Source organism: Rhizobium centroccidentale (assembly GCF_030182565.1).
GTDB lineage: Bacteria > Pseudomonadota > Alphaproteobacteria > Rhizobiales > Rhizobiaceae > Rhizobium.
The window spans coordinates 112,934-168,908 of sequence record NZ_JAQJCG010000007.1 but is presented as its reverse complement, the minus strand read 5'-3'; the positions used below and the strand labels follow the sequence as shown (position 1 = coordinate 168,908).

Annotated in this window: 55 protein-coding genes, 1 tRNA gene, 1 pseudogene and 1 riboswitch (2 of these 58 cut by a window edge); of the genes and pseudogenes, 30 read left to right on the top strand and 27 right to left on the bottom strand. The window is 59.7% G+C overall.

Annotation, left to right across the window (positions count from 1 at the left end):
* Positions 1-352, top strand: the 3' portion of a protein-coding gene (locus PH562_RS12110; protein WP_285173225.1) for an alpha-E domain-containing protein. 590 nt of this gene lie to the left of the window's left edge; the window shows 352 of its 942 coding nt (coding positions 591-942); the start codon falls outside the window, past its left edge; the stop codon is at positions 350-352.
* 12 nt (positions 353-364) lie between these two features.
* A complete protein-coding gene (locus PH562_RS12105) occupies positions 365-1,186 on the top strand; it encodes a transglutaminase family protein (protein ID WP_285173224.1) in 822 nt (273 codons plus the stop codon).
* 7 nt (positions 1,187-1,193) lie between these two features.
* On the opposite strand, the gene PH562_RS12100 is transcribed toward PH562_RS12105, so the two are convergent.
* From PH562_RS12100 to chvE, 8 genes are all read right to left on the bottom strand, one after another.
* Positions 1,194-1,604 (bottom strand): type II toxin-antitoxin system VapC family toxin, encoded by a 411-nt coding sequence (locus PH562_RS12100; protein ID WP_285173223.1) that lies wholly within the window; start codon positions 1,602-1,604, stop codon positions 1,194-1,196.
* Complete coding sequence (locus PH562_RS12095) at positions 1,601-1,846, bottom strand: type II toxin-antitoxin system Phd/YefM family antitoxin (RefSeq protein ID WP_285173331.1); 246 nt, start codon at positions 1,844-1,846, stop codon at positions 1,601-1,603. The genes PH562_RS12100 and PH562_RS12095 overlap by 4 nt, the downstream gene beginning before the upstream one ends.
* Positions 1,847-1,975: 129 nt before the next feature.
* The gene (gene araD, locus PH562_RS12090) at positions 1,976-3,721 is read right to left on the bottom strand and encodes an L-arabinonate dehydratase (RefSeq protein ID WP_285173222.1); all 1,746 of its coding nucleotides are present in this window, start codon (positions 3,719-3,721) and stop codon (positions 1,976-1,978) included.
* A gap of 62 nt (positions 3,722-3,783) precedes the next feature.
* Positions 3,784-5,217, bottom strand: coding sequence for an aldehyde dehydrogenase family protein (locus PH562_RS12085; RefSeq protein ID WP_285173221.1), 1,434 nt, complete (start codon positions 5,215-5,217; stop codon positions 3,784-3,786).
* Positions 5,218-5,283: 66 nt separating this feature from the next.
* Positions 5,284-6,282, bottom strand: coding sequence for an AraD1 family protein (gene araD1, locus PH562_RS12080; RefSeq protein ID WP_285173220.1), 999 nt, complete (start codon positions 6,280-6,282; stop codon positions 5,284-5,286).
* Between the two features lie 116 nt (positions 6,283-6,398).
* Positions 6,399-7,607: a multiple monosaccharide ABC transporter permease gene (gene mmsB / locus PH562_RS12075; RefSeq protein WP_132717246.1), complete on the bottom strand. Its 1,209-nt coding sequence runs from the start codon at positions 7,605-7,607 to the stop codon at positions 6,399-6,401.
* Complete coding sequence (gene mmsA, locus PH562_RS12070; protein ID WP_285173218.1) at positions 7,604-9,142, bottom strand: multiple monosaccharide ABC transporter ATP-binding protein; 1,539 nt, start codon at positions 9,140-9,142, stop codon at positions 7,604-7,606. The genes mmsB and mmsA overlap by 4 nt, the downstream gene beginning before the upstream one ends.
* A gap of 104 nt (positions 9,143-9,246) precedes the next feature.
* Entirely contained in the window at positions 9,247-10,311 is a 1,065-nt protein-coding gene (gene chvE / locus PH562_RS12065; RefSeq protein WP_285173217.1) for a multiple monosaccharide ABC transporter substrate-binding protein, read from the bottom strand.
* 274 nt (positions 10,312-10,585) lie between these two features.
* Here chvE and PH562_RS12060 point away from each other — a divergent pair, with 274 nt between their 5' ends.
* Both PH562_RS12060 and PH562_RS12055 read left to right on the top strand, forming a co-directional pair.
* Positions 10,586-11,593 carry a LysR family transcriptional regulator gene (locus tag PH562_RS12060; RefSeq protein ID WP_113230056.1) on the top strand — a complete coding sequence of 336 codons (1,008 nt, stop codon included), beginning with the start codon at positions 10,586-10,588 and terminating at the stop codon, positions 11,591-11,593.
* Between the two features lie 61 nt (positions 11,594-11,654).
* Entirely contained in the window at positions 11,655-12,122 is a 468-nt protein-coding gene (locus PH562_RS12055; protein WP_285173216.1) for a hypothetical protein, read from the top strand.
* On the opposite strand, the gene PH562_RS12050 is transcribed toward PH562_RS12055, so the two are convergent.
* Complete coding sequence (locus PH562_RS12050) at positions 12,123-12,389, bottom strand: hypothetical protein (RefSeq protein WP_113230054.1); 267 nt, start codon at positions 12,387-12,389, stop codon at positions 12,123-12,125.
* Positions 12,390-12,619: 230 nt separating this feature from the next.
* Here PH562_RS12050 and iolG point away from each other — a divergent pair, with 230 nt between their 5' ends.
* From iolG to PH562_RS12030, 4 genes are all read left to right on the top strand, one after another.
* Positions 12,620-13,612, top strand: coding sequence for an inositol 2-dehydrogenase (gene iolG / locus PH562_RS12045; RefSeq protein ID WP_285173215.1), 993 nt, complete (start codon positions 12,620-12,622; stop codon positions 13,610-13,612).
* Positions 13,613-13,764: 152 nt separating this feature from the next.
* Positions 13,765-14,079, top strand: coding sequence for an ArsR/SmtB family transcription factor (locus PH562_RS12040; protein ID WP_113230052.1), 315 nt, complete (start codon positions 13,765-13,767; stop codon positions 14,077-14,079).
* Positions 14,076-14,435: an SRPBCC family protein gene (locus PH562_RS12035; protein WP_285173214.1), complete on the top strand. Its 360-nt coding sequence runs from the start codon at positions 14,076-14,078 to the stop codon at positions 14,433-14,435. Before PH562_RS12040 ends, PH562_RS12035 begins: the two co-directional genes overlap by 4 nt.
* Positions 14,436-14,479: 44 nt before the next feature.
* Positions 14,480-15,103 (top strand): ATP-dependent Clp protease proteolytic subunit, encoded by a 624-nt coding sequence (locus tag PH562_RS12030; RefSeq protein ID WP_095435520.1) that lies wholly within the window; start codon positions 14,480-14,482, stop codon positions 15,101-15,103.
* A 60-nt stretch (positions 15,104-15,163) separates the two neighbouring features.
* On the opposite strand, the gene PH562_RS12025 is transcribed toward PH562_RS12030, so the two are convergent.
* Positions 15,164-16,405 carry an ROK family transcriptional regulator gene (locus PH562_RS12025; RefSeq protein ID WP_285173213.1) on the bottom strand — a complete coding sequence of 414 codons (1,242 nt, stop codon included), beginning with the start codon at positions 16,403-16,405 and terminating at the stop codon, positions 15,164-15,166.
* 223 nt (positions 16,406-16,628) lie between these two features.
* On the opposite strand from PH562_RS12025, the gene xylF reads away from it, so the two are divergent.
* The 4 genes from xylF to PH562_RS12005 all read left to right on the top strand — a co-directional run bounded on the left by xylF (position 16,629) and on the right by PH562_RS12005 (position 20,308).
* A complete protein-coding gene (gene xylF, locus PH562_RS12020; RefSeq protein WP_095435522.1) occupies positions 16,629-17,669 on the top strand; it encodes a D-xylose ABC transporter substrate-binding protein in 1,041 nt (346 codons plus the stop codon).
* A gap of 291 nt (positions 17,670-17,960) precedes the next feature.
* Positions 17,961-19,274 (top strand): sugar ABC transporter permease, encoded by a 1,314-nt coding sequence (locus tag PH562_RS12015; protein WP_113230049.1) that lies wholly within the window; start codon positions 17,961-17,963, stop codon positions 19,272-19,274.
* A 15-nt stretch (positions 19,275-19,289) separates the two neighbouring features.
* The gene (locus PH562_RS12010) at positions 19,290-20,072 is read left to right on the top strand and encodes an ATP-binding cassette domain-containing protein (RefSeq protein WP_069612788.1); all 783 of its coding nucleotides are present in this window, start codon (positions 19,290-19,292) and stop codon (positions 20,070-20,072) included.
* Positions 20,073-20,231: 159 nt separating this feature from the next.
* Positions 20,232-20,308, top strand: a tRNA-Arg gene (locus tag PH562_RS12005).
* A gap of 39 nt (positions 20,309-20,347) precedes the next feature.
* On the opposite strand, the pseudogene PH562_RS30735 reads toward PH562_RS12005, so the two are convergent.
* From PH562_RS30735 to PH562_RS11990, 4 genes and pseudogenes are all read right to left on the bottom strand, one after another.
* A pseudogene (locus PH562_RS30735) lies at positions 20,348-20,509 on the bottom strand (IS481 family transposase); the annotation flags it as partial.
* A 44-nt stretch (positions 20,510-20,553) separates the two neighbouring features.
* Positions 20,554-22,365 carry an ATP-dependent nuclease gene (locus PH562_RS12000; RefSeq protein WP_285173212.1) on the bottom strand — a complete coding sequence of 604 codons (1,812 nt, stop codon included), beginning with the start codon at positions 22,363-22,365 and terminating at the stop codon, positions 20,554-20,556.
* 515 nt (positions 22,366-22,880) lie between these two features.
* Positions 22,881-23,192 (bottom strand): hypothetical protein, encoded by a 312-nt coding sequence (locus PH562_RS11995; RefSeq protein ID WP_095435528.1) that lies wholly within the window; start codon positions 23,190-23,192, stop codon positions 22,881-22,883.
* A 286-nt stretch (positions 23,193-23,478) separates the two neighbouring features.
* Entirely contained in the window at positions 23,479-24,579 is a 1,101-nt protein-coding gene (locus tag PH562_RS11990) for a porin (RefSeq protein WP_285173211.1), read from the bottom strand.
* 372 nt (positions 24,580-24,951) lie between these two features.
* On the opposite strand from PH562_RS11990, the gene PH562_RS11985 reads away from it, so the two are divergent.
* The gene (locus PH562_RS11985; RefSeq protein ID WP_285173210.1) at positions 24,952-25,413 is read left to right on the top strand and encodes a cupin domain-containing protein; all 462 of its coding nucleotides are present in this window, start codon (positions 24,952-24,954) and stop codon (positions 25,411-25,413) included.
* On the opposite strand, the gene PH562_RS11980 is transcribed toward PH562_RS11985, so the two are convergent.
* Positions 25,410-25,928 (bottom strand): GNAT family N-acetyltransferase, encoded by a 519-nt coding sequence (locus PH562_RS11980; protein WP_285173209.1) that lies wholly within the window; start codon positions 25,926-25,928, stop codon positions 25,410-25,412. The genes PH562_RS11985 and PH562_RS11980 overlap by 4 nt on opposite strands.
* Before the next feature lie 19 nt (positions 25,929-25,947).
* Entirely contained in the window at positions 25,948-26,943 is a 996-nt protein-coding gene (locus PH562_RS11975) for a LysR family transcriptional regulator (protein WP_113230041.1), read from the bottom strand.
* Between the two features lie 120 nt (positions 26,944-27,063).
* On the opposite strand from PH562_RS11975, the gene PH562_RS11970 reads away from it, so the two are divergent.
* Positions 27,064-28,464 (top strand): MFS transporter, encoded by a 1,401-nt coding sequence (locus tag PH562_RS11970; protein ID WP_285173208.1) that lies wholly within the window; start codon positions 27,064-27,066, stop codon positions 28,462-28,464.
* A 31-nt stretch (positions 28,465-28,495) separates the two neighbouring features.
* Here the strand turns inward: PH562_RS11970 and PH562_RS11965 are convergent, their stop codons facing one another.
* Positions 28,496-29,767 (bottom strand): RNA polymerase sigma factor, encoded by a 1,272-nt coding sequence (locus tag PH562_RS11965; protein WP_285173207.1) that lies wholly within the window; start codon positions 29,765-29,767, stop codon positions 28,496-28,498.
* A 31-nt stretch (positions 29,768-29,798) separates the two neighbouring features.
* The gene (locus PH562_RS11960; RefSeq protein ID WP_285173206.1) at positions 29,799-30,191 is read right to left on the bottom strand and encodes a YciI family protein; all 393 of its coding nucleotides are present in this window, start codon (positions 30,189-30,191) and stop codon (positions 29,799-29,801) included.
* A 362-nt stretch (positions 30,192-30,553) separates the two neighbouring features.
* Here PH562_RS11960 and PH562_RS11955 point away from each other — a divergent pair, with 362 nt between their 5' ends.
* Both PH562_RS11955 and PH562_RS11950 read left to right on the top strand, forming a co-directional pair.
* Positions 30,554-30,931, top strand: coding sequence for a VOC family protein (locus tag PH562_RS11955; RefSeq protein ID WP_015340769.1), 378 nt, complete (start codon positions 30,554-30,556; stop codon positions 30,929-30,931).
* 264 nt (positions 30,932-31,195) lie between these two features.
* Complete coding sequence (locus tag PH562_RS11950) at positions 31,196-31,897, top strand: phosphatase PAP2 family protein (RefSeq protein WP_285173205.1); 702 nt, start codon at positions 31,196-31,198, stop codon at positions 31,895-31,897.
* 18 nt (positions 31,898-31,915) lie between these two features.
* Here the strand turns inward: PH562_RS11950 and PH562_RS11945 are convergent, their stop codons facing one another.
* Entirely contained in the window at positions 31,916-32,302 is a 387-nt protein-coding gene (locus PH562_RS11945) for a response regulator (RefSeq protein ID WP_285173204.1), read from the bottom strand.
* A gap of 231 nt (positions 32,303-32,533) precedes the next feature.
* On the opposite strand from PH562_RS11945, the gene PH562_RS11940 reads away from it, so the two are divergent.
* Positions 32,534-34,213 carry a phosphoethanolamine transferase gene (locus PH562_RS11940; protein WP_285173203.1) on the top strand — a complete coding sequence of 560 codons (1,680 nt, stop codon included), beginning with the start codon at positions 32,534-32,536 and terminating at the stop codon, positions 34,211-34,213.
* Between the two features lie 59 nt (positions 34,214-34,272).
* Here PH562_RS11940 and PH562_RS11935 read toward each other — a convergent pair whose 3' ends face one another.
* Positions 34,273-34,650: a cupin domain-containing protein gene (locus PH562_RS11935; protein WP_285173202.1), complete on the bottom strand. Its 378-nt coding sequence runs from the start codon at positions 34,648-34,650 to the stop codon at positions 34,273-34,275.
* Positions 34,651-34,864: 214 nt separating this feature from the next.
* Here PH562_RS11935 and PH562_RS11930 point away from each other — a divergent pair, with 214 nt between their 5' ends.
* From PH562_RS11930 to PH562_RS11910, 5 genes are all read left to right on the top strand, one after another.
* Entirely contained in the window at positions 34,865-35,902 is a 1,038-nt protein-coding gene (locus tag PH562_RS11930) for an LLM class flavin-dependent oxidoreductase (RefSeq protein ID WP_285173201.1), read from the top strand.
* Positions 35,903-36,052: 150 nt separating this feature from the next.
* Positions 36,053-36,952, top strand: coding sequence for a MurR/RpiR family transcriptional regulator (locus tag PH562_RS11925; protein ID WP_285173200.1), 900 nt, complete (start codon positions 36,053-36,055; stop codon positions 36,950-36,952).
* A 121-nt stretch (positions 36,953-37,073) separates the two neighbouring features.
* Positions 37,074-37,820: a COG4280 domain-containing protein gene (locus PH562_RS11920; RefSeq protein WP_285173199.1), complete on the top strand. Its 747-nt coding sequence runs from the start codon at positions 37,074-37,076 to the stop codon at positions 37,818-37,820.
* Positions 37,817-38,023 (top strand): hypothetical protein, encoded by a 207-nt coding sequence (locus PH562_RS11915; protein ID WP_285173198.1) that lies wholly within the window; start codon positions 37,817-37,819, stop codon positions 38,021-38,023. Before PH562_RS11920 ends, PH562_RS11915 begins: the two co-directional genes overlap by 4 nt.
* Before the next feature lie 131 nt (positions 38,024-38,154).
* Entirely contained in the window at positions 38,155-38,736 is a 582-nt protein-coding gene (locus PH562_RS11910) for a histidine phosphatase family protein (protein ID WP_285173197.1), read from the top strand.
* A gap of 88 nt (positions 38,737-38,824) precedes the next feature.
* On the opposite strand, the gene PH562_RS11905 is transcribed toward PH562_RS11910, so the two are convergent.
* Positions 38,825-39,760 carry a phytanoyl-CoA dioxygenase family protein gene (locus PH562_RS11905; RefSeq protein WP_285173196.1) on the bottom strand — a complete coding sequence of 312 codons (936 nt, stop codon included), beginning with the start codon at positions 39,758-39,760 and terminating at the stop codon, positions 38,825-38,827.
* Between the two features lie 134 nt (positions 39,761-39,894).
* Between PH562_RS11905 and PH562_RS11900 the strand changes: the two genes are divergently transcribed.
* On the top strand, positions 39,895-40,758 hold the full coding sequence (locus PH562_RS11900) for an AraC family transcriptional regulator (RefSeq protein WP_285173195.1): 864 nt from the start codon (positions 39,895-39,897) through the stop codon (positions 40,756-40,758).
* Here the strand turns inward: PH562_RS11900 and pdxR are convergent.
* Positions 40,748-42,172, bottom strand: a complete 1,425-nt coding sequence (gene pdxR, locus PH562_RS11895) for a MocR-like pyridoxine biosynthesis transcription factor PdxR (protein ID WP_285173194.1) — start codon at positions 42,170-42,172, stop codon at positions 40,748-40,750. The genes PH562_RS11900 and pdxR overlap by 11 nt on opposite strands.
* Positions 42,173-42,266: 94 nt before the next feature.
* Between pdxR and PH562_RS11890 the strand changes: the two genes are divergently transcribed.
* Together PH562_RS11890 and PH562_RS11885 are read left to right on the top strand one after the other, a co-directional pair.
* On the top strand, positions 42,267-42,950 hold the full coding sequence (locus PH562_RS11890) for a pyridoxamine 5'-phosphate oxidase family protein (protein ID WP_285173193.1): 684 nt from the start codon (positions 42,267-42,269) through the stop codon (positions 42,948-42,950).
* 29 nt (positions 42,951-42,979) lie between these two features.
* Positions 42,980-43,642, top strand: a complete 663-nt coding sequence (locus PH562_RS11885; RefSeq protein WP_113230025.1) for a GNAT family N-acetyltransferase — start codon at positions 42,980-42,982, stop codon at positions 43,640-43,642.
* A 22-nt stretch (positions 43,643-43,664) separates the two neighbouring features.
* Here the strand turns inward: PH562_RS11885 and aac(6') are convergent, their stop codons facing one another.
* On the bottom strand, positions 43,665-44,105 hold the full coding sequence (gene aac(6') / locus PH562_RS11880) for an aminoglycoside 6'-N-acetyltransferase (RefSeq protein WP_113230024.1): 441 nt from the start codon (positions 44,103-44,105) through the stop codon (positions 43,665-43,667).
* 130 nt (positions 44,106-44,235) lie between these two features.
* Between aac(6') and olsE the strand changes: the two genes are divergently transcribed.
* From olsE to PH562_RS11855, 5 genes are all read left to right on the top strand, one after another.
* Entirely contained in the window at positions 44,236-45,231 is a 996-nt protein-coding gene (olsE, locus tag PH562_RS11875) for an ornithine lipid hydroxylase OlsE (RefSeq protein WP_113230023.1), read from the top strand.
* Between the two features lie 221 nt (positions 45,232-45,452).
* On the top strand, positions 45,453-48,776 hold the full coding sequence (locus PH562_RS11870; RefSeq protein ID WP_285173192.1) for a thiamine pyrophosphate-dependent enzyme: 3,324 nt from the start codon (positions 45,453-45,455) through the stop codon (positions 48,774-48,776).
* Positions 48,777-49,023: 247 nt separating this feature from the next.
* Entirely contained in the window at positions 49,024-50,169 is a 1,146-nt protein-coding gene (locus PH562_RS11865) for a PspA/IM30 family protein (RefSeq protein ID WP_285173191.1), read from the top strand.
* Positions 50,170-50,172: 3 nt separating this feature from the next.
* The gene (locus PH562_RS11860; RefSeq protein ID WP_285173190.1) at positions 50,173-50,826 is read left to right on the top strand and encodes an OB-fold-containig protein; all 654 of its coding nucleotides are present in this window, start codon (positions 50,173-50,175) and stop codon (positions 50,824-50,826) included.
* Positions 50,823-52,541 carry a flotillin family protein gene (locus tag PH562_RS11855; RefSeq protein ID WP_285173189.1) on the top strand — a complete coding sequence of 573 codons (1,719 nt, stop codon included), beginning with the start codon at positions 50,823-50,825 and terminating at the stop codon, positions 52,539-52,541. The genes PH562_RS11860 and PH562_RS11855 overlap by 4 nt, the downstream gene beginning before the upstream one ends.
* Positions 52,542-52,624: 83 nt before the next feature.
* Here PH562_RS11855 and olsC read toward each other — a convergent pair whose 3' ends face one another.
* The 4 genes from olsC to PH562_RS11835 all read right to left on the bottom strand — a co-directional run.
* The gene (gene olsC, locus PH562_RS11850; RefSeq protein ID WP_285173188.1) at positions 52,625-53,470 is read right to left on the bottom strand and encodes an ornithine lipid ester-linked acyl 2-hydroxylase OlsC; all 846 of its coding nucleotides are present in this window, start codon (positions 53,468-53,470) and stop codon (positions 52,625-52,627) included.
* Positions 53,471-53,772: 302 nt separating this feature from the next.
* Entirely contained in the window at positions 53,773-54,162 is a 390-nt protein-coding gene (gene crcB / locus PH562_RS11845) for a fluoride efflux transporter CrcB (protein WP_285173187.1), read from the bottom strand.
* A gap of 23 nt (positions 54,163-54,185) precedes the next feature.
* Positions 54,186-55,556 (bottom strand): voltage-gated chloride channel family protein, encoded by a 1,371-nt coding sequence (locus tag PH562_RS11840; protein ID WP_285173186.1) that lies wholly within the window; start codon positions 55,554-55,556, stop codon positions 54,186-54,188.
* Positions 55,557-55,671: 115 nt separating this feature from the next.
* Positions 55,672-55,759, bottom strand: a riboswitch (Fluoride riboswitch).
* 43 nt (positions 55,760-55,802) lie between these two features.
* Positions 55,803-55,975 carry the end of a class I SAM-dependent methyltransferase gene (locus tag PH562_RS11835; protein WP_285173185.1) on the bottom strand. 658 nt of this gene lie beyond the right edge of the window, so only the last 173 of its 831 coding nucleotides appear in the window; its start codon lies off the right edge, out of view; its stop codon occupies positions 55,803-55,805.

Here is a 55,975-nt window from a genome sequence, read left to right as displayed (position 1 = left end):
CCAATGGGAATCGATCCTGCGCTCGGTTTCCGCGCACCGGGCCTATAAATGGGCTTACGATCCTGAATACAAGCCGGCAAACATCGCCGACTTTTTGATCCTCAATGGGCAGATGCCGCGTTCGCTCGCCTATTGCTATGAAAAGATCGTCAGCAATATCGGCTATCTCAGCGCCGAATATGAAAAAAAGCTGCCAGCGCACGATACGGCGGTAGCCATCCGCAAGTCGCTGCAAAAGCTGACGATCAAGCGCATCATGGACCAGGGCTTGCATGAGTTCCTCGAGGATTTCGTCGCACGCAACAACCAGTTGGGCGCCGAAATATCCGACGGCTACCGGTTCTACGAATAGGCGGGCGATATCATGAGACTGACGATCAGCCATATCACGGAATATCGCTACGACGAGCCGGCGCAATTTTCGCTGCAGCGGCTGCACCTCACGCCGCTAACGGGCGTTGGGCAGACGGTCATCAACTGGAAACTCTCGGTCGAAGGCGCCAAGCCCGAGGTGGAATATGACGACCAGTTCGGCAATCGCGCCACGCTCGTTTCCCTCGACGGCCAACAGGATTCCACCAGGATCATCGCATCGGGCGAAGTCGAGACACAGGATCTGAACGGCGTGATCGGCCCACATGTGGGCTTCAGCCCGCTCTGGCTCTTTTTGCGGGAATCGCCGCGCACCAAGGCGGGCAAGCTGACGAAGGAGCTGTTGCGCGGCGTTTCCGGCGACAACGAGCTCGGCAAGATGCACGCGTTGATGAAGGCAATCCACGAGACCGTGGAATACAAGCCGGGCACCAGTGACACTGAAACGACAGCGGAGCAGGCATTGGAGGCAAAGAGCGGCGTCTGCCAGGACCACGCCCATATTTTCCTCGCCGGCGCCCGTGCGTTGCAGATCCCTGCCCGTTACGTCTCCGGCTACCTGATGATGGAAGGCAAGAACGAGCAGGCAGCCACGCATGCCTGGGCGGAAGCCCATATTCCCGGCCTCGGCTGGGTCGGCTTCGATCCAGCCAACGACGTCTGCCCCGACGCCCGCTACGTCCGCATCGCGACCGGCCTCTGCTATCGCGACGCCGCTCCCGTGTCTGGCATGCGGATCGGCACACCGGGCGAAACACTTACCGTCAAGGTATCGGTGGCAAGCCAGGGGCAGAGCCAGAGCCAGAGCCAATAGCCGCAATTCACCCGGCAGGGAAAACCTCGACATGGCCTTTGCCGCCATAGCGAAGGATTGCATCATCGGCTGTCAGCAGCGGAATCCGATGAAAGCGCGCTGTTGCCACAATAATCCGGTCTGCCGGATCGGCATGGAATTCACCCGGCAGCCGAACACTATCCACTGCGATCTGTGGCTCTATGGGAGCTAGCTCCAAACCGGGTAAGGCGAGTGCCGTGCCGAGCCAACGGCCGACGTCGTCACCAAGTGCGATACGCCCCTTCTCAGCAAGCATGGCGACTTCCCAAGGCGTGATCGCCGAGATCAGAATGCGACTGCGCGCCGTTGTTTCATCGATAAGTTCACGAGCCCGCGCGCTCAGCCTCGGATCGTCATGCATAGCCCAGATCAGAACATGCGTATCGATGACGATCAATGCGCCGCATTCCATTCTTCAGCATCGACAACAGGCAGAAACGGATCGTCATATTGGAGAACACTGCCCTTCATCGCGCCGATGATACTGGGGCGATTTGATTTCTCCGGCGCGGGGGCCAACAAAGCGACCGGCTTTCCACGCTTCGTAATGATAATGGGCTCTCCGTCGTTGCCCATTTGATCGATCAGATGAAGGCATTTCGCTTTGAATTCGGCGGCGCCGACAGATTTGACAGACATGGACACAACTCCCGTACAGATGTACATAAAATATGGTCATCTAAAGCGAGATGGTCAATACCACAAAGTGCGGGAATGAAGAAGGGGCGGAGCTTTCGCCCCGCCCCTATCAAACTCCAGACACCAATCTCAATGGCTGTCACGGTTGTTCGGGATTTCCGAGCCGCGCGGGCCGACAAGGAAGTCGAGGTCGGCGCCGGTGTCGGCCTGCATGACCGACTTCACGTAAAGACCGCCATAGCCGCCGGTAAGCGGCTTGACCGGGGAAACCCAGGCGGCGCGGCGCTTTGCCAGTTCCTCATCCGACACTTCGAGTTGGATGGTGCGGGCGGGAACGTCGACAGCGATGATGTCGCCGTTTTGAACCAGCGCCAGCGGGCCACCATCGGCTGCTTCTGGAGCCGTGTGCAGGATGACGGTGCCGTAGGCCGTACCGGACATGCGCGCATCAGAAATGCGGATCATGTCGGTGATGCCCTTCTTCAGCACCTTCGGCGGCAGGCCCATGTTACCGACTTCGGCCATGCCCGGATAACCCTTCGGGCCGCAATACTTCAGCACCATGACGCAGTTCTCGTCGATATCGAGATCGTCACGGTTGATGCGGGCGTGGTAGTCCTCGATGCTCTCGAAGACCACGGCACGGCCCTTGTGCTGCATCAGATGCGGCGAAGCGGCCGATGGCTTCAGGACGGCACCCTTCGGTGCGAGATTGCCGCGCAGAACGGCGATACCGCCCGACTGCGTCAGTGCCTTTTCCTTCGGGACAATAACGTCGTCATTGTAGTTGACGACATCCTTCACACCGGCCCAGATCGTGTCGCCCGTAACCGTGATGGCGTCCTTATGCAGCAGGCCCATTTCGCCAACCGCCTTGATGACGACGGGCAGACCGCCGGCATAGTAGAACTCTTCCATCAGGTGCTTGCCCGACGGCTGCAGGTTGACGATCGTCGGCACTTCGCGGCCGAGACGATCCCAATCGTCCAGCGAGAGATCGACACCGATGCGGCCGGCGAGCGCCAAAAGGTGCAGCACTGCATTGGTGGAGCCACCGACGGCACCATTGACGCGGATCGCGTTCTCAAAAGCTTCCTTGGTCAGAATGTCCGAAGGCTTCAGGTCTTCCTTGACCATGTCGACGATACGACGGCCTGACAGCTGCGAGATAACACGGCGGCGTGCATCCACTGCCGGGATGGCGGCATTGCCGGGCAAGGTCATGCCGAGCGCTTCGGCCATCGACGCCATGGTTGAGGCCGTGCCCATGGTCATGCAGCTGCCGGCCGAGCGGGCCATGCCCTGCTCCGCGTCCATGAATTCGTCCAGCGACATCTCGCCGGATTTCACCATTTCTGAGAACTGCCAGATCGCCGTGCCGGAGCCGACATCCTTGCCGCGCCACTTGCCGTTCAGCATCGGGCCGCCGGAAACGAGAATGACGGGGATGTCGACGGAAGCCGCACCCATCAACAGGCTCGGCGTGGTCTTGTCGCAACCGCCGAGCAGCACGACGCCATCGACCGGATTGCCGCGGATCGCTTCTTCCACGTCCATGGCCGCCAGATTGCGGAACATCATTGCCGTCGGGCGCAGCGTGCTTTCGCCGACGGAGAAGACCGGGAATTCCACGGGGAAACCGCCCGCCTCGTAGACACCGCGCTTTACGCGCTCTGCAAGATCGCGCAGATGCGCGTTGCAGGGCGTCAGCTCCGACCAGGTGTTACAGATGCCGATGATCGGACGGCCGTCGAACGTATCGGCCGGCAGGCCCTGGTTCTTCATCCAGGAGCGATGCATGATCGCATTCTTGCCTGTGCCGCCGAACCAGTCATAGGAGCGCAGCTTGCGCGGCCATTCAGCTTTCTTTTTCATGTCTCAATACCCTTTGCGTCGCCCAGGCCGCCTCGTTCGCGCCTGGACTTTGAAATCGATGATCAGGCGAGCGTGTAAGCCGTCTTGACGGTGGTGAAGAATTCGGCGGCATATTTGCCCTGCTCACGCGGACCGAAGGACGAGCCCTTGCGGCCGCCGAACGGCACGTGAAAATCGACGCCTGCCGTCGGCAGGTTGACCATCACCATGCCGGCTTCCGCATTGCGCTTGAAATGCGTCGCATGCTTCAGGCTCGTCGTGGCAATGCCCGAGGACAGGCCGAACGGCGTGTCGTTGGCCGTGGCCAAGGCTTCCTCGTAATCCCTAACGCGGATGACGGAAGCAACCGGGCCGAAGATCTCTTCGCGGCTGATGCGCATCTGGTTCGTCGCTTCCGTGAAGAGCGTCGGCTGGAGGTAAAAGCCGGGCGTGTCGCGGTTGACGAGTTCGCCGCCGAAGGCAAGCTTGGCGCCTTCCTGCCGCCCGATCTCTATATAGTCGGTATCCGTCTTCAGCTGCTTGGCATCGACGACCGGGCCGATATGCGTGCCCGACTTCAACGCGTTATCGACGTTCAGCGTCTTCAGCTTTTCCGTCAGGGCGGCCACGAACCGGTCGTGAATGCCTTCGGTGACGATCAGGCGCGACGAGGCCGTGCACCGCTGGCCGGTCGAGAAGAAGGCGGAATTGGCAGCCGCCTCGACAGCAACAGTCAGATCGGCATCGTCAAGCACCACCATCGGATTCTTGCCGCCCATTTCCAGCTGATACTTGCGGCCATGCTCGACGGAGGCCAGCGCCACGCGCTTGCCGGTGCCGACCGAACCGGTGAAGGTGATGCCGGAAAGAACCGGGCTGTCGAGCATTGCCTGGCCGACGATCGAACCCTTGCCCATGACGAGGTTCAACACGCCCTTCGGTAGGCCAGCGCGGTGGAGAATATCAACGATTGCCCAGGAGCAGCCGGGCACGAGATCGGCCGGCTTGAAGACGACGGTGTTGCCGTAGCAGAGCGCCGGCGCGATTTTCCAGGCGGGAATGGCGATCGGGAAGTTCCAGGGCGTGATGATGCCGATGACGCCGAGCGGCTCGCGGGTGATCTCGACGCCGATGTTCGGGCGCACGGAAGGAAGCACCTCGCCTGCCAGGCGCAGCGCCTCGCCAGCGAAGAAGTCGAAGATCTGCGCGGCGCGGATCGTCTCGCCAATCGCCTCGGGCAAGGTCTTGCCTTCCTCGCGGGCCAGCAGCGCGCCGAGCTCGTCCTTGCGGGCGAGAATCTCGTCGCTGGTCTTTCTCAGGATGGAATGACGCTCGAGGATACCGGAACGCGACCAAGTCGGAAAAGCGGCCTTGGCGGCAGCGATCGCATCCGCGACATCCTGCGTGCTTGCGCTCGCATAGAGGCCGACGACCTCGTTCGTATCCGACGGGTTGATGTTCTCGGTGCCGTTCGTCCCCGTCCACTCCCCGGCGATCAAGTTCTGATGAATGGTCATGGCGTCATGCCTTCCTGGATCGTATTGAAAATACCCGGCCGATCCCTGGCGGCCGGGTTCGACAAATTACAGCTGGCGAACAGCCACCTCTTCCTCGGCATCGATCGCCAGCGGATTGCGCAGCGGCAGACCGAATTCGCCAACTTCGATTTCGAAGACATCGCCGACTTCCGGCTTGATGCCCTCGGCGAACGAAAGCGTCGCCGTACCGAACATGTGCACATGCACGTCGCCCGGAACACGGAAGATGCCGTACTTGAAGTGGTGATATTCAAGGTTCGCGAAGGTGTGCGACATGTTCGCTTCACCCGACAGGAACGGCTTTTCGAAGATCACCTTGTCGCCACGCTTGATGCGGGACGTGCCGCGAATGTCTTCCGGCGCCGCTCCGATGCGGATTTCCGGGCCGAAGCTTGCCGGACGCAGCTTGGAATGGGCGAGATAGAGATAGTTGATCCGTTCGGTGACGTGATCGGAAAATTCGTTCGACAGTGCAAAGCCGATGCGGAACGGCGTGCCATCCTTGGCGATGACATAGATACCAGCCATTTCCGGCTCTTCACCACCGTCAAGCGCGAAGGAAGGCGACACTAGCGCGGCACCCGGCGCCGCGGCGCCGTAACCGTTGCCCTTGTAGAACCATTCCGGCTGCACGCCCTTCTCGCCCGCCTTCGGCTTGCCGCCCTCGATGCCCATCTTGAACATCTTCATGGAGTCGGTCAGCGTCTCCTCAGCGGCTTCCGTCGTCTTCTTGTGCATGGAATCGCGCGTAGCCGCGGAACCCAGATGCGTCAGGCCCGTGCCGGTCAAGTGCAGATGGGCAGCATCGGGATGCGTGATCGGCGGCAGGAAGCGGCCTTCGGCATAGGCCTTGTCGAGATCGATTGACTCGCCGAAACCATGGGCCTCGATGACCGAAGCGAGCGACTTGCCGCTATCGGCAGCTTCGATCGCAAGCTTGTAGACGCTGCCGCCATTGACGACGGCCTTGGCAGCTTCGCCGGGTCCATTGCGGACCGCAACGACGATCTCACCGTTCGAACCCTTGATCTGCGAGATGAGCATGTCTTTCATCCTTTCCTAACAGACAGAGATCGGATGCGTTCTACCGTTCCGGCGCTCAGCGAGAGCCGGACTCTGTCATGGATTTGGTTTTAAAAGCTGGGTTGATCGCTAAGCGATCAACCCTTGTTCTTGTTGTAGACGTCGATGAACACGGCGGCGAGCAGCACCGCACCCTTAATCATCTTCTGCGAGTCCGTCTGGTAGCCGAGGATCGACATGCCCTGGTTCAAGACACCCATGATCAAAGCGCCGATGACAGCACCCGTTACCTTGCCGACGCCGCCGGAGGCCGAAGCGCCGCCGATGAAGCAGGCTGCGATGACGTCGAGTTCGAGGCCGTCACCGCCCTTCGCGGTTGCCGAATTCAGGCGCGTCGCGATGATGATGCCGGCGATGCTCGCCAGGATGCCCATGTTGATGAAGGTGTAGAAGGTCAGGCGGCGGGTATCGATACCTGAGAGCTTCGTCGCCTTCTCATTGCCGCCCATGGCATAGATGCGGCGGCCGATCGTCGTGCGCTGTGTGGCGAAGCTGTAGAGCGCGATCAAAAGCAGCATGAGAACCAGAACGTTCGGCAAGCCTCTGTAGGAGGAGATCTGGTAGCCGATGAAGATGGCGGCGGCGGCAACAACCAGATTTTGGGCGACGAAAAAGCTGAACGGCTCGACATCGATACCGTGCTTTTCGTTGACGGTGCGGCGGCGCCATGACAGGAAGAACATCACGATCGGGATGGCGACCGTCAGCAGAATCGACGTCGAATGGATACCGCCCATATCGACGAAATCCGGGATGAAGCCCGTTGCAACGATCTGGAATGCCGGCGGGAACGGACCGATGCTGCTGCCGTTACCGGTCGTATTGATGATCGTATAGGTCAGGCCGCGGAAAACCAGCATGCCCGACAATGTCACGATGAACGACGGAATGCGGTGATAGGCGATGAAATATCCGTGCCAGGCGCCGACCGCGGCACCCATCAGCAGGCAAATGACCGTCGCGAGCGCGAGATTCATATGCATCTGCACGACAAGGACGCCCGCTACCGCCCCGACGAAACCGACGACGGAGCCAACGGAAAGGTCGATATGGCCGGCCACGATAACAAGCAGCATGCCGAGCGCCATGATGACGATGAACGAGTTCTGCAGCACGATGTTGGTCAGGTTCTGCGGCCTGAAGAGAACGCCGTTCGTCAAGTACTGAAACAGCAGCATGATGACGACGAGCGCGATCAACATGCCGTATTCCCGGATGTTGTTGCGGATATGGTCGCCGATCGAAACGACGTGGCTGCTTTCTGTGGCTGGGTTGGCCGAACTCATTGTTGTTTCTCCCCTGAGCGCATGATAGCGCGCATGATGCTCTCCTGGCTTGCCTCTGCCTTCGGCAGTTCAGCTACGATGCGACCTTCGTTCATGACGTAGATGCGGTCGCACGTGCCGAGAAGCTCGGGCATTTCCGATGAAATCATCAGAACGCCCTTTCCGTCGGCGGCAAGCTGGTTGATGATGGAATAGATTTCATATTTGGCGCCGACGTCGATGCCGCGTGTGGGCTCATCGAGAATCAGAACGTCCGGGTTCGAGAACAGCCATTTCGACAGCACCACCTTCTGCTGGTTGCCGCCGGAGAGGTTGCCCGCTTCCTGGAAGACACCGGACGAACGGATGCGCAGCTTGGAGCGATAGTTCGTCGCCACCTGCAACTCGCGCACATCGTCGATGACGGTCGCCTTGGAAACGCCAAGCAGATTGGCAAGCGTCGTGTTGTGCAGGATGCTGTTGGTCAGAACCAAGCCGAGCTGCTTGCGGTCTTCGGTCACATAGGCAAGACCGGCATCGATCGCCTTGCGCACCGTGCTGGTATCGACCAGCTTGCCCTCGAGGAAGACTTCGCCGCTGATCTTGTGGCCATAGGATTTGCCGAAGACGCTCATGGCGAATTCAGTGCGGCCAGCGCCCATCAGGCCGGCAATGCCGACCACTTCGCCCTTGCGTACATTGATGTTGATATTGTGCAGGACCTGGCGATCACGATGCTGCTGATGGAAAGCGTTCCAGTTCTTAACTTCGAAGATCGTTTCGCCGATCGGCACCGAGCGCGGCGGATAGCGGTCAGCCAGCTCGCGGCCAACCATGTTGCGAATGATAATGTCTTCGCTGATCTCTTCCTCGTGACAGTCCAGTGCCTTCACCGTCATGCCGTCGCGCAACACCGTGATCTGGTCGGCCACCTTGCGCACTTCGTTGAGCTTGTGCGTGATGATGATCGACGTGATGCCTTGGTTGCGGAATTCCATGAGGAGATTGAGCAGAGCATCGGAGTCGTTTTCATTGAGCGATGCCGTCGGCTCGTCGAGAATGAGCAGCTTGACGCTCTTCGACAGGGCCTTCGCAATCTCGACGAGCTGCTGCTTGCCGACACCGATGTCGGTCACGAGCGTATTCGGAGATTCCTTGAGGCCCACTTTGGAGAGAAGCTGTTTGGTCCGGCCGAAGGTTTCCTGCCAATTGATCATGCCATTGGCGACAACTTCATTGCCGAGGAAGATATTTTCGGCAATCGACAGGAGCGGAACGAGCGCCAGCTCCTGGTGAATGATGATGATGCCGATGTCTTCGGAATCCCTGATGGTCTTGAACTGACGGACCGCCCCATCGTAATAGATGTCGCCGTCGTAAGTGCCGGCCGGATAGACACCCGATAGCACCTTCATGAGGGTAGATTTGCCGGCTCCGTTTTCGCCGACCAAAGCATGAATCTCACCCTGACGGACTTTCAGATTGACATTTTCCAAAGCGTTCACACCGGGGAACGACTTGGTTATGTTCCGCATTTCGAGAATGGTATTGTCCATTGTCCGTATCCAACGCCGCGATCAAACATAGCAGACCGCGCGATCGTCTTAAATATCAAAGCCAGGGCTCGCATTGAGCGAGCCCTGACCGCTATGTCGGAAGATTACTTCAGCTGATCAGCCTTGTAGTAACCGCCCTCGACGAGAACCTTCTCGTAGTTGGTCTTGTCGACTGCGACCGGGGTCAGCAGGTAGGACGGAACAACCTTGACACCGTTGTCGTAGGTCTTCGTGTCGTTGACTTCAGGCGTCTTGCCTTCCATCAGGGCGTTGACCATGTTGACGGTGACCTTGGCGAGGTCACGGGTGTCCTTGAAGATCGTCGAATGCTGTTCGCCAGCAATGATCGACTTGACCGACGGAATTTCGGAGTCCTGACCGGTGACGATCGGAAGCTTCACGCCGCCGGAACCGTAGCCGACGCCCTTGAGCGCGGAAAGGATACCGATCGACAGACCGTCATACGGAGACAGAACGGCATCGACGTGACTATCGGTGTAGTAGGCCGACAGCAGGTTATCCATACGAGCCTGGGCCGTTGCCGGATCCCAACGCAGCGTACCGACCTTGTCCATGCCCATCTGGCCGGACTTTACGACCAGCTTGCCGCTGTCGATATACGGCTTCAAGACCGACATTGCGCCATCATAGAAGAAGAAGGCGTTGTTGTCGTCCGGAGAACCGCCGAACAGCTCGATGTTGAACGGGCCCTTGCCATCCTTGAGGCCGAGAGCGTCGACGATCGAGCCAGCCTGCAGGACGCCGACCTTGAAGTTGTCGAAGGTCGCATAGTAGTCGACATTGCCGCTGTTGCGGATCAGGCGGTCATAGGCAATGACCTTGATGCCGGCATCGTGAGCCTTCTGCAGGACGTCCGACAGCGTGGTACCGTCGATCGAAGCGATGACGAGGACCTTGTCGCCCTTGGTGACCATGTTCTCGATCTGCGAGAGCTGGTTCGGAATGTCGTCGTCGCCATACTGCAGGTCGGTGCCGTAACCGGCAGCCTGGAGCTGCTTGACGATGTTGTTGCCGTCATCGATCCAGCGTGCCGAAGCCTTGGTCGGCATGGCGATGCCTACCGTGCCCTTGTCCGCCGCGAAGGCAGGTACCACCAGCGTAGCGACGCCGAACGCAGCGCCGGCCATCAATGAGATAATGGATTTCATTACTCTCTCCCTTGTTGTTAAATGCGGCGGACAAAAAATGCCCGCCCGAAACTGCGGCAGGTTCCGTAGAAGGAATGATTTACTTCTAATTGTGAGAAACGAAGTAGGTCTCCTCCACGCTCTCACGGTTTATGAGCTGTACCCAGCGCACAATCGGCAAACTCGTACGATTTCGTATAACTGTCAAATAGAATAACTGGCTAAATATATACCAAGTTTGGTATAATGTTAAAAAATAGTACTTTTTTGCCGATGAAGGGGAAAATTGGCCGTTATGGAGAAAATATATAACGATTATGTGAGCGATGGCATTGAGATTCATTCCGACAGTTTTCGCGACGATGCGTTGTTGAAAGCCGGTTTGAAGCTCAATCACCTCCGCATGATCGTCACGATCGAGGATCACGGGCAAATTTCAGCGGCCGCTGAGTCCATGAACATGTCACAACCTGCGGCTTCACGCATGCTCTCAGAAATGGAGTCGATTGTCAAAAGCCCGCTTTACGAGCGTGTCGCCAGAGGCGTCGTCTTGACCCCTTTTGGCCTCGCTTTGGCCAAGCGGGCGCGCAAGATCCTGCTGGAGCTGCGCGAGGCAGGCCGGGAGCTTGGCGCCTTGCGAACCGGCAGGGGTGGCTCGGTCTTTCTGGGGGCTGTGACCGCGCCGGCAATCAGCCTTGTCGTCCCGGCGATCCAGCGCGTGACACGCACCTATCCCGGCATAGAGATCAATATCGAGGTCGAGAACAGCAATGTGCTTGCGCGCGAGCTGCTGGCGGCTCGCCACGATTTCATCATCAGCCGCATCCCGGACGACCTCGATCCGCGTCTGTTCACCGCCCATGAGATCGGCGTCGAGAAAGCCTGCCTGGTGGTCCGCAACGGGCATCCGCTGCTCGAGAAGGGCGTTGCCGGCCTGCATGATCTGGCCGGTTACGACTGGGTATTCCAGCCGCCGGGCACGCTGCTTCGCCGCAAGGTGGAAGACATTTTCCTTGCTGCCGGCGTGCCCCTGCCGGAAAATGTCGTCAACACCTCATCCTTGCTGTTGACGCTGGCGGTGGTCTGCAAGACGGATGCGATCGCGCCGATTGCGCTCGACATGGCGCAATTCATATGCGGGCAGACCTCCCAGGCGGGCGAATCCTCCATCCTTCCGATCGATTTCGATATCGACGTAAGGCCCTATAGCCTCATCACCGCCCGCGAACGCGCCATGCCGCCGAGCGCGCGGCTGCTGCACGACATGATCCTGGAAGAGAGCCGGCATCTCTCGCTGACATAAATGCAAACCATAAGCTCCGCGCCAACTTCCTCTCCTATGAAGCTTGGCGTGGAGACCACACATGCTGTTCAAGCAATCATTGTTTCAATCCGTGCTCGATCGCCTCGACGGTGAAGAGGAAGCTGCGGAACAGGAAGAGGCCGCGCATCGTATCCGCGGTCTGAACGTCAGCTTTGCCGCAACGGTGCTAGGCGGCGAGACGCCGGACGCCCACCGGCCAGACGAAGCATACCGCGACAATCTCGGCGATCCCGTCATCCTGCCGGACCCGGAGCCCGAACCCGCTCCGCAAAAGCCGGAGCTGCCGATCATGCCAGAACATCTGGCACGAACATCGCGGGAAGAGGTTGCCGCCGAGCTCGCAATCACCTCCGACCTCACACGCGAAGCTCTGCAGGAAAAACGCCGCAGCTTCGCCAAGGCCAATCATCCAGACAGCGTCGCTGCCCTCTTCCGCGAACAGGCGACGATCCGCATGACGCTAGCCAACCAGCTGATCGACGAAGCCATACGCCGCCTCGGACGATGATTATTTCTTGTCCTCGGAGGGCGGCTCATCATCCTCGGCGGCATCGTCCTGCGCGGACGCATCGCTGGTTGCTGCTGCAGGCGGTTGCGGCTTGAAATTCAAGAGCAGCATCCACGCCGAATAGGCGCCGAGCGCGCCAGACAGCATTGCCCAGAACGGCTGCGAGCCCAGCGTTTCGACGGCTGCCCAGCCAAAGCAGACGGCCACGATGAGGATGCGCACCCAAAGCGGCTTATAGATGGGATGGCTGGGATCGATCAGTTGCATGGGTTTCTTTTGCCTGTTCAAGAAGACATGTCTTTAGCGCATCATCGGGAAAATTGTGAAGCCGTCTGCATAAAATAAGGTTTCGCGGACGGATTTCGGCTAAGCCGCCATCGAACGGCGATTTTGAGATTGTGAAGTCCAGGCGGCTTGACGCCGCGATCGGAAAATGGAATGAAAATTCCATAGAGATTTACATTCGGTCCATTTATTCCGAATCCAGGGAGGTAAAAATGACTGTCAGATTTGGTCTGCTCGGCGCCGGACGCATCGGCAAGGTGCATGCAAAAGCCGTCAGCGGCGATGCCAATGCCAAGCTCGTCGCCGTCGCGGATGCCTTTCCGGCGGCCGCGGAAGCAATCGCGTCCGCCTATGGCTGCGAAGTCCGCACCATCGAAGCGATCGAAGCCGCCAAGGATATCGACGCCGTCGTCATCTGCACGCCGACCGATACCCATGCCGATCTGATCGAGCGCTTCTCCCGCGCCGGTAAGGCCATCTTCTGCGAAAAGCCTGTCGATCTCGACGTTGCTCGTGTCCAAGCCTGCATCAAGGTCGTCAATGAGACCAAGGGCAAGCTGATGGTCGGCTTCAACCGCCGCTTCGACCCACATTTCATGGCTGTCAAGAAAGCCATCGACGAAGGCCGCATCGGCACGGTCGAAATGGTGACGATCACCTCGCGCGATCCGGGCGCCCCGCCGGTCGATTACATCAAGCGCTCCGGCGGCATCTTCCGCGACATGACGATCCACGACTTCGACATGGCGCGCTTCCTGCTCGGCGAAGAACCGGTTGCCGTCACCGCAACTGCCGCAGTTCTCGTCGACAAGGCAATCGGCGAAGCCGGCGATTACGACAGCGTTTCCGTCATCCTCCAGACGGCATCTGGCAAGCAGGCAATCATATCCAACTCGCGTCGCGCCACCTACGGCTACGATCAGCGCATCGAGATCCATGGCTCGAAGGGCCTGGTTTCGGCTGAAAACCAGCGCCCCTTCTCCATCGAAGTCGCCAACGGCGATGGCTACACCCGCCCGCCGCTGCATGATTTCTTCATGACGCGCTACACCGAAGCCTATGCCAACGAGATCGCAAGCTTCATCGCCGCGATCGAAAAAGGCACCACCATCACACCATCGGGTGCCGATGGTCTTGCCGCGCTGAAGCTGGCGGATGCTGCCCTGCAGTCGGTCAAGGAAGGCCGTCTGGTAAAGATCGACTGAGCCGTCTCCATTCCGCAAGGAATGTGATCCTCCCAAAAGTCCCCCGCGATTTCCATTCGCGGCGGACTTTTTCTTTGGCGCGATCCGGAACTCCATAGAGACCTGGATGGAACCTCTTGCGAATCACATAAGTCCATGCTTATTTGTTCGACATGATAGAGAATGAGATATTCCGGGCTTTGGCCGATCCGACCCGCCGCGCCATCTTCGAGAAGCTGGCGACGGGCGGCATGAATGCCAGCGCCCTGCGTGAAGGTATCGACATCAGCCAGCCGGCCATGTCCCAGCATCTCGCGGTTCTGCGAAGCGCCGGGCTGGTCAGGGAAGAACGACAGGGGCGTTTCGTGAATTACGAAGTCGATCCGGAGGGGCTTGCCCTCATCGCCCAATGGCTGGCGAAATACCGCGCATACTGGCCCGCCCGCATCGAAGCTCTCAAGGTGTTGCTGAAGGATATGGATCAATGAACAATCCCGAGATCCCTGAGCGAAAGAACGGCATCGAGCTGGAATACCAGCTCGACGAACCGCCGCAGAAAGTCTGGCGTGCAATCAGCACCCCTGAGCTTCGCCAAAACTGGCTGCCGCAGGAGGCCTTGGCCAATCCCGAGGCGATATCGGTCACGCCCGGCAAGGAAGTCAGCTACAGGCTGCGAGACGACGCACCGCCCTTCCTCGAAAGCACCGTGACTTTCAGAATATCTTCAAACGCAAGCGGTGGCACCAGCCTGCGGATCATCCACGAGCTCGATGACGTTCGGATTCGCGAAACGGAAAGAGCTGCAGCAAACAATAACGGCCTGACCGTCATGCGCGCCGCCTGACGCTCTGAATAGATCAACAATTTCAAGAACATTGGAGTTCGCCGATGCGCGAAGCGATGCAACTCGTCCCTATGGTCGTCGAACAGTCCAGCAGAGGGGAGCGATCTTTCGACATCTATTCCCGCCTGCTGCGCGAGAGAATCATCTTCCTGAATGGTGAGGTCAACGACGACGTCTCAGCTCTCGTCTGCGCGCAACTGCTGTTTCTCGAAGCCGAAAATCCCAAGAGACCGATCCATCTCTACATCAATTCGCCCGGTGGCGTCGTGACCAGCGGTCTCGCAATGTATGACACCATGCGTTACATCCGCGCGCCGGTGCATACGCTATGCATGGGAACCGCTCGTTCGATGGGCTCTTTCCTCTTGATGTCAGGCCAGCCGGGTGAGCGCTCCGCGCTTCCAAATGCCAGCATCCATATTCACCAGCCATTGGGCGGTTTCCAGGGACAAGCATCGGACATCTTTATCCACGCGGAAGAAATGAGGCGAACGAAGCATCGCATGACGCGACTCTATGCCGAGCATTGCGGCCGCTCCTATGAAGAGTTCGAACGCGCCATGGACCGCGACCACTTCATGACGGCGGAAGAAGCTCTCGAATGGGGGCTGATCGACCGTATCCTTCAGGTCCGCGAAGACGAACAGCCTTTAGGCCTGGCAGATTGATTAAGATGACGACCCCTACGGCCAAGCGCATTGCTAAGCCCTGCCCTGTCCTCACGCCTCTCAGCCCGCTTGGTCGCGCAGCTCCACGATCGAGCCTCCCCTCTTCACGATATCATTGTCGATGATCGAGAATGCGCGGTCCAGATGCCCTTCGAAGACGAGCGTTGGCTCGTCGACGATGACTCGCAGCTCCGGCATACCCTCCATGCGCACGACATGCGATTCCGCCAAACCTTCGGTTATGCCCTCGATCAGCAGATCATAGTAGCGTACGCCCGGCCCTGTGATGACGATCGGCATTCGCTCGTGCAGGCTCAAGACACGCGAAAGGCCGTTGCCGAGCGCCAGGCCGGCCTGGCGAAAGGCCAGTACATTGCGGCGCCCCCCGTGGCGCGCGCTCGCGGCGATCTTGTCGAGCTCGGCGATCGGCACGAACTTCGCCGGGATCGTATCGAGCGGCACATCGAAGGCCGTGCGCAGCATGGCGTAGAAACCGGCATACGCCTCGATACATCCCCGCGCGCCGCAGCGGCAAAGGCCGCCGCCGGGCACATGCATCATATGCCCGAAATTCGGTGCCGATATCTGGTGATGGCCTTCATGGTCTCGGCGTACGATACCAAGCCCGATGCTATGGCCGAGCGATAGCGCCGCCATTGCGCGAAAATCACCGCGCGTATCGATTTCTTCCTGCCGCCCGAGCGCGGCAGCCACCAGCAAAGTCTCGTTGCCGAGAATGATCTGCGCCGACCACTCGTCGCGAAGCACGGCAGCGAAATCGATCTCGTCACGCCCGAAGATCGGAGACCAGCGCAGCACTGGCTCCGAAGCACCGACGAGCCCCTTGCTGCTGATCGAGATCATCAGCACCTTTTCGCGCGATAATTGCGAGCGGGTGACGATCCGGTTTAGGGCATCGCGCAATCCGGCCACGAAACTCTCGACACCCGTAGCGTTCTGCTGCCTGTCCTCGGTAAAGCGGTCGATCAGCCGACCGGTATAATCGACGAGCGAATATTGCACGGCATCCGACGAGATGACGACGACGATCAGATAGCCGCAATCGCGCCGTTGCGAAAACAGGACGCGCGGCCGCCCGCGGCCGCCGGCCGCCTGTTGCTCCGCCTTTTCGATGATCTGCGCCCGCTCGAGATCCGCCGTGATGACCGATACGGTCGCGGAGGAGAGCTTCGTGAAATCAGAAAGCTCGGTATGGGCAAGCGGGCCATGCCGGCGCAGCGCCGACAGGACCAAAGCGCTGTTCTTTTGACGGACCAATTCGGTGCTCGATTTGGCCAGCATTGGCGAACTCCCTGCTCATTCAACCCTCCTCCTCCGCAGCCCGTGATAGCTTTTTCGGATGACCGATGAAACCTGGTAGTGCGGGTGTTGACAGCTGAAAAAATCTCTGACACTAAATTTCTCGACTGTCGAGAAAAAAGTCCAAAGCTTTTCTTGTCAGCATTTTCGCCGCGGCCGACGGGAGTTCAGGATACGTGCGGTCGCATTCACTCGGGAGGATCACATGAAAGCTTTCATCAAGCTGGCTGCGGGCGCGGCCATCGTTTTGACCATGCAGACCACTGCCTTCGCCAAGGATCTCGTCGTCGGCGTTTCCTGGTCGAACTTCCAGGAAGAGCGTTGGAAGACGGATGAAGCAGCCATCAAGAAAGCGCTTGCAGCCGCCGGCGCCAAGTATATTTCCGCCGACGCCCAGTCGTCCGCTTCCAAGCAGCTGACCGATGTCGAGTCGCTGATTTCGCAAGGTGCCAACGCCCTCATCATTCTCGCCCAGGATTCCGATGCCATCGGCCCGGCCGTTGAAAAGGCCGCCGACGAAGGCATTCCGGTTGTCGGCTATGACCGCCTGATCGAAAATCCGGCAGCCTTCTACATCACCTTCGACAACAAGGAAGTGGGCCGTATGCAGGCTCGCGAAGTGCTGAAGGCAAAGCCGGAAGGCAACTATGTCTTCATCAAGGGTTCGTCGTCCGACCCGAACGCCGACTTCCTGTTCTCCGGCCAGATCGAAGTGCTGAAGTCCGCCATCGACGCCGGCAAGATCAAGAACGTCGGCGAAGCCTATACGGACGGCTGGCTGCCGCAGAACGCGCAGCGCAACATGGAGCAGTTCCTGACCGCCAACAACAACAAGGTTGACGCGGTCGTCGCCTCCAACGACGGCACCGCCGGCGGCGCAGTTGCTGCCCTCGACGCCCAGGGGCTCGCAGGCTCCGTGCCGGTTTCCGGCCAGGATGCCGACAAGGCCGCTCTGAACCGCATCGCGCTCGGCACGCAGACCGTTTCGGTCTGGAAGGACTCGCGCGAACTCGGCAAGCGCGCCGCTGAAATCGCCCTCGCTCTTGCCGGCGGCAAGACCCAGGACCAGATCGAAGGCGTTCAGACCTTCAACGGCGGCCCGAAACACGTCGCCATGAAGTCGGTCTTCCTGACCCCGATCCCGATCACCAAGGACAACCTGAACGTCGTCATCGACGCAGGCTGGATCTCCAAGGCTGAAGCCTGCCAGGGCGTCAAGGCCGGCAGTGTCGCTGCCTGCAAATAAGCACCCGGCTTGACGGGCTGACCCGAAGATAATGCCGACGCCGCAAGGGGCTCTCCATTGCGGCGTCGAATGCGGATGAGAGGCCCGCAACCAAGCCCAGAATGGGAATGAAGGCCTCCCGCATGTGTTGCGTCATCGCATATCCGATCGGCCTGCCGGATGGCGGTCGTGGACCCGGGAGAACCGGATGGGCGAGCGATGACGTCTATTGTGACCAGCGCGGATACTGCCCAGCGATCGAGAAAGAGCATTCGCGGGCCTGCGCCCAACAAGTGGGAGAACGGCAAAGCGATGGCCGACATGACACATTCCACAACATCGAGCGGTCCGCGCAATGCAGAAGAAGGCGCCATCACGCGCTTCCTGCGTGCAACCGAAATCGATACCCGCCTGCTCGGTATGGTCGGCGCACTGCTGGTCATCTGGATCGGCTTCGATCTTTATACCGGCGGGCTGTTCCTGACGCCTCGAAATCTCTGGAACCTTTCCGTACAGACCTGCGAAATCGCCGTGCTCGCCACCGGCATGGTGCTCGTCATCGTCACCCGCAACATCGATCTTTCCGTCGGCTCGCTGCTCGGTTTCGTCGCCATGGTGATGGGCGTCATACAGGCAAAATATCTGCCGACCTATCTCGGCTTCGACAGTTCCTGGACCTGGGCGATTACCCTGGTCTGCGGCCTCGCAGTCGGCACGCTGCTCGGCACCTTCCAGGGCGTGATCATCGCTTTCTTCAATGTCCCCTCCTTCATCGTCACCCTCGGCGGCTTCCTCGCCTGGCGTGGCCTTGCCTGGTATGTCACCAGCGGCCAGACGGTCGCCCCGCTCGATGCGACTTTCCGCATCATGGGCGGCGGTGCCGAAGGCTCGATCGGCGCCACCTGGAGCTGGATACTCGGTGTGCTCGCCTGTGTCTTCATCGTGCTCGGCATTATCGGCGGGCGGCATCAGCGCAAGCGCTTCAACTTCCCGCGCCGCCCGCTCTGGGCCGAATATTTCCTCGCCATCCTCGGCTCGGTTCTGGTCCTCGGCACCATCTATGTGTTCAACATCTACTACTGGCCGGTCGGCATCGCGAAGAAATACGCGACCGAACACAATATTACCTGGCCCGAGACCGGCCTCGATATCCCCTACGGCATCGCCGTGCCCGTGCTGATCGCCGTCGGCATCGGCATTGTCATGACCTTCATCGCCACCCGACTGCGCTTCGGCCGCTACGTCTTCGCGATCGGCGGCAATCCGGAGGCAGCCGAGCTCGCGGGCATCAAGACTCGCTGGGTGACGGTGCGCATCTTCGGGCTGATGGGCTTGCTTGCGGCGGTCGCCGCCGCTATCTCCACCGCCCGCCTGAACGCCGCCGCCAATTCGCAAGGGACGACCTACGAACTCTTCACCATCGCCGCGGCCGTCATCGGCGGCACGTCGCTTGCCGGCGGCAGCGGCACCATCGCCGGCGCCATGCTCGGCGCCCTCGTCATGCAGTCGCTGCAATCGGGCATGGGGCTCGCCAATGTCGATACGCCGATCCAGAACGTCGTGGTCGGCGTCGTGCTCGTCATCGCCGTCTGGCTCGACATCGTCTATCGCTCGCGCGCCAAGTAAAAGGAATTCTGAACCATGACGGATCAAACCACTCCGCTTGTGGAAATGAAGAACATTTCCATCTCCTTCGGCGGCATCCACGCGGTCGACAACGCCTCGGTCGATCTCTACCCCGGCGAAGTCGTAGCGCTCCTCGGCCATAACGGCGCCGGCAAGTCGACGCTGATCAAGATCCTTTCGGGCGCCTACAAGCGCGACAGCGGCGATATCCTGATCAACGGCGAGCCAGCCGATATTCGCAGCCCGCGCGACGCCAAGAAATACGGCATCGAGACGATCTATCAGACGCTCGCCGTCGCCGACAATGTCGATGCTGCCGCCAACCTCTATCTCGGCCGCGAGCTGCAGACCCGCTGGGGCACGCTCGACGATGTCGCGATGGAGGCCAAGGCCCGCGAAGTGATGGGGCGCCTCAACCCCAACTTCAAGCGCTTCAAGGAGCCGGTGAAGGCGCTCTCCGGCGGCCAGCGCCAGTCGGTCGCGATCGCCCGCGCCATCCTCTTCGATGCCCGAATCCTGATCATGGACGAGCCGACCGCGGCACTCGGCCCGCAGGAGACAGCGCAGGTCGGCGAACTGATCAAGCAGTTGAAGAAGGAGGGCATCGGCATCTTCCTCATCAGCCACGACATCCACGATGTCTTCGACCTTGCCGACCGCGTGTCGGTCATGAAAAACGGCCAGGTCGTCGGCCACGCCCGCACCGAAGATGTCACCAAGGACGAAGTTCTCGGCATGATCATCCTCGGCAAGGTGCCGCCAAAGGCCACCCCCGGCCCCGGCGCCATGAAGGAATAAGCGATCCGGCCACCGAAACCGAGGCCGCGCGTCAAAAGCCCGCGGCCTCCCCACCAAAATGTCCGATCTCACGCTTTCCTGAATTTTCCCGATTGAAGCCAAGCGCTTCCTAGGCTAAGAACCAGCCATCGGACAGGCGATTCAAAACCGCCAAGGCATGCACCCGTAGCTCAGCTGGATAGAGTGTTGGATTCCGATTCCAAAGGTCACAGGTTCGAATCCTGTCGGGTGCGCCATTTGTTCTCGGGGTCCGTTGTGGACACATAGGTTACGTTTTATTCCTGAGACATAGGTAACACTTTTGGACCGAAGGGGTTCAGCAAGGGTTCAAGCCTGCATGTCTCATCATCGAAGTATCCCAGATCGTAATCCATAAAGCTTGTAAGCCAGATATGGTCTTCAACCTGTTTGATGCCGACGGCCTGACCGGCGATGACGCCGTCAGGATGCTCTGACGCCGGCATTGCCATTACAACGAAACTCACGTGGCGGAGAATGCCGCGTTTATCGCTTTGAAGAGCTTTTCTGCAGCAGCAACGGTCTCCGCAGGAAGATCGGCAACCGTCTTCCAGATATCAAACACTTTTAACATCTCGCCAAGAACAAGCTTCTTGTCGAGCGTCTTGCCGTATCGTGAAGATAGGACTTTTTCTACTCTCTTGGAAATCAAGGTCGACCCGTCAACCGGCAAGTCCCCATCCCTTATGCCGAGGCCATAAGCTCGATTGACGCATTCTCTGAAGAAATCGTCGGGAAAGAGGTCTTCTATCGCGACATCCGTCTTTTTGATGCCTGAAGCTTCTCCCAGCATCATTACGCGGAAATCATAGCCCTCATTGGAAGCGAGTTCTTTCAGACCCATCTCCGAGATCTTCTTCTTCGCGCTCAGACCGGCTTCATCGCTATCCAGCAACACCCCAGCATTCCACCTCTGACCAATGGCGAAAGCAGCATACATCGGTGCCTTCGTCGACGTGGCCGCGGGCCACATATAGACCTGTTCTGAAAGTCCTGTCTTCCCGCCCGCAGACAGGATGCTCGACAACTTGTTCAGGATGAGCGCGTCGGTTCCACCCTCAACGATTAGCACCTTGCGATTTCCAAGCATCCCAGCAAGATCGGCCGTAAGACCGAGCGATGCTTCGATGACAGCCATAGGAGCGGCTTGCGCACTGACGACGCCATGATTGATCGCGAGATGGTTGTCCTGAGTCTCTACGATACGCACTCTCTCTGGGTTTGCCTGATCCACCATTGAGGCAAGATGGGTCGTGTAAAGGATGGTGTTCTTTTCGGCCAGATCATCGAACACTTTCAGGAGATCTCGCTGGCCGCTGTAATGTAGGTGGACACCTGGCTCCTCCAGCAGGAGTATGCAGTTCTCGAACTCGCCATCGCTGGCATGCGTGAACTTCCAAGCGAAAGACACGTACCAACGAAAACCGGTGGAGCGTCGATGCATCCTGACAGGGAACCCGATGGATTCATCCTCGGCGAAGATGTTTAGCGTGGGACCGTCGATATCAATATCGAACTTAACCTTCTTCTGCGTCCATAGGCGCTGAAACTGCTGCGTCAGATAGGCGGACGCGGCACGCTTGTCGAACTGCCTGATGGTCCGGCCGTCTGCCGAGGTTCCCTTCTGCACGAAGTCGTCTATGTCGATCTGGGCGAGATCGAGCACGATCAGTATGGTTTGATCCTCTGTCGACAGGAGATGTCGGTTCGACCTTCCGACAGCATCCCACCGCTGCTTGAGTTGATCGAGTTCGACCTGCGTTCCAGAAAAATTGTAGTCATGGATAAGCACGAATTTCGGAAGATGAGCCTTTGCCCATGCAGACACTTTCGTGACATCGAGACCCAGTTCATCGGCTCCGACTACAACGAAGAGAGTGGGCTGTCCGTAGTTCCTGCAGGCGAACAGATCTAAGGAAGCCGGAAGCGTCAAGGGTTTGGCAATGGTTGGTTCTGTCTCCGTTTCAGCGGATTTTTCCGGAGTATGCGCGGCTGCAAACAGGGACTGAATGTCCTCGGACGTCAGGCTGAAGAAGGCTTCACAAACCCTCTTGCCTTTGGCGTCCTTGCGACCTTTCCAATTGTCGACAGGCCAATCCTCGGCGTCGTTGTAGGCCGCGCCATCGACGTAAGGATTCAGGCAGTAAAGTGCCTCAAAAAGATTACTCTTACCTGCCTCGTTCTGGCCGACGAACGCGGTGACGTCTGTAGTCGTGACCCAGCTCGAGTCCATGATGTTGCGGTAGTTCAAAATTCGGAACTTTGTCAGTCTCATATGTCGCCCACCTTCGTCGGATATTGTTTGAGCGTACACGGATATTTCACAGCGTCCAATGCAATTGCCGGTTCGTTGTCGAGCCTCCACAGGATCGCGCATTCCGTGTGCAGATCAGGATGTTCTCCCGGCATCGCTCGTACACGGGCCTCTTGTAGATGATCTTCGATAGCATGATTCAATTGATCCGCCGTGCCAACGCAATCGGGTTCAAGCAGATACTCGGGTCGTGATTCTTGAATCCACGTTTATGGATGATCCTGTTTGAATAGTCCGAACTTATGGCGCCAGAATCCGCATTTAGACGCACGAATTTCGGGAAACATTAATAAAATCAGTGTTTGGAATCCACGCTTATGTGGTGGGAAGGACTCTTCTTAAGCATGCCCAAGGAGCGCTTGAATGAGCTGTTCGCGGACGAACAGCAAGCTGGCCTGATATCTGAATGAAGACGATCCAACAGTGCAATCACGCGGCGGGATAGAGCTCCCGCCACATGGCTCCGCACCACCACCTCAATGATTCTTATTCGGCCCCTTGCCGGTCGCAAAGCTGCAGGTCTTGATCTTGCAGCTGGGATCGTCGCTGGTAGGCACGCTGGCGCTGGCCATGGCACCCTGCCCCAGGCAAGCCATCGAATTCGATACCGTCCGGCTGTACATCATCAAGCCCGGATGGTGTGAGGGATATCTCAGCACGATCGAGCCTTCCTGGGCCATCTTTTCATGCACGGCGGCACAGGTCATCGACTTGGAATTATAGGCCGACATGGCCATCGCGTTCGTGGAGAACATTCCAATTGCGGCAAGTATGATGATCGTCTTCATGGGGCTTCCTTTGGTCGCGCCGAAGGGCGCTATCGAAAATGAGATAGTCGTTGATTAGCATTGGATTTGTGACAGTGAACCGACTTCCCTTATCGGCTGTTTGACCACTGCCAAGGATGACCTGGCGCCCGTCTGGATACGTCTGCGCTGGAGGTCACCATGCATCGCATGGCGCCTGTCGGCAGGATGCGATGCTGACGGAGATTTAGAAATCGTCCGTCAAGATAGATAGGGCCCGATAGGAAGACCGGGCCTCATTCTGTGAAGATCAGCTGGGCCAAAAGCCTCAGAAGGTCCGTTCGAAACGCAGGATACCTGAGAAGGTATCGTCGCTCGGCAGATCATAGTGAACGTAGGTGAACTCTGGCTCGACCAGCAGGTTCTTGACCGGGTTGAACTTGACGTTCGTGGTCGCTTCGAAGATCTTGGAGTCGGTATAGGCAAGCTGAACGTTCCACTTCAGCTTGTCGTCGATCGGAACGCCGACGCCGCCCCAGACGGCCCAATCACCCCAACCACAATCCGCGCCGTGAACGACGCCATCGGATGTCGTGCAGGCCGAGACGTTCTGGTTCGAACCGGCATACTGGTTGAGCTTGTCGCCATCGGTATTCCAGCCACCCATCAGGAAGGCCGAGAAGACGCCGAAATCGGCATCGATACGCGCCTTAATGGCACCTTCCTCGACAATGGAATCATAACCGCCGACCACGCGGAACTGCCAGGCGCCGGCCTTGTAGCCCAGACCGGCGACAACGTTCGGAGCGTAGTGATCAGCCTTCGAAAGCTGCCAGCTGCCGCCATAGGCGCTGGTGGTGGTTCCGGAATTGCTGTCTTCGAGCGAGATGACGCCCGTGAAGCCCGTGCCGCTGTCGTAGTTGTAGGTCAGCTGGTTCAATTCGTACGGACCGTCATAGATGACGTCGTCCTGGATCACGTCGCCGGCATAGCCGACGAACTGGTTGTACTGAGAATCGGTCTTACCGACGGTGAAGCCGCCGAGGGTAATATAGGCCCAAAGCAAGTTCGTGCCGGTCGAGCCGCCATCGTTCCAATCCCAACGCACGATGGTCTCGGTCTTCAGCGGACCGTATTCGGTGTCCGTCGCGGTATTGAGGTTGAGTTCGGCGCGGGTATGCCACTTGGTACCAAAGTTGCTGTCGCGATTGTAAGGATCCTTCCACTGGCCTTCGGTGCGGACCTTGCCGCCGACGCGCAGGCAGGTCTCGGTGCCAGGGATGAAAAAGTAACCGGCGCCGAACGCGTCACAGATGCGCACATATTCCAGCGGCTCCGGTTCGGCGGCGACGATAGCGTCAGCCGCATGCGCGCCAGATACGACGCAGAAGGCAGCAGCAGATCCGATAAGCAAGCTCTTGATGTTCATGCTAACTCCATCCTTCAAACGAACTTGCGCGAGATACGAACCTGGGGGTGCTCGACATCAAGTTCCAGTGCCTAACTCGAAGCACAAGGCCTCGCTTCCGGATAGTAAGCTGCATTTACTATTTTGCTTTTACAAGGATTTAAGAAGGCTCCCAACATATGTGACAGCACCTACATATGGCGTGTTGCTCAAACGACGCACATGTGTATGAACGATGACAACCAGGTGACAACTGGGTGACAAAGCAGGCAACCAAGCCTGATTAGCCATGCTCTACGAGATACATTGCTGGACTAACTGCGATGAGTCTTGCTAGACTTGAAACCACACAAGCAGCATATCCATCCATGGCAAATCGCAGGCAGGATCATCATGCCGAAGATCGATGTTGCAGCCGTGCCGGAAATCAAGGGCACGCGTTATCCCGCTCCTTTCAATGATCACTCCACCGAGCGCGTCAGGCAGCGACTGGGCGATGCCGGCGGCCTCAAGGATTTGGGCGTCAATCTGATGCGGCTGCCGCCGGGCAACTGGTCGAGCCAGCGGCATTGGCATTTGGAGGAGGATGAATTCGTCTACGTGCTGGAAGGCGAGCTGACGCTGATCGAGGACGAGGGCGAGACGGTGCTGCGCGCCGGCGATTGCGCGGCCTTCCCGAAGGGCTCCGGCAACGGCCATCATATGATCAACAAATCGAATAGCACGGCAATCTATCTCGAGGCCGGCACGCGCTCCCCGACCGATCTCATCACCTGCTCGGACGTCGACATGATGAGCTCCAGCACGGACGGCCGTTTCGTGCATAAGGATGGCATGCCCTATCCGGACGGCTAGCCCTGTTCGCCGTCGCTTGCCACCGGTAACTTGAAGGACAGGAGATGAGTCGGAGCGCCATGCAGCATGACCTCCCGCTCGAAGCCGAAGCCGCATTTTTCCAGAACGCGCCGGGAGGCAACGTTGACGGGCCGCACCAGCCCGATAACGCGTTTCGCCTGCAGATCATGGCAGGCGAAGGCCAATGCCTCCGTCACCAATTCCGTCGCATAGCCGCTTCCCCAATAATCGGGGTGCAGATGATAGGAGAGATTGAGCCCCTCGAGTTCCGTCGAGACGGTAACGCCGCCAAAACCGATCAGCCGTCCTTCCGTTTCGATCGCCCAGCGCCCGAAGCCGTTCACGCGCCAGTGCGCCTGATCCCGAGCGAGACGCCGGGCACTCTCTTCGGGAGAATCCGGTCTAGGATCCGGCCTGTGGGCGACCAGTTCCGGCCGCGCAAACAAAGCTGTGACGAAGTCGAGATCCCGCTCTTCCGGCATCCGCAGGGAAAGACGTGAGGTACGACGGATCATGATGCCTCTACTCGAAGGGTCAAACAGCTTCTGCGAGTTCAGGCGGATCGTAGCAGCAGGCATCCGTGGAAACACCCATGCGACACCCGCTCGCCTCAAGCGCTTCCGTGACCACTTGCACGAACAGGCGGCGGAACCACACCGAGCGGCTGTCGGCCTGATCGACGCGGCGATAGAGCATCGTCACCGGATCGGCCGGCAGCTCGAATGGCGGCTCCGAAATCGTCAGGTCGTGCAGCTGCGCCATACAGCGGGCAATCGCTTCGGGAACCGTCGCAATGGCTGGAATGGCCCGGAGCGTCGACGGCAATGCGGAAAAGCGGGGGACCGTTGCCACGACCTGCCGGCGATGGCCGAGGCGCGCGAGAGCGACGTCGACTCCCGTAGATATGGCGCCCTCAACAGAAACGGTCACATGTGGCGCGCTGGCGAAATGCTTCAGGCTCAGCGGCGTCGCACATTTGAGATGCCCGCCATCGTAGATGCAGAGGGACGCCTGTTGGAACAGCGGCGCGCGAACATGCCAAGAAGCCGGTTCGTCATGCACGGAGATGCTGAATTCAATGGCGCCCTCGTCCAGCAGCCGCACGGCATCCCGCCGGTCGAAGGCAATGCTGGTCAGCCGGGCATTCGGCGCGAGCTCGCGCAGCCGCGCCGCCAGCGGCCCAAAGAAGGAGGATTCGAGATTATCGCAAAGCCCGATGCGGAACTCGCCGTGCCAGTTTTCCGGGTCGAAGGCTGCCGGCGGGCGGATGGCGCGCTCGATGCCGGACAGCGCATCCTCGATCGCCGGCGCGATGGATAGCGCCCGCGGCGTCGGCTGCAAGCCGCGCCCGACGCGCACGAACAATTCATCATCCAACGTCTCGCGCAGACGGCGGAGCGCGGCGGAAAGACCAGGCTGTCCGAGCAGCAGCCGCTCGGCCGCACGGCTCACATTCCGCTCCTGCATCAGCACGGAGAAAGCGAGCAGCAGATTGAGATCGATTTTTCGAAGCGTCGCATCATTCATCATCGCCAGTAATACCTGACATGGTTACTATCAATTTGCAATAGGGTTTGAAGATGTACATTTTCTCGTTCCCTGCCGCTTTCACCCTCCCAAGAACCGGCAGCCTAGAAAGGAACGATCCCGATGACTTCTTCCCAAACCCGAAGCGGGGCGGGATTGGCGTTGCTGCTGTTATGCGCCGCCAATTTCCTCGACGCCATGGACGTCTCCACCATTGGCGTGGCCCTGCCCGCAATCCAGAAAGAGCTCGGCATGCAGGCGACCTCGCTGCAATGGGCCGTCAGCGCCTATGTGCTCGGCTATGGCGGCTTTCTGCTGCTCGGCGGCCGCGTTGCCGATCTCTTCGGCCACCGCCGCGTCTTCCTTTGGTCGCTTGGCGTGTTTGCCGCCGCCAGCATTGCCGGCGGTTTCGTCGACAGTGCGCCGACCCTGATCGCCGCCCGTCTGATCAAGGGCATTGCCGCCGCCTTCACCGCGCCTGCAGCGCTTGCCCTCCTTCTCTCCGTCTTCGGCGAAGGCAATGCCCGCGCCAAGGCGCTCGGCGTCTTCTCATCCACCGGTGCGGCCGGCTTCGTGCTCGGCATGGTGCTGGGTGGAGCGGCAACGCTCATCAGCTGGCGCGCGACCCTCGTCATGGGGGCTCCCATCGCCATCCTGGCTTTGATTGTCGCCCCGCTCGTCCTGCCCGCCGACTATAAGCGCAGCGGCCCACGCGCTCGCTTCGACTGGGCCGGCGCCCTAACGATCACCCCCGGCCTGCTGCTCTTCGTCTTCGGCGTCACCAATGCCGCCGCCGATGGCTGGCAGGCCTTCGCGACCTGGGGCTCGCTCCTTGCCGCGCTGGTCCTGATCCTGTTGTTCCTGGTCGTGGAGTCGCGCCATCGTGATCCGATGGTGCCGCTTGCCATGTTCCGTCGCACCAAGCTCAGCCATGCCAATGCCGTCGCCGCGCTGTACCAGGGAGCCTATGTCGGCTTCCAGTTCATCGCGACACTCTATTACCAGACCGTCGTCGGCTGGTCGGCCTTCGCCACCGGCTTCGCTTTCGCCATCGGCGGCACCTGCGTGATGTTCCTGGCACCACGTTTTGCAACGATCGGCCAGAATCGCGGTACGACCCTGCTTATCACCTTCGGCGTGGGGTTGCAGGCCATCAGCTATCTCTTCTGGGTACTGTCGGCCGGCCAGATCGACACGATGGTGCTCGTCGCCATTTCGCAGCTTCTGCTCGGCGTCGGCTATGCCATGACCTATCCGTCGATCCAGGTTGCGGCCCTCTCCGACGTCGGCGACGATGAATCCGGCCTGGCTTCGGGCATGTTGTTTGCCTCCTTCCAGATCGGCGGCGGCATCATCCTGGCGGCTGCATCAGCCGTCTTCAGTGCGGCTCCGAGCTTCGGCTGGAACCCCTATATTGCCGGCATCGGTTTCGTGACGATCCTCGCTGCCGGCATCACGCTTCTTGCTGCCGTCGGCCCGCGTTCGTCGGCCACTAGGGCCGCAAATTATCAGGCTGCAGAATAGTGAAAAGAAGATGACCCGCCTCTCCGGCGGGTCAATCCTCCTCGGCGCGGGAGGCTTCGGCGGCACGGCGCATCAGGAAATCACGCTCTCTCTGATTTTCAGCAAGCGCGGCTGCCGTCTCGAAGGCTTGCCGCGCTTCGTCGTATCGACCGAGCTTGTGAAGAAGATCACCTCGAACGCTCGGCAGAAGATGATAATCCTTGAGAGCAGGCTCATCGCGGAGACCATCGATGATCTCCAATGCGATCTCGGGACCTTCAGCCATGCCGACGGCGACAGCGCGATTGAGTTCGACGATTGGGGAAGGAACCAGCAAGGCAAGTTCCGCATAGAGATGGGCAATCCGCCCCCAGTCGGTTTCATCGGCCGTTCGCGCTCTTGCGTGACAGGCGACGATCGCGGCTTGCAAGGCATAAGCCCCGTCGGCACCGCCGAGTTCATGCACCCGCATCAGCCCTTTCAGACCGCGTTGAATCTGCAGCCGATCCCAGCGGTCGCGATTTTGATCGAGTAGCAGGATGGGATTGCCGTCGGCATCCGTCCTGGCCGCCGAACGGGACGCATTCAGCTCCATCAGCGCCAGCAGGGCGTGCGCCTCCGGCTCCTGTGGCGCCACCGACGTCAATATTCGCCCGAGCCGTAGCGCCTCATTGCACAATTGCAGCCGAAGCCAGTTTTCGCCCCGCGCCGCCGTATATCCCTCGTTGAAGATCAGATAGACGACCTCCAGCACCGAGGCGAGGCGCTGCGATAGCTCCTCGCCATGCGGCGTCTCATAGGAAAGCCCGGATTCCGACAAGGTCTTCTTGGCGCGGACAATGCGCTGCGCGATCGTTGCCTCAGACACCAGAAACGCCCGGGCGATTTCCTCGGTCGTCAGGCCGCAGATCATCCGCAGGGCAAGCGCCACCCGCGCTTCGCGCGAGATCAGCGGATGGCATGCCGTGAAGATCAAGCGCAGCATCTCATCGCCGATATCGTCGTCAAGAGGAGTATCTAGATCGGGCATGATCTGCTCTTCCTCCTCCATCTCGCGAACGATCATCTCGTGTTTCTGGTCCAGCATCCGACACCGACGCAAATGGTCGAGCGCCCGGCGCTTGGCCGTGGTCATAAGCCATGCGCCAGGCCGCTCGGGGATGCCTGTCTTCGGCCATCGTTCCAAGGCAACGATCAACGCTTCCTGTGTCAGATCTTCAGCCAGCGGCACGTCGCGCAACAGTCGCGACAAGCTGGTAATGAGCCGCGGTTGTTCGATCCGCCAGACGGCCAGGATCGCCTGATGGGCACCGGCGGCCGTCAAGACCGCCTGCCCCCATGACAGATCGAGAGCATCATGCCCTTGCTTCGGCGAGCGGGTCGCACATACCCTCCGCATTTGGCTCGAAATAGGCGCGCACTTCACATGTGCCTTCCCAGCCGGGCATGAAATCCTTGTGCAGTTGCATGAACTCGACCGCCAGCGCCACGGCCTCCTCCTTGCTTTGCAGCTCGAAGATGGCATAGCCGCCGACCACCTCCTTGGCCTCGACGAAGGGGCCGTCGATTACGCTCAGCTTGCGATCCTTGATCGTGACGCGGGCACCCGTCGCAAGCGGCATCAATCCCGCCGTATCGATCATGCGGCCGGCCTTGATTTCCCGATCGGCGAGCTTGTGCATGGCTTCCAACAGCTCCGGCGTCGGATGCATGTGGTCGCTAGAGGTGACGATAGACATGAAACGCATGGGAAGTGTCCTCCGGAAGCGAGGTGCCGGCACCATTGCCGCTCATTAAACCCGCTCATATTGACGACGAAGCAGCTTTCTGGAAATCGACAGTCGTTGCAAAAAAATCAGAACGCAGCCGCACGGCGGTAAATTCGACACCCGATTCGTTTTATCTAAGCGGACCAGCGGCACCCGACCGCTTTTGGATCGAGCCTCTGGATCAAGCGACCCTGCGATCCCTTCCTTCGTTTTGTTGACTTCCCATAATCGTTGCAAGATGGTGGAGCCAATTCGACCTCGCGGACTTTCGAAAGCCGGCACTTCCCCAGGAGCGGGCCTTCCGCAAAGTTCCGCAGACAACACGGCAGGAGCTTGTTTCCATGTTCGACCATATTTCGATCGGCGTCAAAGACTTGGCGCGGGCGCAAAAATTTTATGACGCGGCCCTTTCTCCCCTCGGCTATGAGCGCGTCACCAACTTCGACGGCACGGTCGGATATGGCGCGGAGCGCGCGCAATTCTGGGTCAGTGAGGTGGAACGTCCCGTTCCCGCCGATCGCGGTTCCGGCCTGCATTTCTGTTTCGTCGCCCCGAGCCAGGCAGCCGTCGACGCATTCTATGCCGCGGGCATCGCCAATGGTGGCGAAGACAATGGCAAGCCGGGGATAAGGCCGGATTATAGCCAATTCTACTACGCCGCCTTCGTCATCGATCCTGACGGCTACCGGCTGGAAGCTTATTTCAAGACCGGCGAATAGATCGCCGCGCGGGACAAAGGGAACGCGAACACTTTGCCGCATTCATCCGGCGCGGTTGTGCGGCCTTGATAGGCCTTCCCGATCATTGCCTTTCAGCCTGGTTTAAGGCTTTTGTCGTAATAGTCGCTCGATTGTGTTTTCCTGACGCTTAACAACGCGGACGGGCATACATCTCAACACGTTCATTCGGCGGCAGACTTTTAGATGTACGAAAACTCCGTTGCCTATACAAAACGGAACGCCCCAGTAAGCAGATACTTTTTTGTGTCTGTCGCGCTGTTCGTGCTCTGGTGGGCGCTGCTGCTTGTCTTCAATCGATTTCCGGGCATCGATCTCGCCGTTGCTAAAAGCGTCTTCACGACGGAGCCTTGCACATCGGCCATCACCGTCGGTAACGTCTGCGGTACCTTTGCCCTCGCCAAAAACCCTCTCCTCCGGATCGTGCGAGACGTGACGCTCGTCCTGCCATATATCGCTATTATTGTCCTATTCGCCGCCCTGATTTTATCCTGGTACAAATACGGCGCAGGCTGGCGGACATTGAAAGCGGATCGGTATATCGCCGCACTGATATCGCTCGGCGTCGGCTGCGGCCTCATCGTGAACGCGATGCTCAAAACCTATGGCGGTAGGCCAAGACCGCGCAGCACGGATCTCTTCGGCGGCTCGCTGGATTTCGTTCAGGCAGGTTCGTTCGCCGGTCGATGTCTTGCAAACTGTTCCTTCGTCTCGGGCGAAGCGTCGTCTGGCGGCTGGCTGCTTTGCCTTGTACTGCTTCTGCCGCCGCGGCTGCGCCTCTCCGTGGGTATCCCGCTCGCCATCATCTCGATCATGATGCCGGTCATGCGCGTGATGACAGGAGCCCATTATCTGTCCGACGCGGTGCTCGGCTGGCTCTTGTCTTTGGTGCTCTTTGCCGCAGCCATAACAATCATCGATTTCCTGCGGTCGGGAACGCGGGCCTGATCCTGAAGCTGGCTCGGCTCAGCCGGCATTGCGCATGCGGATCAGACGGCGGCGCTTCGCCGCCTTGCGGACACGAACCGCCATCTCACTCAGCGCAAAGGGCTTCACCAGATAGTCGACGGCGCCGATATCCATGGCCGTCATCTGATCGGACAGCTGATCATAGGCAGACATGACGATAACCGGGGTCGTATCCCCGCGTGCTTCCATGAGCTTGAGCAGATCGAGGCCGCTTCCATCGGGCAATCGAAGATCGAGAAGCATCACATCGTGGGCTTCAGCCGCTACGGCAAGCTTGGCGGATTCCAAATCTATGGACCAGTCTACAGACCAGCCGTCCGCATGCAGATGATCCTGCACGGCATTGCCTATAAGCGCATTGTCTTCAACCAGTAGAAGTCGCACGATTGCATCCCCAATTGCAATCGCGCAGCTATGATGCCTATTTCTGACGGCGACCTGAACCTCAGGTGTGAAGCCGGTAAAAACGGGAGTTAATCGGAATCCGGTCCTAAATAGCCCTGCCCAAGAGCCCATCGTTCAGGTAGATGTCAGGATTGGTGACCATGGTGGCCGGCTTTAACGGCCGAAGCGCACCTTGCAGTAGGGGGCTTCCCGGCGCCCAGCCGATAGCCTATGCCTCGGAGACGACCATTGACGAATGAAAATGCACCATCTGGCCGACAAATATTTCGGCCAGCCATCGGCAGCATCACGCTTTGCTTCATAGTCACTCTTTATGTACTTCTTGTGACAAACCGGATGTTTTGGACCAAGGCTTACGGCTATTTCGTCGCCGAGCCCGCCGCCTTTGCCGCCTTCGTACTTGGTATCTCCGCGGCGATCATGGCGCTCTTCACGTTCTTCTCGGCTAAATACGTCACGAAGCCGGTCCTGATCTTCTTCGTGCTGGTAGCTTCGGTATCTTCCTGGTTCAACGACCAGTTCGGCGTCATCATCGACAAGGAAATGATCCGCAATGCGGCCGTTTCGACAGGTGCCGAAAGCGGCCATCTGATCACGACGCGTTTCATCACCTATGTTTTGCTGACGGGCGTCTTGCCGTCGCTTGTCATTGCATGGGTCCGGATCGTCCATCGTCCGATCCTCAAGAAGCTCGCCTACAATACCGCCGTCATCCTCGCCTGCTCGGCGATCTTCGTCGCCGCTGGAACGACCTTCTATAAGACCTATGCCGGCATCGGCCGCGCTCATCGAGACATGATGGATACGCTTAATCCTGTGATGCCGATCACAAGCGCAGTGCGGTACGTCATCGATGCGCAAAGGAATGCAAACGTCGTTGCCCAGCCACTGGGCACGGATGCCCGCAGAGTCGGCGCCGTCGACAACGGCAAGCCGCGCGTCACGATCATCGTCGCCGGAGAAACGGCGCGTGCGCAGAACTTCTCGCTTGGCGGCTATGCCAAGATGACCAATCCGGAGCTGGCAAAGCGCAACGTCGTCTATTTCCCGAATACGAGCAGCTGCGGTACCGCGACGGCCACCTCCATACCCTGCCTGTTCTCGGTCTACACGCGCCAGCAATACAGCCATCGCAAGGGACTTGAGACGGAGAACCTGCTCGATGTCCTGACCCATGCCAAGGTCGATGTGACCTGGCTGGACAACGACACCGGCAGCTACGACGTCACTAATCGCGTCTCCTACACCTTTCTGCCGCACTCTGCCGATCCGCGCTTCTGCCAGGACGGCGAATGCAAGGACGAGATCCTCGTAGACAAGGTTGACGGCTGGCTGGACAAGGTGAAGGGCGATAGCGTGCTGGTGCTGCACCAGCTCGGCAGTCACGGCCCCGCCTACTATCAGCGCTACCCGGAAGAATTCCGGCGGTTTCAGCCGGACTGCCGCTCCAACGACTTCAGCTCCTGCTCGCAGGAGGAAATCACCAACGCCTATGACAACACGATCCTCTACACGGATCACATTGTCGCCATGGTCATCGACAAGCTGAAGCAGCGCTCAAACTCGATATCCGGCTCCGTGCTCTATTTCTCCGACCACGGCGAGTCGCTCGGCGAAAACGGCATCTATCTGCACGGCACGCCCTATATCATCGCACCCTCACAGCAGACGCATGTGCCGATGCTGGTATGGATGGCTGACGACCTCGCCAAGGCCGCCGGTTTCGACATGGTTTGCCTTGCAAAGCGCGCTGCCGAAGGCACCTACTCTCACGACAACATCTTCCACAGCGTTCTCGGCATGATGGACGTCTCGACGAAGGTCTATGATCCGAGCCTCGACGTGTTCGCCGCCTGCCGCACACCATCGAACAAGCTGGCATTGAAATGATAGACTAGGCGATGTCCGGCGGCCTCTTTTCTGAAGGAGCCGCCGGATCGCCGCATTACTCAAAGACGCTTTGGCTCGCGAATCGTCCGCTCGTTTTCGACATTGCCGGTATTCAGCGTCGTATTGCGCTCGAACAACACGACTTCGCAGGTCGGCTCGGCGACCGGGCAATGTTCTACCCCATGCGGAACGATGATGTATTCGCCAGGGCCAAGGACGATATCGCCGCCGTTTTCCTCGCGCAGCTTCATGCGCAGCGTTCCCTTGACGACGAGGAACAGCTCGTCCTCTTCCTCATGGTGGTGCCAATGGAATGCGCCTTCCAGTTTGGTGAGCTTGATCTGGAAATCGTTGATGTCGCCGCCGACGCGCGGGCTCCACGTCTCGTCGAAGGCTGCAAAAGCTTTGGTAAGATTGATCTTTTTCAGTGCGACCATGTGTTTTGTCCTTGATTCAACTAGGCTGACGTCGAAGCTAATATTGGCGTGAGTACCACCGATCGCAACGCCGGCGTTGCCGAATGTCGCCGGCTGCCATCGGCATATCGAATTCTTCGAAGATTTCAGCCGAAACTTTCCGGGTAGTGGATGGTCGGAAGCGACACTACATGCTGTCTCAACATTCTCATTTCGACACATGACAGGAAAAATCATGACGACAAACAATGTCGAATTCGGCCTGGATACTTTCGGCGACGTCACATTCGATGGCAACGGCGCGCCGCTGCCGCATGCGCAGGTGCTGCGCAATGTCGTCGAGGAAGGCGTCCTTGCCGATCAGCTTGGAATAGACTTCTTCGGCATCGGCGAGCATCATCGCGAGGATTTCGCGGTCTCCTCGCCCGAGACGATCCTGGCTGCTATTGCCAGCCGCACATCGAAAATCCACCTCGGTTCGGCCGTAACGGTACTGAGTTCGGACGATCCGATCCGCGTATTTCAGCGCTTCTCAAGCCTGAACGCGGTTTCGAACGGCCGTGCCGAAGTCATTCTCGGCCGCGGCTCGTTTACGGAGTCCTTCCCGCTGTTCGGCTTCGAGCTGTCGCAGTACGAGCAGCTCTTTGAGGAAAAGCTCGATCTGTTCGCTGCGCTCCGTAAAAACGAGCCGGTGAACTGGGAGGGCAGCATCCGCCCGCCGCTGCGCAACCAGAAGGTCTTCCCGACTATCGAAAGCGGCCAGCTGAAGACCTGGATCGGTGTCGGCGGCAGCCCGGAATCGGTGGTGCGCGCCGCTCACTACGATCTGCCGCTGATGCTGGCGATCATCGGTGGCAGCCCCTATCGCTTCCAGCCCTATGTCGACCTCTATCACCGCGCCTATGAGCAGCTCGGCAAGCGGGTGCAGCCGATCGGCATCCATTCGCCCGGCTATATCGCCGAAACGGACGAACAGGCACGCGAGGAGCTGTGGCCCTGCTTCAAGGCTATGCGCGACCGCATCGGCCGCGAGCGCGGCTGGCCACCCATGACGCGCTCGGAATTCGACAACGAGATCGAAAAGGGTTCGCTCTATGTCGGTTCGCCGGAAACGGTCGCCGCCAAGCTCGCCCCTATGGTCAAGACGCTCGGCATCAGCCGCTTCCAGCTGAAATACAGCGCCGGCGCACTCGGCCATGACAAGATGCTGCGCTGCATCGAACTCTATGGCCGGAAGGTGATCCCGGCGGTGCGCGCGGCATTGGCGGAATAGCCGCAGCCAGCTCTCTGCGCTTGCCTTACAACGCGATTAAAAAAGGGCCGCTTTGCAATACAGCGAAGCGCCCTTTGTTTGCGCTGTCATTCTTTTGCAGCAAATGCTACAGATAATATAATCGGTAGCATTCACTACAAAAGATATCCGATGTCAGAAACGACGCAGAAACCTCGTACTTTCGAAGACCGCGTTCTCGATGTGATCGAGACGCTCGCACCCGCAGAGCAGCGCATCGCCCGCTTTTTCGTCGACCAGAAGCAAGCTGCGCTGCTGAACTCAGCCGCCCAGATCGCGCAGCTCGCCGGCACCAGCGACGCGACGGTCGTCCGTACCGCCCGCGCCCTCGGCTTCGAAAGCCTCTCGACCCTGCGGGCCGCCCTGCTTGAGGAGCTGACCGGAGCGCCGTCACCCGGAATGCGGATGCAACGCACGCTGGCTGAAACGGGCAGCCACGCCGGCAATGCGCTTCACCATGTCATCGGCATGCACGAGCAGGCTTTGGATGTTCTGCGACGCGAGGAATTTGCCGTAAGCTTCGAACGCTGTGTCGATATTCTAGCCAAGGCAGCCCGACGTCACGTATTCGGCATCGGCCCCTCGGGCGCCATGGCGGATTATGCCAGCCTGCAGTTCAACCGCATCGGCCTGCCGACCAACGCGCTCTCGGTCTCCGGTATAGTGCTTGCGGATCGCCTGCTCTGGATCGGCAAGGGGGATGCGGTGCTGGTTATGGCCTATGCGCCGCTCTATCGCGAAGTCGAAGTGATCCTCGACCATGCGAGCAAACATGGCGTTCCAGTCATCCTCATCAGCGACGATCTCGGCCTGCTCACGGCCGACAAGGTGGCTGAGGTCCTGCCAGTGCCGCGCGGCAATGCCGGCCATCTCGCCATGCATAGCGGCACAATGGTGCTGATCGAAGCCCTGATCGTCGCGCTCGCCGCGAAGGGCAAGGATGCCGCCATCGACAGCCTCGATCAGCTCAGCCAGCTGCGCGGCGCCATCGACAAGACATGGAGCAAGCGCGGCACGAGGAAACGCAAGTGAATGGCAACCAGACCGCCAAGCCGGAGTGCTTCATGCGTGAGCTCATCTAGCACATGAGGAAGAATAATCCGGAAAATACCGCACGAATTCAAAGTCCTAACCGTCATTCGGGAATCAGTTCATGAACAGCCTCACACCCATTCTCTCCACCGTGACGGCATCCTTCCTCGGCTCCTTTGTCGAAGTCGTCGAGGCCTTCACCATCGTTCTTGCCGTCGGCGTCACGCGAAGCTGGCGCCCGGCACTGACCGGCGCCGCGCTTGCGCTTGCCGTGCTGGCGGCCCTCGTTCTCATCTTCGGACCGCTGCTGGCGCTGATCCCGATCGAAATCCTGCAATTCGTCGTCGGCGTTCTGCTGATCCTCTTCGGCATGCGCTGGCTGCGCAAAGCCATTCTCCGCTCGCTCGGCGTCATCGCCCTGCACGACGAGGAAGCGGCCTTCTCGAAGGAGACCGCCGCCCTGCAAGCACAATCAACCGATCGCCGTGCCGATTATCTCGCCGGCCTTGCCGCCTTCAAGGCCGTGCTGCTTGAAGGTGTCGAAGTGGTCTTCATCGTCATCGCCGTCGGCGGTGCGCATGGCCTGACACTCTATGCCGGCCTCGGCGCGCTCGCCGCCTTCGTGCTCGTCATGCTGATCGGGCTGCTGGTGCATCGCCCGCTTGCTACCGTGCCCGAAAATACCCTCAAATTCGTCGTTGGCCTCATGCTGACAAGCTTTGGCATCTTCTGGACCGGTGAAGGTATCGGCGCGCATTGGCCGGGCGAGGATCTCGCACTGATCGCCATCTTCGCGATCGTCTCGCTCGCCTCCTACGCCATCATCCGCACCATGCGCGGCAACCCAACATCAAAGGCAGCCCAATGAGCATCCTGCGCATCGCCCTGTCCGAGCTTATCGGCATGTTCATCGATGATGGCAGTCTCGCCACGCTCTGCCTCATCCTCATTCTCGTCATTGCCGGAGCGGTGGAGTTTCTCGCCATGCCGCCGCTCGCGGGTGGCGTTCTGCTGCTGATCGGCTGCCTCGCCATTTTGCTCTACAGCGTCCGTCGCGCCGTGAAACGATGAGATTCACAACCCTCTGCAAGCGCTTGGATTTGCAGAGGGTTGTCGGGTCAGCTGCCAATCCGCTTTAGCTCTCGACAGACGCTTTCGCAGATGCGAAGAATTTCGCACGGCAAATGCAAAGGAGAAACGGCATGAGCAGCGCCTATCCCGAAGTCTATCTGGTACGACACGGACAGACGGAGTGGAGCCTTTCCGGCAGGCACACCGGCCGCACCGATATTCCCCTAATCGCTGCTGGCGAAGAGGCCGCCCGCAAGATCGCCGGTCGCCTACCCCTAATCGATTTCGCCGCCGTCTGGTCGAGCCCGTCGCAGCGGGCGCAAAATACCTGCGCGCTGGCCGGCTTCGGCGACCGCCGCGTCGTCAAGGACGATTTGGCGGAGTGGGATTATGGTACCTATGAAGGCATTACCACCAAAGCGATCCTTGCCGAACGCCCCGGCTGGCAGGTCTTCCGCGACGGCTGCCCGAACGGCGAATCTGCCGCCGATGTCGGCGCGCGTGCCGACCGGATCATCGGCGAACTTCGCGGTATCAACGGCTCCGTCCTGATCTTCTCCAGCGCCCATTTCCTGCGCGTCTTCGCCGCCCGCTGGGTCGGCCTGCCGCCGGAAGGTGGCGCGCATCTGGTTCTCGATACCACGAGCATCAGCGTGCTTGGCTATGAGCACGACCTGACCGAGCCGGTCATCCGCCGCTGGAACGAGATCTGACAAAGGCGCAGCAACTCGCCACTTCTCCATGAACGTTTCGAGCGGCTTTGGGCCGCTCGAGATTTTTCAGGAAGTCAGCCTCCCGCCCTTACCAAGCCTTGAAGCCCAACAGCTTTTCACCGAGCGGCGTGAGTTTGGCCGCCGTCGCATTGTGCTTTTCCCATTCGCGAGGGTCGCCGGGAAAGGCGTCGCGCTTCGGGGAATCCAGTTCCCTCCACAGACGGATCCGTTCTTCGCGCTCGGCAACATTGTTGTATTCCGCCGGATGCATGGAGATGTACTGCGCCATGCGCACGCGGTTGTCCGAATGGTTGGGACGGACGCCGTGCGCCAGCAGCGAGTTGAATATCATCAGATCGCCCGGCTCCATGTCGATGTTGACGACCGACAGCCCTGTCATGTCTGGATGCATCGGATCGCGATCGGCTGGCTGCGTCTTTTCCCATTCCTCGAAATGCTCGAAGAGCTCAGGCACGCACTGAAATCCGCCGACATCGCCATCCTGCTTCTTCAGGCTCAAAACGCCCTGAACGCCGATCGGCAGCGGCCGGATCGAAGTATCGACGTCCCAGTGAATGAAGCCGTTCGGGTTGCCTTTCACCTTCTTCGGCGGATTGAGATTGGCACGATCGATGGTGACCCAGAGATCCTCGCGATCCCAGATGTCGACGAAGACATCGTAGATCCGCTTTTCCATGCGGTTGTCCCAGAGATACTGGTGATTATAGATCTCCAGCATGCCGGTATTGTTGAGCTCTTTCATCTTGTGCTCACGCCGCTGCGGCGCATACCAGGTGGAGGGATCGTTCGGGTCCTTCTCGTCAAAACGCCACAAGAGGTCGGCAAGCCGCTCGACATTGACAGCCGGCACAGCCTGACGCACGATCACATAGCCCTTTGTGATCCAATGCTGCCAATCGTCCTTCGACAGCACCCTGAGCGGCAATGTCTTCTGGATATCCTTCAATTGCGTCGTGACCGCGGATGCGGTCGGGTGCGCGTCTCGTTTCAAGGCAGGCTGCATAAGTTTCCTCCATCTTGGCTACCCCTTTTGATTTCGGGTGACGGAAAACTTGTAGCGCCGAAGCTCGCGCTCATGTTGCCTGGCTCTGGCCAATTCTGATACTATTCTGGCTTCTGCTATGCTATGGACGCCCCATGAGGCCCTATCTCGAAGTTTTGCCTCGATCGCCGGAAGCATCCTGGAGCATGCTGAACCGCAGGCTCGACGACTGCATTCCGTTCCAATGGCACCACCATCCGGAATTCGAGCTGACACTGACGCTGAATTCCATCGGGCAACGCTTCATCGGCGATCATAGTGGCGACTATGACGACGGCGATCTCGTTCTCATCGGCCCCAATCTGCCGCATAGCTGGGTTTCACGCGCCAAGATCGAGGAAGAAAAGCCGCATATCGCCTTGGTACTTTGGTTCAATCGCGACTGGCTATTGCAGATAACAGGCGGCGCCGTCGAATTCCGATCGATCGAAACGATGCTGCAGCGTGGAAATAACGGCCTGCGCTTTTCGCAGACGACCTCGGCCGCCGTCCGCTCCGCTTTCGAAACCATTTTCGAAAAGCCGCCGGTCGAGCGCCTTCTGGCTTTGCTCGGCATTCTGGTGAGGGTGGCGGAAGACCGGCACGCGACGCCGCTCGCAAGCGCGCCGGCGCAGGCGCCGGATCTCAAGGAAAGCCGCGAGCGCATCGACCGCATTCTCACGCACATGCATCTTCACTATGCCCGCGCGATCAGCCTCGATGAGCTGGCCGATATCGCGGCGCTCAGCGTCTCCGGCCTGCACCGCATGTTTCGCCGCCATACCGGCGGGACGATATCGGATTACCTCATGCGCATGCGCATCGGCGATGCCTGCGCCCGCCTCTCTTCCACGGATCAGGCCATCCACCATATCAGCGATTCCATCGGCTACAGCTCGCTCGCCAATTTCAACAGGCAGTTCAAAGCGCTGAAAGGCATGACACCGCGCGAATATCGGGCGATGTTTCTCAGGCGTTGACGGGCATGATCTCAAGCAGCCTGGCAATCCTCGCCGCCGCCGCATCCGCTGCCTGCGCTTCCATGCGGGCAATACCAAGCAGCAATCCGGGCCGAGCAGGTCCCAGATACAGTGCCGATATCGGCCGAACAGCGAAACCATTAGCGTTGATGATCCGCGCAACGGCGACATCATCGGTCTTTGCATCGCGGAACCAGCTTGCCAGCTGCAGCCCGCCACCACCCGCTGCAACCTCCAGCCAATTACCACAATGACGATTGAGTCCTTCGACGGTCGCCGCCATGCGCTCGGCATAAATGCCGTTCATGTGCCGCAGATGCGCACGAAATCGCCCCTCTCGCATGAAATCGGCCAGGGCGGCCTGGATATGAACGGGCACGACGGCGCCTCTCAGCCGTTGCGCCGCTTCGGTCGCCGCCAGAAGCCGCGTGGGAATGACGGCGTAAGCGACGCGCAGACCGGGCGCGAGAGTCTTCGAAAAGGTGCCGATATAAGCAACCACTTCACCGTGATCGATACCCTGCAGGGCGGCAATAGGGCGCGAGGCATACTGGAACTCGCTGTCGTAATCGTCTTCCAGCACGATCGCGCCATTGGCGCGAGCGAATTCGAGCAACGCAAGACGACGCGGCAGGCTCATGGTCACGCCGGTCGGATATTGATGCGAGGGCGTGACATAGATCAGTCGCGGCGATGGCCCGATCCCTTGCGCGATATCGATGCCCTCGGCATTACAAGGCACCGGCACGAGGCTGGCCCCGGCCATCCGCAGGATCGCCTGCGCGCTGGCGTAGCCGGGATCCTCCATCCAGACGATGTCGCCCGAATGACTGGGCTGAAGCAACACGCTCGCTAGCAGCCCGATTGCGGCACCCGTCGATGGCACGATCACGATCTGCTCGGGACGGGCGACCACGCCACGTGTCGCCGAGATGTGCTCGAGTATAGCCTCGCGCAACTCGCGAACGCCGCCATGATCGCTGTAGCTGAGATCATGCACCCGCAGCGATCGGCCCCGAGCACCGAGACAGCGCGCCCAGGCGGCATGGGGAAAGGTCGAGACATCGGGCACCCCCGGCTCGAACAATCCTCCCCTTTTGAATTCCGTAACGCGCGGCAGATTTGGCGGCGGTGGTGCGGCCCGCCCCGACAATGGCGTCTTCGGGAATGCCGCGACGCGTGTCGCCGCGCCAGAGGTCGAGTGAAGATAGCCTTCCGCCTTGAGCCGATCATAGGCGTTGACCACGGTCGAGCGCGCAACGCCGAACGAGACGGCCATTACCCGCGTCGACGGCACGCGCTGCCCTGCCGGCATCTGTCCACGCAGGATACGATCGCGCATCAAGCGGTAGACTTGCCCCTCCAGGTCGCCCGAAGACCGATCCAGTGCCGGCCACTGCGCCACCGCTGTCATGAAACCTCAACTGGTCTGCTAAAAATCGAAAAACTGGCTGTTTATAGCCTACCTCTTTGCTGGCAGAGATCAACGCCCGATCTGTGAGGAAGACATGGCCGATCACTATCCACCTGATACCGGCACCTACCCGACCACCGAGCGCACCCGCGTGCGGCGCAGCCCGAAGCGCGGCAGCCACGCCCATGCCGATGTCCATGCCATTCTGGATGCCGCCCCGCTCTGTCATGTCGGCTATGTCATCAATGGTGCGCCCTATGTGACGCCGACCATGCATTGGCGCGAAGGCGATTACGTCTATTGGCACGGCTCGTCCGCCAGCCGCTTCCTGCGCGCCGCCGAAGACATGCCGGTCTGTCTGACCTGCAGCATCATCGACGGCTATGTGCTTGCCCGCTCGGCCTTCAACCATTCCGTCAACTATCGCTCAGCCATGGTTTTCGGCACGGCCCGTCTTGTCGATGATGTCGAGGAAAAGACCGATGCACTGCGCCGCCTGATCGAAGACCTGTTTCCCGGCCGCTGGGATAGCCTCAGATCGATGACCAAGCAGGAGGTCAAGGCGACATCGGTCATGCGGATGAAAATCGACGAGGCCTCCGCCAAGATCCGCAATGGGCCGCCGGGCGATAAAGACGAAGCGGATCATCCCGTCTGGGCTGGCGTTCTGCCCATCGAAAGCCGCCTGGTATCACCACAGTCCGCCCCCGGCTTGCCCGATGGAATGGAGCTGCCACAATCCCTTGCGGACCTGATACAATCCGGCCGGCTTCGCTGAACTACATTTGATGACCAAAGGACTTTGATATGGATCTCACGAACTGGAAGGGCGTCGCCCGCCCCGAGCGCATTCCCCTTGACGGCCGCTACGTCAGGATCGAGCCGCTCGAGGCGGTCCGTCATGGCGACGATCTCCTTGCCTCAGCCCGGGCACCCGGCGCGGAAGATCGCTTTCGCTATCTTTTCGAGGATGCCCCGGCCGATCGCGCCGCCTTTTCGCCCTGGCTCGAGAAAGCCGCATCCAGCGCCGATCCGCTCTTCTTCGCGACGATCGACAAACGGACCGGACGCGCCGAGGGCCGGCAGGCATTGATGCGCATCGACAACGCGCATGGCGTCATCGAAATCGGCAGCATCCTGTGGGGACCTGCGATCGCCCGCAGCCGCGTGACGACCGAAACGCTCTACCTGTTCGCATCCTACGTCTTCGACACGCTCGGCTATCGCCGCTTCGAATGGAAGTGCAACAACCTTAATGAGCCGTCGAAGCGGGCAGCCGAGCGTTTCGGCTTCGTTTATGAAGGCATTTTCCGACAGCACATGGTCGCAAAGGGCCAGAATCGCGACACCGCATGGTTCGCCATGATCGACGCCGACTGGCCGCGCCTGAAGGCCGGCTACGAGCGCTGGCTGAGCCCGGAGAATTTCGATGAGGCTGGTCAGCAGAAGACGAAATTGACATTCGCCTAGGCACAGTCCCGTAGCTCCGGGCCTATAGCAGCTTGCGAAAATAGACCACGCGCCTGGTTTCGACGAAACCGAGCGCGGCATGAAAGGCGTGGCTCGCAAGATTGTCGATCAGTGCATCCGAAGCAAACTCGGTGCAGCCAGCCTCCCGCCCCCAGGTGGCGACAGCCTGGCAAAGCGCCCGCGCCGCCCCTCCCCGCCGATCTTCGGGACGCACATAGATGCCCTCCAGGAATAGGACCGGCGAAGTCTCGCAGCCATTGACGTAATCGTGCCGCAATGTCGCTTCGGCAAAACCGACGACATGACCGACAGAATCGATCGCGACAAACGCAGAAGCATTTTCATCAGCGCGAAATTGCGCCAGTTCCGCCCGATGATGTTCGAGCGAACTATGGGGCCAAAGTTCGACGCGCAACCGCGCCCACGCCTCCAGATGTTCGTCTGCCGCCTGCTCTATGCGCATGTCTTGATCTCCTATCCAACTGCCTGTTGCCGGCCAACGGAAAAATTTCGCTTTCGACTCCACAATCATCGCGCTACATATCGCGCATATTCACGCGCTATTTCGCCGATCAGAATCTGAGGTTGATGGAATGACATTTCAAAGCAGTTCGCGTCTTTACGCTGCTGTTTCCCCCCTGTTGTGGCCAGCCATCCTGTGCGGTGGACTAACGGGAGCCTATTTCGCCTTCCAGTCGGATATGCATCTTCTCTGGTTCAATGTCGTCTATCTTTCAACGGTAGCCATCATTGCCCTCTTCGAGCGGTTGATGCCTTACGAGAAGACTTGGCAGAAGCGCGATGGCGAGACCTTCAACGATATCGCCCACACGCTGCTGAACAAGGGCGGCGTGCAGATCGCCGCTGCGATCGGCACATCTTTCCCGATGGCAGTCGCGACAGTCGCGCAGCCGGCGCTGAGCTACCATTCGCATTTCTGGCCGGATCAATGGCCTATGGCGTTCCAGGTGGTGCTCGGCCTCGTCATCGCCGAGTTTGGTCTCTATATGGCGCATCGCCTGGCGCATGAGCATCTGTCGCTCTGGCGCTTTCATGCGCTGCACCACAGCGTCGAACGGCTATGGGTCATCAACACAGGCCGTTTTCACGTCATCGATACTCTGTTCAAGATCGCGCTCGGTCAGATTCCGCTCTATCTGCTCGGCGCGCCGTTGCCGGTCTTCCTTTGGATCGGTGCTGTCACGGCTTTCATCGGCCTTTTGACCCATTGCAATGTCGATATGCGCACCGGCCCACTCGACCTCATATTTTCGACTCCACGCCTCCATCGCTGGCATCATTCCAAGATTCTGGCCGAGGGAAATACGAATTATGGGGAAAACCTCGTGATCTGGGATCAGCTTCTCGGCACTTTCTACAACCCGCCGCGTCCGTCCTCGACCGATATCGGCATCACCGGCAAGGTAGCCAAGGGTTTCCTCGCCCAGCTCGTGCAGCCATTCTCCAGGACGGGCCGCAAGGAGATTATCGGCAAGAAGCCCAAGGAGCTGATTCTCAAGGAAGAACAGGCCGCAAAAGCGGCCGCCGAAAGGCAACGTGAAGCCGCCTCTATGCGCAAATCGGGCTAACATAACCCGCGAAAGACGCACCCGTTTCGCGTTTGGGCGGGCGCGTTGTCGCGCATGCCTTGTGGACAGAAACATCATGAAAAAATACGGCCCCGCAATATGCGTATTTCCGTTTCAAACTGAGAAGATCTTGTCATTTAACGTGTATTGAAAAAGGCAGGCTGGGGGTTTACCTAACTCCCAGCATTTAATTTAGACGAAAGATCAGGAAAATCATTGAGATGGAAGGGAGGTTTGCCACAGAATACCTTAAGCAACTTCACAGAATATTTTTCATTTCCAGAGAAATAGATCGGCTTGAGCGAGAATTCATCAAGCAAGGCATAGCACATTTTCACGTTTCCGGCGCCGGTCACGAGTCCACCGCGCTGCTCAACGAGTTTCTCCAGGACGACGACTGGCTGCATCTGCATTATCGCGACAAGGCCCTGATGCTGGCGCGCGGCATGCCCATTCGTGAGTTCTTCTCCAGCCTGCTTGCAACAGCCAATTCCCATTCCGCCGGCCGTCAGATGAGCGCGCATCTGTCCTCCCGCGCCCTCAACATCACGTCGATCGTCGGACCGGTCGGCAACAATGCCCTGCATGCTGTCGGCGTCGCGGCATCCCTGAAGCATAAGCCGGGAATGCCGATCGCCATCTGTTGTGTCGGCGACGGCACCACCCAGCAGGGCGAGTTCCTCGAAGCGGTCGCCGAAGCCGTGCGCAGCCAGTATCCCGTCGTCTTCGTCATCGAGGACAACAGCTTCTCCATCTCGACACGCACGGGCAAGCAGACGTTCTTCGACCTGCCGGCTGGTCCCGCTTCCTCTTTCTACGGCATCGATATCATCCGCACGGATGGCGACGATCTCACCGCATCGCGCGACGCCTTCCGCAAGGCCGTCCGTCACAGCCGCAACAACCGCACGCCCAGCATCGTGCTTCTGAACGTCGAGCGCCTTTCCGATCACACCAATGCCGACGATCAGAAGACCTATCGCACCCTGCTCGAAATCGAGGCCGGCTCCTCGCGCGACCCGCTGCCGAATCTGCGGGCAATGCTGCAGAAGGCGGGTATCGACGCCGATGCTCTGCAAAAGATCGAACAGGAATTGATTGCGGAAGTGCAGGCAGAAGCCGCCCTTGCCCGCAAGGAAGACGCCCCGAAGGTCGAGCCGGAGGCTAAGGCTCCCTACCCAGCTTCCTTCGATAAGAGGGCAGAATATCGCGGCAACGAGACCGCATCGACGCTGACGATGCGCGAGGCGCTGAATGTCGTTCTCGACAAGCAGCTGGCCGGAAATCCCGAAGTCGTTCTCTTTGGCCAGGATATAGAGGATCCGAAGGGCGACGTTTTTGGTGTGACGCGCGGCCTCAGCACCAAATATCCTGACCGCGTCCGCAACGCCGCTCTCAGCGAATCGACAATCGTCGGCACGGCGGTCGGCCGCGCGCTGGCGGGCCAGCGCCCCGTCGCCTTCCTGCAGTTCGCCGATTTCCTGCCGCTCGCCTATAATCAGATCGTCTCGGAAATGGGCAGCATGTTCTGGCGCAGCAATGGCGCCTGGGAAGCGCCCGTCATCCTGATGGTGAGCTGCGGCGGCTACAAGCCAGGCCTTGGTCCGTTCCATGCCCAGAGCTTCGAGGGAATGCTGGCGCACACGCCGGGCATCGACGTCGTTATGCCCTCCAGCGCCGGCGATGCCGCCGGTCTGCTGAATGCCGCCTTCGAATCGCGGCGCCCGACGGTCTTCCTCTATCCGAAGGCCGTGCTCAACAACTCCGACGGCCGCACCTCCGAGGATCTGGATAAGCACTTCGTTCATCCCGGCCTGTCGCGCCATGTTACCCGCGGCCGCGACATCACGCTCGTCAGCTACGGCAACACGGTTTCGCTCTGCGCCAATGCCGCGAGCGCTTTCGAGGCCCAGGGCTTTTCCGTCGAGGTGATCGATCTGCGCTCGATCTCGCCGTGGGACGAGAAGGAAGTGCTGGCGAGTGCACGGCGCACCCGCCGCCTGATCGTCGTACATGAAGATAACCGCACCGTCGGCATGGGCGCGGAAATCATTGCCACCGTCACCGAAAAGACCGATGTGCCTGTTGTCGTGCGCCGGCTCGCGCGCTCGGATGCGCACATCCCCTTCAATTTCCGTAATCAGCTTGAGACCCTTCCCTCCTATCGCAAGCTGGTCGACCTGATGGCTGAAGTGCTTGAATGCGAGGTTACCTGGCACGAAGAGGATGACAGCGGCCCGACGGCAGCGATCAAGGCGATCGGCTCCGGGCCCGCCGACGAGAACGTCCTCGTGACCGATATACTCGTCAAGCCCGGCGACAAGATCGAAGTCGGCCAACTGGTGGCCGTCGTCGAGGCGACAAAAGCCTCTGTCGAGATCTGCGCCAATATCGGCGGCGTCGTACAGGAGGTCTTCGCCAAGATCGGCGACCAGATCGCCACCGACAGCCCACTTCTGACTGTCGACGCCAATCGCGACCTTAGCGAGCAGAACTTCGCGCTCGCCTCCGAAATCCAAAACAAATTCGTGCTGCGCCGCCTGAAATCGCATGTCATCCCGGCGCTGCGCCGCCATACCGGCAGCTTCTCGGAAGTCGTCATCAACGGTATCGGCATCGCCACCGGTGCCCGCCGCGTCACCAACGAAGAAATCATCCATAACTGGCCGAACCGCCGCGCCGACGAAATACTCGCGTTGACGGGCATCAAGAGCCGCTTCTGGGTCGGGCCTGAAGAAGGCACGCTGAGTCTTGCCACGAAGGCGGCGCGTGATCTTCTCAAGCAGAACCAGATGTCGATCCACGATATCGATCTGGTGATCGCCGCCACCGGAACGCCCGACATCGCCACGCCGTCGCTCGCAAGCCGCGTCGCGGTTGCCGTCGCCGAAGACGGCGTGCGTCCTTCGCTTGCGGCCTATGACATGGGTGCCGCCTGCTCCGGCTATCTCTACGCGCTGCAGCAAGCCTATGATTTCATTGCACAGCAGAACGACGCCAAGGTGCTCATCATCACCTCGGAAGTCCTGTCGCCGCTGCTCGACATGAACGATTTCTCCACCGCAATCCTCTTCGGCGATGCCGCGACCGCCAGCCTCGTAACCAGCCGCGATATGGCGCGCAACCCGCTCTTCACCGCGAGCCGCCCGATCGTCAGCGGCCGACCGGAGCCGGGGGACCTGCTCTATGTTCCGCTTCCGGACGATGGCGTCATTGCCATGAACGGCCGGTCGGTCTTCACCGAAGCGGTGCATTCGATGACCCGTTCGATCGAAAACGCCTGCGTCGATGCGGGCATCGAGCTTGCCAACCTCGATCTTCTGGTGCCGCACCAGGCCAACCAGCGCATCATCGACACGATCGCCAAGCGTAGCGGCCGCCCTGCCCTCAGCGTCATCGAGACCTACGGCAATACCAGCTCATCAAGCATTCCGCTTGCCATGCTGCATGTCGCCAACGAACACTCGGAGCCGCTCAATCTCGGCCTGGTGGCCTTCGGCGGCGGCATGACGGCAGGTGCTGCAATCGTACGGACCGCGAAGTAACCGCGGTTCCTCCTCAACGCTCCACTCAAAAATTCCATGCAGCGCGTCCGATTGGCCGCGCTTTTCATATGGTTTTTTCGCGCCCAATCACTACATATACGCGAGCTCACGAGTTGCATGATCGCCCATAGGCGGAGAGAAGTATCAAATTTCTGCAACCTATGCGGCCCATCATTCATTACAATTCATTCATGTTTGACGCCACGCTCCCTTGAAAAGCACCGTAGGGGTGCTTTACTTGAAGGCCATGGCAAAGACACACGCACCAACGCACCGCTCTCGTCTGCGATATGATCTCGCTCCCGATGACGAAGCGCGGCAGGCTCTGGACGAGACCTTTGCTGCATACGGGCAAATGATGAAACTCTTGGGCGAAATCGTTCCGGACAGAGCCGGAGCAAATCTCGTCACGCTTCACGATCTTGCCTACGAGACGATCCGCGAACGCACCGCTTTGCCCGCGCGCCTCGTGACGCTCGGCCTGCGTGATTTTGCGGCCAATCGAAGCGGGCTTGCCGATTGGAACCGGCTGCCGCTCGACGAAAAGCTCTTTGCCATCAAGGGTCCGTCAGACCTGACAATCTCGACGGTGCGCGGCCGTGTCGCCGTGCCCTTCGACGTGGCCGGCTATTTCAAAGGCTGGGACAGCAATATCCCCGCCTATCTGATCGCCGATGGAGGCCCCTACGCGATTCACATCGGGGTAACACCAAACTCTCCCCGAACGGAGGATAACATGACGATGCATGAAGGCATTCTTTCCCGCATGGGACGACTGATCGCAGGCCTCGCCAATGCCGCAGTCGACACCGTAGAAGGCGCCAACAAGGTCGCCGTCATCGAGCAGGCGCTGCGCGAGATCGACGCCGCCGCCGATGAAGCGCGTGCCGATCTAGGCAAGGCGCGCGCCGAGGAATACCGCATCCGGAGCCGCCGCAGCGAAATCGTCGCCGATCTCGACGCGCTCGACGCTAAGATCCGGCTTGCGATCACGGCCGATCGCGAAGACCTCGCCAAGGCCGGCGTCGCGCGCCAGATCGACCTCGAGGCGCAGACCGCCGCGCTCGACAAGGCGCTCGCGGATGCGAACGCACAGATCGACGAGGGCCAGAAGGCACTTCAGGCTGTTCTTGCCACCCGCCGCGAGGCGGAAGCACGGCTTGTCGATTTCAAGCGCAGCATCGCCCGCCATGCTCGCGAGGAAGCAATGGGCGAAAATCCACGGCCGACAGCGGCCGCCGGTGCAGCCCGCGCGGCGGCGGCCGTTTCCCGATTGACCGGCGTACCCTCGGGCGAGCCCGCAACAAGCGCCGAGCTCGATGAGCTTGACCGCCTGCATCGGGAGCAGGCCATCGAAGCACGCCTTGCCCGCTTCAAGGCCAGCGGCCAGTAACCGATGCACCTGTTTCTCGCACCCGAATGTGCGCCCTTTGCCATCGCGGCAATGATCCTGATCGGACTGACGGCAATCGAAATCCTGTCGATGCTGCTTGGCTTCTCGCTAAGTGAACTCATCGGCAAGCCGCATTTCGAAGGTCATGACGGAGTGCTTGCCGGCCTGCTCTCCTGGATCAATATCGGCGGCGTGCCGCTACTGATCCTGATCATGCTGGCCCTCGGCATCTTCGCCGTGACGGGTTTTGCCATCCAGACCGTCGCCGACGTGATCTGGGGACCGCTGCCGGCGATCGTTGCCTCAGTGCCGGCCCTCGCCGTCACGATCCCTCTCGTCCGGGGCTCGACGCGAACGATCGCCAGGATCGTGCCGCGCGACGAGACCTACGCCGTCGAGGCCGATGACTTCGTCGGTCGCACGGGCACGGTTTCCATCGGCCCTCTGGATCAAGGCCTGCCTGGCCGCGTCAGCGTCAAGGACGCGCATGGCAACTGGCATCAGTTGCGCGCCAGCGCCGCCAAGGGTGAAAGCCCCTTGCCGATCGGCGCCCAAGTTCTGCTTGTCGACCGCAAGGCCGACATCTTCATCGCAGTTTCCGCCCCCTCGGATCTCATGAGGTCCGATGACAAATCCTCTACGGAGCAACCTTCATGAACGGCCTTTACGACCTTATTCTTCCCACAGGCATAGGTCTCGTCCTGATCCTCGGGATCGGCTTCGTCCTTGCCTCGCTCTATGTCCGCTCGAGCCGCGATGAGGCCTATGTGCGCACCGGTCTCGGCGGCCAGAAAGTCGTGCTCGACGGCGGCTCCGTCGTGCTGCCGATTTTCCACTCGATTGCCCGCGTCAACCTCAAGACGCTGCGCCTGGAGGTCCAGCGCGGCGAGAATGATGCGCTGATCACCAAGGACCGCATGCGCGTCGATATCGGCGCCGAGTTCTATGTCCGCGTCAAACCGGACAGCTCCTCGATCGCTCTTGCCGCCCAGACGCTCGGCAATCGCACCAACGACAGCGAACAGCTGCGCCAGCTGATCGAAGCGAAGTTCGTGGACAGCCTGCGCTCGGTGGCAGCCACGATGAGCCTTGATGCCCTGCAGGAACAGCGCATGGATTTCGTCAAGGCCGTGCAGGATGCGGTCGGCTCCGACCTGCAGTCCAACGGTCTCGAACTGGAATCCGTGTCGCTGACGCGCCTCGACCAGACCGATATCAAGCACTTCAACGCCAACAACTTCTTCGATGCGCACGGTCTCGCCGCGCTGACCCGCGTCACCGAGGCGCGCAAGAAGGAGCGTAACGAAGTCGTCCGCGATACCGAAGTCGCGATTGCCCAGAAGGACCTGGAGGCTCGTCAGCAGTCGCTCGCGATCGAGCGGACGAAGCGCGAGGCGGAACTAAACCAGCAGCGCGACATCGCCAACAAGTCCGCCGCCACCCGCGCCGAAACCGCTCAGCAGGAACAGGCCGCCAAGCGCGCGGAAGAGGAAGCCCGCATCGCCGCCGAGCAGGCGATCGCCGAACGCGAAGCTGCGGCAAAGCAAGCTCGAGAATCCGCCAACATCGACTCGACCCGCGCCGTGCAGCAGCGCGACACCGAAGCCCGCCGCGATATCCAGATCGTCGCGCAGGAAAGCGCCATCGCGGTTGCCAACAAGAGCCGTGAGGAGTCTGAAGCCAAGGCAAAGGCAGAAGCCGCTCGCGCACTCGCTATCGCAGCCGAGGAAAAGGTCGGCACCGCCAAGGCGGTCGAGATCGCCGAACGTGAGAAGCAGATCGCCGTGATCGATGCGCAGAAGCGCGCCCAAACCCAGGCAACCGCCGTCACCATCGCTGCAGAAGCCGAAAAGCAGGCCGCGACCGACCAGGCCGACGCCATCAAGACGCTGGCAACGGCAGAAGCCGACGCTGCGATCATCAAGGCCAAGGGTATTCTCGAAACCGGTAAGGCGACGGCCGAGAGCGAAGCGCTGCTCAACGAAGCGCGCAACAAGCTCAGCCCCGCCATCATCGAATTCGAGATCACCCGCGAGCGCATCCGCATCGTGCCCGCCGCCCTTGCCGAAGCGGTCAAGCCGATCGAAAAGATCTCCGATATCCGGATCTTCGACACCGGCGGCATGCTCGGCCGCAATGGCAACGGTGCGGGCGGCGGCAGCGGCGTCGGCCTTGGCGAAGGTCTTGCCGGCCAGCTACTCTCCTACCAGGCCAACAAGCCGATCCTCGACCGCCTGCTGAAGGAGGCCGGCTTCGACGGCGACAATGCCATCTCGGCCCTGCTTGGCAATCTCGATGGCAAGACCAAAGCTGCCCAGCCCGAGGAAGAGGAATATTACGACGACGCCGAAGAGACGGATAAGCCTGCCTAACGGCTGCTGATCGTCAGCAAACACAAAACCCCGGAATTCCTTAGGGATTCCGGGGTTTCCGTTAAATTAAACAGTCGATGAGATCAGGGCTTCGGGCGATTTCTGAACGCCTCGGCTTCGGCGTAGAACTTCTTTTCCCATTCCTTATGATTGTCGAGGCCTTCCTTGATGAAGGGCGTGAAGATCGCCAGGTTCATCAGGGCCCAGTTGACGAAACGGGCCGGGAATTTCAGCGGCTTGACGAAGTCGACGAAGAGCACCACGCGCGTCTTGTCGGAATGGTTCCATGCTTCATGCTCATAGGCGTCGTCGAAGATCAGCGCCTTGCCTTCCTGCCAATGGCAAACCTGCTTGTCGACGCGGATGGCGAGCTTCTCGTTCGGCTCCGGCACGATGAGGCCGAGATGCAGGCGCAGCACGCCGTTATAAGGACCACGGTGAGCCGGAAGATGCTTGCCGGGCTCGAAGATCGAGAACATCGCCGTCGTCAGGCCGGGGATCTTCTGCACGGCTGCCCAGGTATTCGGGCATGCCTTGATGTTCTGCTCCGACTTCACGCCGAAGCCGAGGAGGAAGAAGGTCTTCCAGCGCGTATCCGTCGAAATGGTCTTCACGTCGGTGGAGATGTCCTGGAAGGTCGGCAGCTCGCTCTGGCGCAGCAGCACCTTTTCGAGCTCGGCGCGGATGGCCGGAAAATCTTTTTCTATCTCGGCGGCCCAGGGGAAAGTCGCTGTGTCATAGACCGGCGGATTGCCGAGCTTGGCATATTTCAGGTTGAGGCTTTCGGCCCAGGCAACGATGCCCATAAAAAAGCGGGTCATGGCGCTCGGGCGGTCCATCGGCGCAATGCCGGCGGTGCCGAAGGTCTGTTCCGGAGCAGGAGATTGGTTGGAAGTGGGAGCAGGTGCGCTCAAGGGACTCTCCGTCATGTCTGTCTTTTGGGGCGGTGCGGTCCGGGAGGAAGTTGCGCGAGGAATCCGCATGCGAATCCCGGAGCGAGAACAGGCTTGTCATTGGGAGTGCTTTGCCTGTGCTTATCCTGATCGACGCCCGACTCCTTGTGTTATGCGGTGATCTTAATAGGCGATTATATGAGTTGATTAGTCGAATTTCGCAAGAGAGTCCGTTCGCAACGAGCGGTGGTTTGTCGTGGAATAAATCTCTGCGATTCTCGAGAGGGATTCACCCCATAATCGGCAAAAATGCGGCGAAATCTGCCGATCTCCAATCACTAAGCTGTTTGAGCCTGAATTATTAGCCGGACAATTGCAAGCCCTGCTATCACGGCTGCAATCGACAGGAAAACGGACAGGCCGATATAGGCAATGGCCGGCATCCATTGGCCCCGCTCCCAGAGCACGACGCTCTCCAGCGCAAAAGTCGAAAACGTCGTGAATCCACCTAGAAGGCCTGTTGTCAGAAACAACCGCATCTCCTGCGACATACCGCCGCGAAAAGCGAAATACTCCGTCAGCAGCCCCATGAGGAAGGCACCAAGCACATTGATGATCAACGTGCCGAATGGAAACTCGATCCCGAGCAGGCGGGCGGCGACCTCGTTGACACCGAGACGGAATGCACCGCCCAATCCGGCACCGAGAAACACGACAAGATAGAGCACGACAACCTCCAGCCGTCCTTGCGTCAAACCTTTCCGACCTTATGGGCATTTTCCCGCCGCGTCTTCAAGCCGCGCTCGCGAATATGGCGAAGCGGCGTGTCGGCTGGGATGTTATCGGAAGCAGCGCTTTTGGCGATGCCAAGCCGTTGCGACAGATAGATGCTGGTGTGGCCGCTGCAGATATAGGCAAGGAAGCATGCGACAGCGAGATAGACGGTGTGCGTCGCGCCGAAGAGCTCTATGCCCATGATCATGCAGGCAAGCGGCGTATTGGTCGCGCCGGCAAAGACGGCGACAAAGCCCAACGCGGCAAAGAGGTCGACGGGCGCGCCAAGAATGGCGGCAAGCGTATTGCCGAGTGCAGCTCCGATGAAGAACAGAGGCGTCACTTCACCGCCCTTGAAGCCGGAACTGAGCGTCACGATCGTGAAAAGCGCTTTCCAGAACCAGCTCCAGTAGTCGACATGGGCGGGATCGAAGAAGCCGAGGATCGTCGCATCGCTTGGATTGGGTGACCAGACACCAAGCCCGAGATATTGCCGGGTACCGAGCAGGTAAACGAGGCCGATCAGGACCGAGCTGGCGATGACCGGCCGCAGCGGCGCGTAGGCGCAGAGCCGTTTGAACGCCGCCGACGCAGCATGCGAGACCTCGCTGAAGCAACGTGCGGCCAAGCCGAAGATGACGCCGGCAAGCCCGACCTTGATGAGCAGCAGCGCATCGAGATGGAACGTGCTGGCCGAAATGCCTGAGAGATAGCCGATGTGATACTGGATATGCTCGATGCCCCAGGCATGGCAGGTCCAGTCGGCCGCGATTGCCGCAGCGAGGCTCGGGATCAGCGCCTCATATTGCATGCGCCCGATGGTCAGGACTTCGAGAGCGAAGACGGCACCAGCGATCGGCGTGCCGAACACCGCACCGAAGCCCGCGGCAATGCCCGCCATGAGGAGGATGCGGATCTCGGCGTGGCTGAGCCGGAACACCTTTGCAAAGGCGCTGGCAATACTGCCGCCGAGTTGCACAGCCGTTCCCTCGCGCCCCGCCGAACCACCGACCAGATGCGTCAGAACCGTCGAAACCAGGATGAAGGGCGCCATGCGCAACGGCACGCCGCCGCCGGGCTCGTGGATCTGGTCGACGATCAGATTGTTGCCACCTTCCGAGCCTCGGCCAAAACGCTGGTAGACCAGCACCATCAGGAAACCCGTAACGGGCATCAGGAAGATCAGCCATGGATGATCGAAGCGCGCGGCCGTAGCCTTGTCGAGGCTCCAGAGAAACAGCGCGCAGAGCGAGCCGACGACCACAGCCATCGGCACCACGAGAACGATCCATTTGAAAAGACTGCGAAATTGCTGAAAACGATGATGAAAATAGGCGGATGCGGACATCAGTTTGCCCCTCCCGCGAAGCCGACACACGGTCTTCCGGGGACAGTGAACAAGAAACAGAAGTGGGATGACGATGAGATAACAGGCATGACTCTACTCCTTCGCCTTTCAGGCGTGCTGAGTAGGAGTCATCAGCTTCTCTGGAAAATCAGAGCAGCGGTTCGGCCACCATGGCCCGGCAGAAATCCATTACCGTTGTATTTTCCATACAGAAACAGGCCCGCCGCTGTCAACGGGCAGCAGCCGTCACACTGCCCGGGCAATCATCTCGATCGGCGCAAGCAGGCCGCCTTCGACCGACACGTTGACGTTGCTCATGCGCTCACCAGCCCGCGGGCCCATCAACGTCCGGACGCCCTGGTCTCGCACCTCGCCCGCCGCAGCGGCCCTGGCGCGCGCTTCATGTGCCAATCGGATTG

What these genes read in the sequence shown, in the direction of transcription:
- PH562_RS12105 (WP_285173224.1), top strand. Translation starts at nt 365, where the DNA reads ATGAGACTGACGATCAGCCATATCACGGAATATCGCTACGACGAGCCG.
- PH562_RS12095 (WP_285173331.1), bottom strand. Translation starts at nt 1,846, where the DNA reads ATGTCTGTCAAATCTGTCGGCGCCGCCGAATTCAAAGCGAAATGCCTT.
- araD (WP_285173222.1), bottom strand. Translation starts at nt 3,721, where the DNA reads ATGAAAAAGAAAGCTGAATGGCCGCGCAAGCTGCGCTCCTATGACTGG.
- PH562_RS12085 (WP_285173221.1), bottom strand. Translation starts at nt 5,217, where the DNA reads ATGACCATTCATCAGAACTTGATCGCCGGGGAGTGGACGGGGACGAAC.
- araD1 (WP_285173220.1), bottom strand. Translation starts at nt 6,282, where the DNA reads ATGCTCATCTCGCAGATCAAGGGTTCGAACGGTGAGATCGTCGTTGCG.
- mmsB (WP_132717246.1), bottom strand. Translation starts at nt 7,607, where the DNA reads ATGAGTTCGGCCAACCCAGCCACAGAAAGCAGCCACGTCGTTTCGATC.
- mmsA (WP_285173218.1), bottom strand. Translation starts at nt 9,142, where the DNA reads ATGGACAATACCATTCTCGAAATGCGGAACATAACCAAGTCGTTCCCC.
- chvE (WP_285173217.1), bottom strand. Translation starts at nt 10,311, where the DNA reads ATGAAATCCATTATCTCATTGATGGCCGGCGCTGCGTTCGGCGTCGCT.
- PH562_RS12060 (WP_113230056.1), top strand. Translation starts at nt 10,586, where the DNA reads ATGGAGAAAATATATAACGATTATGTGAGCGATGGCATTGAGATTCAT.
- PH562_RS12055 (WP_285173216.1), top strand. Translation starts at nt 11,655, where the DNA reads ATGCTGTTCAAGCAATCATTGTTTCAATCCGTGCTCGATCGCCTCGAC.
- PH562_RS12050 (WP_113230054.1), bottom strand. Translation starts at nt 12,389, where the DNA reads ATGCAACTGATCGATCCCAGCCATCCCATCTATAAGCCGCTTTGGGTG.
- iolG (WP_285173215.1), top strand. Translation starts at nt 12,620, where the DNA reads ATGACTGTCAGATTTGGTCTGCTCGGCGCCGGACGCATCGGCAAGGTG.
- PH562_RS12040 (WP_113230052.1), top strand. Translation starts at nt 13,765, where the DNA reads ATGATAGAGAATGAGATATTCCGGGCTTTGGCCGATCCGACCCGCCGC.
- PH562_RS12035 (WP_285173214.1), top strand. Translation starts at nt 14,076, where the DNA reads ATGAACAATCCCGAGATCCCTGAGCGAAAGAACGGCATCGAGCTGGAA.
- PH562_RS12030 (WP_095435520.1), top strand. Translation starts at nt 14,480, where the DNA reads ATGCGCGAAGCGATGCAACTCGTCCCTATGGTCGTCGAACAGTCCAGC.
- PH562_RS12025 (WP_285173213.1), bottom strand. Translation starts at nt 16,405, where the DNA reads ATGCTGGCCAAATCGAGCACCGAATTGGTCCGTCAAAAGAACAGCGCT.
- xylF (WP_095435522.1), top strand. Translation starts at nt 16,629, where the DNA reads ATGAAAGCTTTCATCAAGCTGGCTGCGGGCGCGGCCATCGTTTTGACC.
- PH562_RS12015 (WP_113230049.1), top strand. Translation starts at nt 17,961, where the DNA reads ATGGCCGACATGACACATTCCACAACATCGAGCGGTCCGCGCAATGCA.
- PH562_RS12010 (WP_069612788.1), top strand. Translation starts at nt 19,290, where the DNA reads ATGACGGATCAAACCACTCCGCTTGTGGAAATGAAGAACATTTCCATC.
- PH562_RS12000 (WP_285173212.1), bottom strand. Translation starts at nt 22,365, where the DNA reads ATGAGACTGACAAAGTTCCGAATTTTGAACTACCGCAACATCATGGAC.
- PH562_RS11995 (WP_095435528.1), bottom strand. Translation starts at nt 23,192, where the DNA reads ATGAAGACGATCATCATACTTGCCGCAATTGGAATGTTCTCCACGAAC.
- PH562_RS11990 (WP_285173211.1), bottom strand. Translation starts at nt 24,579, where the DNA reads ATGAACATCAAGAGCTTGCTTATCGGATCTGCTGCTGCCTTCTGCGTC.
- PH562_RS11985 (WP_285173210.1), top strand. Translation starts at nt 24,952, where the DNA reads ATGCCGAAGATCGATGTTGCAGCCGTGCCGGAAATCAAGGGCACGCGT.
- PH562_RS11980 (WP_285173209.1), bottom strand. Translation starts at nt 25,928, where the DNA reads ATGATCCGTCGTACCTCACGTCTTTCCCTGCGGATGCCGGAAGAGCGG.
- PH562_RS11975 (WP_113230041.1), bottom strand. Translation starts at nt 26,943, where the DNA reads ATGATGAATGATGCGACGCTTCGAAAAATCGATCTCAATCTGCTGCTC.
- PH562_RS11970 (WP_285173208.1), top strand. Translation starts at nt 27,064, where the DNA reads ATGACTTCTTCCCAAACCCGAAGCGGGGCGGGATTGGCGTTGCTGCTG.
- PH562_RS11960 (WP_285173206.1), bottom strand. Translation starts at nt 30,191, where the DNA reads ATGCGTTTCATGTCTATCGTCACCTCTAGCGACCACATGCATCCGACG.
- PH562_RS11955 (WP_015340769.1), top strand. Translation starts at nt 30,554, where the DNA reads ATGTTCGACCATATTTCGATCGGCGTCAAAGACTTGGCGCGGGCGCAA.
- PH562_RS11940 (WP_285173203.1), top strand. Translation starts at nt 32,534, where the DNA reads ATGCCTCGGAGACGACCATTGACGAATGAAAATGCACCATCTGGCCGA.
- PH562_RS11935 (WP_285173202.1), bottom strand. Translation starts at nt 34,650, where the DNA reads ATGGTCGCACTGAAAAAGATCAATCTTACCAAAGCTTTTGCAGCCTTC.
- PH562_RS11930 (WP_285173201.1), top strand. Translation starts at nt 34,865, where the DNA reads ATGACGACAAACAATGTCGAATTCGGCCTGGATACTTTCGGCGACGTC.
- PH562_RS11925 (WP_285173200.1), top strand. Translation starts at nt 36,053, where the DNA reads ATGTCAGAAACGACGCAGAAACCTCGTACTTTCGAAGACCGCGTTCTC.
- PH562_RS11920 (WP_285173199.1), top strand. Translation starts at nt 37,074, where the DNA reads ATGAACAGCCTCACACCCATTCTCTCCACCGTGACGGCATCCTTCCTC.
- PH562_RS11915 (WP_285173198.1), top strand. Translation starts at nt 37,817, where the DNA reads ATGAGCATCCTGCGCATCGCCCTGTCCGAGCTTATCGGCATGTTCATC.
- PH562_RS11910 (WP_285173197.1), top strand. Translation starts at nt 38,155, where the DNA reads ATGAGCAGCGCCTATCCCGAAGTCTATCTGGTACGACACGGACAGACG.
- PH562_RS11905 (WP_285173196.1), bottom strand. Translation starts at nt 39,760, where the DNA reads ATGCAGCCTGCCTTGAAACGAGACGCGCACCCGACCGCATCCGCGGTC.
- PH562_RS11900 (WP_285173195.1), top strand. Translation starts at nt 39,895, where the DNA reads ATGAGGCCCTATCTCGAAGTTTTGCCTCGATCGCCGGAAGCATCCTGG.
- pdxR (WP_285173194.1), bottom strand. Translation starts at nt 42,172, where the DNA reads ATGACAGCGGTGGCGCAGTGGCCGGCACTGGATCGGTCTTCGGGCGAC.
- PH562_RS11890 (WP_285173193.1), top strand. Translation starts at nt 42,267, where the DNA reads ATGGCCGATCACTATCCACCTGATACCGGCACCTACCCGACCACCGAG.
- PH562_RS11885 (WP_113230025.1), top strand. Translation starts at nt 42,980, where the DNA reads ATGGATCTCACGAACTGGAAGGGCGTCGCCCGCCCCGAGCGCATTCCC.
- olsE (WP_113230023.1), top strand. Translation starts at nt 44,236, where the DNA reads ATGACATTTCAAAGCAGTTCGCGTCTTTACGCTGCTGTTTCCCCCCTG.
- PH562_RS11870 (WP_285173192.1), top strand. Translation starts at nt 45,453, where the DNA reads ATGGAAGGGAGGTTTGCCACAGAATACCTTAAGCAACTTCACAGAATA.
- PH562_RS11865 (WP_285173191.1), top strand. Translation starts at nt 49,024, where the DNA reads ATGGCAAAGACACACGCACCAACGCACCGCTCTCGTCTGCGATATGAT.
- PH562_RS11860 (WP_285173190.1), top strand. Translation starts at nt 50,173, where the DNA reads ATGCACCTGTTTCTCGCACCCGAATGTGCGCCCTTTGCCATCGCGGCA.
- PH562_RS11855 (WP_285173189.1), top strand. Translation starts at nt 50,823, where the DNA reads ATGAACGGCCTTTACGACCTTATTCTTCCCACAGGCATAGGTCTCGTC.
- olsC (WP_285173188.1), bottom strand. Translation starts at nt 53,470, where the DNA reads ATGACGGAGAGTCCCTTGAGCGCACCTGCTCCCACTTCCAACCAATCT.
- PH562_RS11840 (WP_285173186.1), bottom strand. Translation starts at nt 55,556, where the DNA reads ATGTCCGCATCCGCCTATTTTCATCATCGTTTTCAGCAATTTCGCAGT.